This window comes from Streptomyces sp. NPDC059009 (assembly GCF_042740175.1).
Classification (GTDB): domain Bacteria; phylum Actinomycetota; class Actinomycetes; order Streptomycetales; family Streptomycetaceae; genus Streptomyces.
The window spans coordinates 297894-342655 of the sequence record NZ_JBHYJB010000003.1; the positions used below are offsets into that span (position 1 = coordinate 297894).

The window sequence follows — 44762 nt, forward strand, 5'->3', positions numbered from 1 at the left end:
ACACGTTCCCGGACGCCCGCGGGCCCGAGCATGTCTCGGCGGCCGCGCTGGCCTCGCTCGCGGCGGAGCGGCTCGCGAAGGGCGAGGAGCTCCTGGAGCCCCGCCCCCTCTACCTGCGCCGCCCGGACGCCCAAGTGCCCAAGAACTACAAGGTGGTCACCCCCAAGTGACCGCCCACCCGTCGCCCGACCACCGCCCCTCGACGACGCCGCTGCGCGGCGGTTCCTCTCCGTTCAGCGATGCGGTCCTTCGCGAGATGCGCTGGTGGGACATCGATCCCGTACTCGTCCTGGAGAAGGAGCTCTTCCCGGACGACGCCTGGTCGCGCGGCATGTTCTGGTCCGAGCTGGCCCATGCCCGGGGGCCGGGTGCCACCCGCCGCTACGCGGTGGCCATGGACACGGCATCCGACAGCGGCTCCGCCGCGGGCCGCCTCGTCGGCTACGCGGGCCTCGCCGCCTCCGGCGACCAGGCGGACATCCAGACCATCGCCGTCGCCCGCGACCAGTGGGGCACCGGCCTCGGCGCGCGCCTGCTCACCGACCTCCTGACGCACGCGACAGCCTTCGAGTGCGCCGAGGTGATGCTCGAGGTGCGCGTCGACAACACCCGGGCGCAGAAGCTCTACGAGCGCTTCGGCTTCGAGCCCATCGGCTTCCGGCGCGGCTACTACCAGCCGGGGAACGTGGACGCCCTGGTCATGAAGCTGACCGATCCCGCAACTTCCGTACAAGGAACCGACTTTCATGGCTGACTCACGCGACGTGCCACTCGTCCTCGGCATCGAGACCTCCTGCGACGAGACCGGTGTCGGCATCGTCCACGGCACGACCCTCCTCGCGGACGCCGTCGCCTCCAGCGTCGACGAGCACGCCCGGTACGGCGGCGTCGTGCCCGAGGTCGCGAGCCGCGCCCACCTCGAGGCGATGGTCCCGACGATCCAGCGCGCCCTGAAGGACGCGGGCGTCACGGCCAAGGACCTCGACGGGATCGCCGTCACCGCCGGGCCCGGACTCGCGGGCGCGCTGCTCGTCGGCGTCTCGGCCGCGAAGGCGTACGCGTACGCGCTCGGCAAGCCCCTCTACGGCGTCAACCACCTGGCCTCGCACATCTGCGTCGACCAGCTGGAGCACGGCCCGCTGCCCGAGCCGACGATGGCGCTGCTCGTCTCGGGCGGCCACTCCTCGCTGCTCCTGTCCGCCGACATCACCTCGGACGTGCGCCCGCTCGGCGCCACCATCGACGACGCGGCGGGGGAGGCGTTCGACAAGATCGCCCGGGTCCTCAACCTGGGCTTCCCGGGCGGGCCCGTCATCGACCGGTACGCGCGCGAGGGCGACCCGGACGCGATCGCCTTCCCGCGCGGGCTCACCGGCCCGCGCGACCCCGCGTACGACTTCTCCTTCTCCGGGCTCAAGACCTCGGTGGCCCGCTGGATCGAGGCGAAGCGGGCCGCGGGTGAGGACGTCCCCGTACGGGACGTGTCGGCGTCCTTCCAGGAGGCGGTCGTCGACGTGCTGACCCGCAAGGCCGTGCGGGCCTGCAAGGACGAGGGCGTCGACCATCTCATGATCGGCGGCGGCGTGGCCGCCAACTCCCGGCTGCGGGCGCTGGCGCAGGAGCGCTGCGAGCGCGCCGGGATCCGGCTGCGGGTGCCCCGGCCCAAGCTGTGCACGGACAACGGCGCGATGGTCGCGGCGCTCGGTGCGGAGATGGTGGCCCGCAACCGGACCGCCTCGGACCTGGGCCTCTCGGCGGACTCCTCGCTTCCCGTGACGGAGCCGCACGTGCCGGGCCACGAGCACGGTCACGCCCACGCCCACTCGCACGACCACGACCACGTGCACGAGGTCAGCAAGGAGAACCTGTACTCATGACCGTCGCGCTGATGTGGGAGGCCAGGGCCGCCGAGGGGCGCGGCGCCGAGCTGCTGGCCTGGGCGAAGGACCAGGGGCTCGTGACGAAGGATCAGGGGCGCGCGGAGGGGCGGGAGTCCGCCGCCGCGCCCGTGCCCCTGCGCCGCGAGACCTTCCGCGCCCCCGAGGACCGGGTCCTCGTCATCACCTGGTGGGACGCGGACCTCGACGCCGAGCTGCCCGAACTGCCCGAGCCCGCGGGGGAGTTGCTGACCCGTTCGGTGCACCGCTGGCGGTTCGAGTCGCTGGGCGCCGACGCCGGCTGAGGCGCCCGGAGGCTCACTCCTCGGGCACCCGCGGGAGCGTCACGATGACCACGGCCTCCATGAGCGCCGTGAAGAACGAGGTCAGCAGCGCGAGGGTGCCGACCGTCGTGTCGAAGTAGGCGTCCCATTCCCCCTCGGCGAACACCGGCACCAGGCCGCGTATGTCGATGTACAGGGCCATGAACGCGAGGGCGAGCGCGGCACCGCGGGCCGCCGGGCGCCGCTGCAGCAGGAGGATGCCGACCAGCAGCGGCGCGACGACGAGCGCGACCGTGTGGAAGGTGTACGGGACCGAGGGTCCGTGCGAGGCGTCCACGACGTTGCGGAAGAAGTCGCCCGCGTCCGAGCCGTCGGCGGTGTACGAGCCGCCGACGAGGTACACGGAGTCCTGCGTGAGCCGGTAGATGAGCCAGCCGAGCGCGGCAGCGCCCATCAGGAGCAGGCAGACACCCGCCGCGACGGCGCCGGGCCGGGCGTTGCCGGGGTGCGGCCGGTGGCCGGGCATGGGCGGCGGCACCGGGCTGCCGTACGCGGGGCCGTAGCCGTCCTGCGGGGCGGGGGCGCCGTAGGAGGGGTATCCGTACCCGTACGGCTGCTGCTGCGGAGCTCCGAAGGGCGGCAGCGGGCGGCGGCCGACGCGGGCCATCTCCGCCAGGACCGCGATGCCGAGAAGCAGCCCGGCGACGCGGAAGGCGATGAGCGTCTTGCCGTAGTCGATCCCGGTCATCAGCTCGCGGTAGGTGTCCGAGGCCGCGAGCCCGACGAGTTCGCGCAGCGACAGGAAGATCAGCGCGACCGCGAGCAGCATCATCGCGCCGCGCGCCACCCGCCGCCGGGCGAGCGCGAGCGCGCCCACGACCAGGCCGGTGGCGATCATCGCCCAGTCGTTGGGGGTCTGCGCCCAGGGGATCAGCTCCCCGCGCGGATCCCACAGGGCCTTGAAGAAGTCCCCCGCGTCCTGGTGGCGTTCGTCGATCTCGTAGCCGATCCAGGCCGCCGACGCGAGCGCGTACAGGGCGACGAAGGTGCCCGTCCGCAGATACGCGGGCGCGCTCGCGGCATCGGCCAGGCCGCCCGCGCTTCCCTGTCCGGTAGTGCCGTGGCCCACCATTGCCATGTTCGTTCCCCCGAGTGTCATGCGTCTGTCATGCGTTCGACTGGCCCCGCACCATAAGCCTCCGGGACCCCGGACGCCTACCGCCGGGACGCCTACCGCCCGGCGGCCGCCAGCAACCCGTCGATGACGGCGCCCAGTTGCTGTGACACGTCGTAGTCCTCGGTCAGTTCCAGCCACTGGTCCGCGAGTTGCGCGAGGTGCGGCAGCTCGGCGGCGTCCGCCTCGGTGAGCAGGTCCGGGAAGTACCGCTTGCGGTCGGGCTCTTCGGCGCGCCGCTCCATCGCGCGCCGGAACACCAGGTCGCCGTAGACGCAGTGCCAGATGGTCCGGTAGGCGCGCACGGCCTCGACCGGGTCGAGCCCGCAGTCGATGCCCGCCCCGACGATCTCCTCGACCATCCACAGGGCGCCCTTGTCGGTGAGGTCGCCGAGGCTGAGGACCTCGACGACCCAGGGCATCGACCGCAGTACGGCGTGCATGTGCAGCGAGACGGCGAGCAGCCGGTCGCGCGGGTCCTCGGGAAGCTCGGGGCGCTCCATGGCGGCGGCCGTGCCGGACAGGGTGAGCATCAGCAGCTCGTCCTTGTCGCGCACGTGGTGGTAGAGCGCCATCGGCGTCGCCCCCACCTCCCGGGCGACCCGCCGCATGCTCAGCGCCCCGACCCCCTCCTCCTGGAGGATCCGTCGCGCGACGTCCACGATCGCCCCGGCCTCGATCCGCCGGGGGCGGCCGACGGGGCGCCTGGCCTTGCCGTTCTCCGCTGCTTCAGCTGCCACGCGGCCATTCTCCCGCCTGCCCGCCACGCCCCGTCCCGGTGTCGCCCCGACACCGCCCGAGACAATTTCTATACGCGTATAGTAATCTCCGCGGCATGACGCAGAAAGTGAACCCACAGGTGTCCGCGACCGGGGTGAACTCCCCTTCCCTGCCCGGCCGTTGGCTGCTTCCGGTGCTGCTCGCCGTGCAGTTCCTGGTCTCCCTCGACGTGTCCGTCGTGAACATCGCCCTGCCCGACATCGGCGCCGGCCTCGGCTTCGCGGACGGGTCCCTGACCTGGGTCGTGAACGCCTACGCCCTCGCCTTCGGGGGCCTGCTGATGCTCGGCGGGCGGCTCGCCGACGTCATCGGGCGCCGCCGCACCCTGATGTGGGGCTTCGCGGTCTTCGGCGCCGCGAGCCTCGTCGGCGGCCTCGCCGGTACGCCGGGCCAGCTCATCGCCGCGCGGGCGGTGCAGGGCGTGGGTGCGGCGGCGCTCGCCCCGGTCGGGCTCGCCCTCATCACGGTCAACTACCCGGCGGGTCCGGCCCGTTCGCGGGCCATGGGCCTGTGGGGCGCCGTGGGCGCGCTCGGCGGCGCCGTCGGCGTCATGGGCGGCGGGCTGCTCACCGACTGGGCGGGCTGGCGCTCCGTCATGCTGATCAACGTCCCGGTGGTGCTCGCCGCCCTCGCCGTCGCCCCGCGCGCCGTCCCCGCCGACCGCCGCACCCACCCCGCGCCCCGCCTCGACCTCGTCGGCGGACTCCTGGTCACGGCCGGGACGTCGGTGCTCGTCCTCGGCCTGGTGCGCACCGAGACCCACGCCTGGACCTCCGCCACCACCCTCACCACGCTGCTCGCGGGCGCCGCCCTGCTCACCGCCTTCGTGGCCGTCGAGACCCGCAAGCGCACCCCGCTGCTCCGCCCGGGGCTGCTGCGCAGCCGCCCGGTGCTCTCCGCGAACGCCTTCGCACTGCTGATGTCCGCGGGCCAGTTCGCCGCGTTCTACTTCACCTCGCTCTACCTCCAGGAGGTCCTGTCGTACGGGCCCACGCGCGCCGGTGCCGCCTTCCTGCCGTTCTGCGTGGGCGTCGTCGCCGGGTCCACCGCGGCGGCGCGCGCCGTGGGCCGGTTCGGGGAGCGGGCGCTGCTGGTGACCGGGGGGCTCCTGGGGGCGGCCGGGTTCCTGTGGTTCGCGCTGACCGCCGAGGCGGGCGGCACGTTCGCGGGCTCGGTCCTCGGCCCCTCGCTCGTGGCGAGCGTCGGCACCGGCATGTGCTTCGTGCCCCTCGGTGCGGCGGCCACGTCGGGCGTCGCCGTCGAGGAGACCGGCATGGCGGCGGGGCTGCTCAACTGCTCCCGCCAGCTGGGCGGTTCACTCGGCCTCGCGGCCCTGGCGACCGTCGCGGCCCACACCTCGGGCGACCGGCCGGGCCCGGCCGCGCTCGCGGACGGCTATGCCACGGCGTTCGCGGTGTCGGCGGCGCTGCTCGCGGCGGCGGCGCTGGCGACGGCCGCGCTGCACAAGTCCCGTACTTAGGGCCCTGCTGGGGGCCTAGCCGTGGAGGGGGTGCCCGACCAGCATCGTCGGCGCCCCCGCCACCCGCGTCAGGAACACCGTCGCCGCGTTCCGCCCCTGCGGCTTCACCTTCTTGCGCAGCTCCTCCGGCTCGACGGCGGACCCCCGCTTCTTGACGGTCAGGATCCCGACCTCGCGCTCCCGCAGCAGCGCCTTCAACTTCTTCACGTTGAAGGGCAGTTGATCGGTGATCTCGTACGTGGTGGCGTACGCGGAGCGGTGGCACTCGTCGGAGGTGACGTACGCGATGGTCTCGTCGATGAGCCCGCCCGCCACCTCCTCGGCGGCCTGGGCGACCAGGTGGGCACGGATGACGGCGCCGTCGGGCTCGTACAGGTAACGGCCCACGGGCCGCACTTCGGGGTTGGGCAGCATGGTCTCGGGCGACGCCCAGATGCCGGCCAGCGACGGCAGCAGCATCGCCCGCCGGGCCCCGGGTGTCACGTCGGCGCCGAACCAGAGCACGGCCTCCTTCACGTCCCCCCTGTCGGAGATCCACTCGGCCTCCGCCTCGGCGGGGACCGTCTCATGGGGAATGCCGGGGGCGATCTTCAGCGCGGCGCGGGGGGCTTTGCGGGCTGCCTCGATCGCCCAGGACAGCGGCGGGGAGTACGCCTCGGGGTCGAAGATCCGCCCGCGTCCACCCCTGCGCGCCGGGTCCACGAAGACCGCGTCGTACGCGGACGTGTCGACCTCGGTGACATCCGCCTCGCGGACCTCGATCAGCTCGGCAAGACCAAGGGCCTCGGCGTTGGCGCGGGCGACCGCGCAGGTCAGCGGGTCACGGTCGACGGCGAGCACGGAGATCCCGGCACGCGCGAGGGCGATCGCGTCCCCGCCGATCCCGCAGCACAGGTCGGCCACGCTCCGTACGCCCCGGGCCCGGAAGCACTCGGCGCGGTACATGGCGACGGAGGCGCGCGTTGACTGCTCGACGCCGTCCGGCGTGAAGAACATCCGGGCCGCGTCCTCGGCCCCGAACTTCGCCACCGCCCGCTGCCGAAGCCGCGCCTGCGCGAGCGCCGCCGAGACCAGCGGCGCCGGGTGCGTGCGGCGCAGGCGGGTGGCCGCGGCCAGCTCCCCGGCCGGTTCGACGTCCCGTACCTCGTCGAGGAGGGCGCGGCCCTCGGGGGTGAGCAGCGCGGCGAATTCCGATGCGGGGGAGAGCTGGTCGTTCACCCGGCCCATTGTGGGCCAGTCGGTGGATGGTGCGCGTCCGGTGGCGGTGTCGGCCCGGCTGCAGGGCTGTGAGCTGCGAGGATCCGGCGCCATGCAACTAGTACGACAAAACGACAAAAGAGCCAGAAAGCAGACGCTCCCGGTGTACGCCACCGTGGCCGCTCTCGCCCTCACCGCGATCGTCTCGGGCTGTGCGTCCGACGACGGCGACGCCGTCCGCCCCGCCCCCGGCCAGCAGCCCCTCAAGGCCCCGCCGGCCCGCGCCCTCGACAGCTACGCCCACAAGCTGCGCGTCGCCCAGGCCCAGCGGGCCGCCGCCGCGAAGCACTGGGGCCTGGCCAGGACCCCCCTCGCCGCGCCCCGCCCGCCCGCCAAGAAGCCGCACATCGCCACCCGCAAGGGCTTCGAGGTCCGCGGCCAGGCGCACCTGCCGCCCGTCTTCACGACCGTCCCCACCAAGGAGAAGGTCGTCTTCCTCACCATGGACGACGGCGCCGAGAAGGACCCGGCGCTGCTGCGGATGATGAGCGAACTGAAGATCCCCTACACCGCGTTCCTCAGCGACTACCTGGTCAAGGAGGACTACGGCTACTTCAAGAAGATGCAGGACCGGGGGGTCACCCTCAACAACCACACCCTCAACCACCGCTATCTGCCCGGGCTTTCGTACGAGGGCCAGCGGCGCGAGATCTGCGGCATGCAGGACGTGATCCGCAAGCACTACGGCAAGCGCCCCCAGCTCTTCCGCCCGCCGTACGGCAACTACAACCAGGACACGCTGCGCGCCGCGAAGTCCTGCGGCATCAAAGCGGTGCCACTGTGGGCGTCCGAAGCATTCGTCGACCACATGGAGTGGCGCGAGTGGGACCGGGACCTGCACCCCGGCGACATCATCCTCACGCACTTCCGGGGGCGTGAGGACTGGAAGGGCACGATGCCCGACATGATCCGCCGGGTCATGAAGACGGTGACGGACAAGGGGTACGCGGTGGCCAGGCTGGAGGACTACCTGTGACGCGGCGGGCGCGGGCGCACAGACTGCTGGCGGGCTTGCTGGCGACCGCGGTGCTCGCGCCCGCACTCACCGCGTGCGCGGACTCGGTGGACCCGATCGAGAGGCTGGGCAGGAAGGCGGCCCAGAAGGTGCCGCGGAAGGGCAAGCCGGGGAGCGAGCCGTCTCGCTGCGGGCGGCCGCTCCGCACGGCGGAACCCACCCCGGCGAAGGCACCATCGCGGGAGCGTGGCCGTTGCCCCGCAAGGGCCGAGCCGACCCCCGAGGAGACCCCCGCCCCGGTGGGGCGCCCCACTCACCGATAAACACGGCGTTAGCCAATTGGCACTCCGCTTGACCGAGTGCTAATCGTCGTCCTAGTCTCGGGCCTGGCACTCCCCACTGGAGAGTGCCAATAGCGACGGGCAGGTCCGGCACCCGCGACGACGGATCCACCTGGTCGCCACCTCAGACAGTTAACCCCGTGAGATCTCCGAAGGGGGAGGTCGGATCGTGACGACCACCAGCTCCAAGGTTGCCATCAAGCCGCTCGAGGACCGCATTGTGGTCCAGCCGCTCGACGCCGAGCAGACCACGGCCTCTGGCCTGGTCATTCCGGACACCGCGAAGGAGAAGCCCCAGGAGGGCGCCGTCCTCGCCGTGGGCCCGGGCCGCTTCGAGAACGGCGAGCGCCTTCCGCTCGACGTGAAGGTCGGCGATGTCGTGCTGTACAGCAAGTACGGCGGCACCGAGGTGAAGTACAACGGCGACGAGTACCTCGTCCTCTCGGCCCGCGACGTGCTCGCGATCGTCGAGAAGTAATTCACCTCGAAGCGAATGCTTTGAAGAGCTGCGCCCCTGGCCACCCCGCTGACGCCGGGCGGCGAGGGGCGCAGCTTCGTTTTTGACCCAGTTTTCCGAGAGGGCTGAACCGCTCCCATGGCGAAGATCCTGAAGTTCGACGAGGACGCCCGTCGCGCCCTCGAGCGCGGCGTCAACAAGCTTGCCGACACGGTCAAGGTGACGATCGGCCCCCGCGGCCGCAACGTCGTCATCGACAAGAAGTTCGGCGCCCCCACGATCACCAACGACGGTGTCACCATCGCCCGCGAGGTCGAGGTCGAGGACCCGTACGAGAACCTCGGCGCCCAGCTGGTGAAGGAGGTGGCGACCAAGACCAACGACATCGCGGGTGACGGCACCACCACCGCCACCGTGCTCGCCCAGGCCCTGGTCAAGGAGGGCCTGCGCAACGTCGCCGCCGGTGCCTCCCCGGCCGCCCTGAAGAAGGGCATCGACGCCGCGGTCAAGGCCGTGTCCGAGGACCTCCTCGCCACCGCCCGTCCGATCGACGAGAAGTCGGACATCGCCGCCGTCGCCGGTCTCTCCGCCCAGGACACGCAGGTCGGCGAGCTCATCGCCGAGGCGATGGACAAGGTCGGCAAGGACGGTGTCATCACCGTCGAGGAGTCCAACACCTTCGGTCTGGAGCTGGACTTCACCGAGGGCATGGCCTTCGACAAGGGCTACCTGTCGCCGTACTTCGTGACGGACCAGGAGCGCATGGAGGCCGTCCTCGAGGACCCGTACATCCTCATCCACCAGGGCAAGATCTCCTCGATCCAGGACCTGCTGCCGCTGCTCGAGAAGGTCATCCAGGCCGGCTCCTCGAAGCCGCTGCTGATCATCGCCGAGGACGTCGAGGGCGAGGCGCTCTCCACCCTCGTCGTCAACAAGATCCGCGGCACCTTCAACGCGGTGGCCGTCAAGGCCCCCGGCTTCGGCGACCGCCGCAAGGCGATGCTCGGCGACATGGCCGCCCTCACCGGCGGCACCGTCATCGCCGAGGAGGTCGGCCTCAAGCTCGACCAGGTCGGCCTGGACGTGCTCGGCACCGCCCGCCGCGTGACCATCACCAAGGACGACACGACCATCGTCGACGGCGGCGGCAACGCCGGTGACGTCGAGGGCCGCGTCAACCAGATCAAGGCCGAGATCGAGGCCACGGACTCCGACTGGGACCGCGAGAAGCTCCAGGAGCGCCTCGCGAAGCTGGCCGGCGGCGTGTGCGTCATCAAGGTCGGCGCCGCCACCGAGGTGGAGCTGAAGGAGAAGAAGCACCGTCTGGAGGACGCCATCTCCGCGACCCGCGCCGCGGTCGAGGAGGGCATCGTCTCCGGTGGTGGCTCCGCGCTCGTCCACGCCGCGAAGGTCCTCGAGGGCTCCCTCGGCAAGGACGGCGACGAGGCCACCGGTGTCGCCGTCGTCCGCCGCGCCGTCGTCGAGCCGCTGCGCTGGATCGCCGAGAACGCCGGCCTCGAGGGCTACGTCATCACCTCCAAGGTGGCGGAGCTCGACAAGGGCTTCGGCTTCAACGCCGCCACCGGCGAGTACGGCGACCTGGTCAAGGCCGGCGTCATCGACCCGGTCAAGGTGACCCGCTCCGCCCTGGAGAACGCCGCGTCCATCGCCTCCCTGCTCCTCACGACCGAGACCCTGGTCGTCGAGAAGCCGGCCGAGGAAGAGGCCGAGGCCGGTCACGGCCACGGTCACGGGCACGCCCACTGACCCACGGGTTCAGCGACGAGGCCCGGCGCCCCTTCGGGGGTGCCGGGCCTCGGTGCGTCGGTCAACGTCCTTACCGGGGGCCGTACTTGCGCCCCGTACGCGAAGTGATCCCGCCGATCAGCGCCCTCGGCGTCACCTTCACCACGCCCATCATCGCCTTGTACCGCGGGTCCGGGATGGACAGGGACTTGCCGCGGGCCAGGTCGGAGAGGGCCGCCGCGACCAGCTTGTCGGCGTCGAGCCACATCCACTTGGGGATGTTGTCCGTGCCCATGCCGGCCCGCTGATGGAACTCCGTACGGACCAGGCCGGGGCAGAGCGCCATCAGCCGCACCCCGGAGTCCGCCAGGTCCTTCGCCGCGCCCTGGGTGAACTGCACGACCCAGGCTTTCGACGCGCCGTACGTGCCGCGCGGCACGAACGCCGCCACCGACGCCACGTTCACCACCCCGCCGCGCCCGCGCGGCCGCATCGACTCGATCGCCGCCGTCGTCAGCCGCAGCACCGCCTCGCAGTGCACCTTGAGCATCGTCAGCTCGTCGGCCATCGGCACTTCCAGGTAGCGGCCCTTGTTGCCGAAGCCGGCGTTGTTGACCAGCAGGTCGACCGGGTTCCTGGGGTCGGACAGGCGTTCCTCGACGGCGGCGATGCCCTCGTCCGTCGAGAGATCGGCGGTCAGCACCTCCGCCTCGATGCCGTGCCGGTCGTGCAGCTCGGTCGCCTGCTCCCGCAGCCGCTTCGTGTCGCGCGCCACCAGGACGAGGTTGTGTCCGTCGGCGGCCAGGCGGCGCGCGAAGGCGGCGCCGATACCGGCCGTGGATCCCGTAATCAGAGCCGTAGTCATGCGCCCAGGCTAATGACTGGACGGTGACGGAGGGTCAACCAGCCTGCTGGGCGACGTACTTACGGGCGTCCGCGAGGGTCTCCGGGTGCAGCGCGTCCCCCGCCGCGAGCATCCGCGGCAGCAGCGTCCGCTCCGTGGTGACCGCCCGGAACTGCAGGGCGACGGTGACCTCGTGGTCCGGCCGGTGCACGATCTCGACGGCGTCGCCCACTTGGATGTCGCCCGGTTCGATGACCCTGAAGTAGGCCCCGGGAACGCCTTCTTGAGTGAATCGCCGCACCCACCCCCGCTCACCCAGGTGCCCCTGGAACGTACGGCAGGGAATGCGCCCACTGGTCACCTCGAGCAGCAGCTCCGAGCCGACCCGCCAGCGCTCGCCGATCTTCGCGCCGCTCACGTCGAGCCCGATGGTGGTGAGGTTCTCGCCGAAGGAGCCGTTGGGGAGCGGCCGCCCGAGCAGGCGCTCCCATGCGTCGAGATCCTCGCGGGCGTACGCGTAGACCGCCTGGTCGTCGCCGCCGTGCACCCGGCGGAAACAGACGTCGTCCCCGGCGAGGCCGCTGCCGGCGACGCCCTTCGGCCCGGGCGCGGAGACATGCACGCGGTCCGCCGTCGGCTGCTTGTCGATGCCGGTGGTCCCCGAGGGGGCGTCGGTGTGTGCGGAGGAGGTGGCCCGGCCCAGGTTCACGGAGAGGAGCTTCATAGAGGCAGGCTAGGCGAGCAGGCTCAAAGCGTCGACGCGATATTTCGCGCCCTGCCCAAGGCTCACTTATGCTCAAGGGGTGATCGAAGCCCGCCATCTCCGTGTCCTGCGCGCCGTGGCCGCCACCGGTTCTTTCTCGGCGGCCGCCCGTGAGCTGGGCTGCACCCAGCCCGCGGTGAGCCAGCAGATGAAGGCCCTGGAGACCTCGGCGGGCACCCCGCTGCTGATCCGCACGGGCCGCGAGATGCGGCTCACGCAGGCGGGCGAGGCCCTCGTCCGGCACGCCGCGGGGATCCTGGCCGGGCTGACCGCGGCCGAGGAAGAGGTCGCGGCCATCGCCGGCCTGCGCGCGGGCCGGGTCCGCCTCGTCTCCTTCCCCAGCGGCAGCTCGACGCTGGTCCCGAGCGCCCTGGCCGCCCTGCGCGCCGCCCACCCCGGCACCCGCGTCTCCCTCGTGGAGGCCGAACCGCCGCGCTCGGTCGAGATGCTGCGCGAGGGCGACTGCGACGTGACCCTCGCCTTTCGTTACGAGCGCGCCGACGGCACCTGCGCCGAGGAGTGGGACGACCTCGTGGTGCGCCCGCTGCTCGCGGACCGGCTCGTCGGCCTGGTGCCCGAGGGCCACCGCCTCGCCAAGGCGGACTCGGTGACCATCGGGGAACTCGCCGACGAGCCGTGGATCGCGGGCTGCCCCCGCTGCCGCCGCCAGCTGGTCGAGGTCTGCGAGAGCGCGGGCTTCACGCCCCGCATCGACTTCGCGACCGACGACTACCCGGCGGTGATCGGCCTGGTGGGCGCGGGCCTCGGGGTCGCCGTCCTGCCGGAGCTCGCCATCGAGTCCGTACGTCCCAAGGGGGCCCGTGCGGTGACGGTGGAGCCGGCGGTGCAGCGGGAGATCGTCGCCCTCACGCTGCCCGATCTGGCCCAGGTGCCGGCCGTGGCCGCGACGCTCGACCACCTCGCCCGCGCCGCCGCCCGCTGACCTCGAGAGCCGGCGGAGGCCCGCCGTGACCGGCTATTAGAAGAAACGTTCCTTCAGTTGCGTGACAAGGCGCTGCCGCTGGACGCGGAGGCCGTGACGAGCCGGTTGCGGGCGCGTCCCATGAGTTCTTCGCGCTCGTCTTCGGTGAGTCCGCCCCACACTCCGTAGGGCTCGCGTACCGCCAGTGCGTGCGCGGCGCACTCCGCCCGTACCGGGCACCTCATGCAGACCTCTTTGGCCGAGTTCTCGCGAGCGCTCCGCGCCGCTCCGCGCTCGCCCTCCGGGTGGAAGAAGAGCGAGCTGTCGACCCCGCGGCAGGCCGCGAGGAGCTGCCAGTCCCAGAGATCTGCGTTCGGTCCGGGAAGGCGGGAGAAATCTGCCATTGCTTGTCTCCTGGTAGCCGTTCTGACGCGGATACGGTGCCCATGACCGTACATCTACTATCTAAGGAGATGAAAATATGACTCATTGCGAATCTAGCCACAGACACCAGCAAAAGGGAAGAAAAAGGGCTAAATGGGGCATAGCTTGTGATGAAACCTTGAGGGTCTCTTGCGCTGTCTGCACTGTGTCCGCGCCCTCACGTAGAGTGCCGAAGGCGGCCGCCCGACCCGTAACTCTTTCGAGTGACCATCGTTGAGAGTGCGGAGGCGGTTGAAAGAACAAGCGCTCGGGCAGGTGTCCGAGAGCGTCAACCGCACAGGTGACGAATAAGTACAGCCTGGAGGCTCAAGGTGACGCGCATCAGCTGCGGAGGGCGGCCATGACATCCGTCCTCGTCTGCGACGACTCCCCGCTTGCCCGAGAGGCGCTCCGCCGCGCGGTCGCGACCGTGCCCGGCGTCGAGCGCGTGACGACGGCGGCCAACGGCGAGGAAGTCCTCCGCCGCTGGGGCGCCGACCGCTCGGACCTGATTCTGATGGACGTACGCATGCCCGGACTGGGCGGCGTGGAGACCGTTCGGCGGCTGCTCTCCGCCGACCCCGGTGCGCGGATCATCATGCTCACCGTCGCCGAGGACCTGGACGGGGTCGCGCTCGCGGTCGCCGCCGGGGCCCGCGGCTATCTGCACAAGGACGCCTCGCGCGCGGAGCTGCGGGCGACCGTGACGCAGGCGCTCGCCGACCCCACCTGGCGGCTGGCCCCGAGGCGGCTGCGGTCCGCCGAGATGGGGGCCGCTCCCACGCTCACCGCGCGGGAGATCCAGGTGCTCGAGGGCATGAGTCACGGCCGGTCCAACGCCGAGATCGGGCGTGAGCTTTTTCTCTCCGAGGACACGGTCAAGACGCACGCCCGGCGGCTGTTCAAGAAGCTCGGCGCCTCGGACCGTGCGCACGCCGTGGCGCTCGGATTCCGCTGGGGCCTGGTCCGCTAGGTGTGTCGCAGCGGGGGCTCGGCGATCCCCGCCCGCCGCGTGCTGGTGGGCGGGGCGACGGACGCCCGCTCCTTGTTTCGCCGCCGATGCCGCATCCTTGAGGTGTGGAGTTCCTCGGGGACGAGTCGGTCGAGCGGGAGGGGGAGGCGCACAGGATGAGTTCTGGCGCACCTACTCATAACGCTTCGGTGCACAACTACGGACGCGGTGCCACGGATCAATCGGCGCCAAGGCACCATGGACCGATGCGCGATGACAAGACGACGGTGATCGGTGCCCTCGTCCTTCGCGCCGTGGAGGGCGACGAGCAGGCCACGCACGATCTCCTGGCCCACGTCCACCCTCTCGCGCTGCGCTACTGCCGCACCCGGCTGTCCCGACTCCCGGGCGACGCGCGGCACTTCGTGGAGGACCTGGCGCAGGAAGTGTGCGTCGCGGTCCTTCTCGCGCTGCCGCGCTACAAGGACACCGGACGGCCCTTCGAGGCGTTCGTCTTCGCGATCGCCGCGCACAAGGTCGCGGATCTGCAGCGGGCGGCGATGCGGCACCCCGGTTCCACGGCGGTGCCCTCGGACGAGATGCCCGAGCGGCCGGACGACTCGCTCGGCCCGGAGGAGCGGGCGCTGCTGAGCAGCGACGCCGAGTGGGCCAAGAAGCTCCTCGCCAACCTTCCGGAGAACCAGCGCGAGCTGCTGCTGCTCCGGATCGCCGTCGGCCTCACCGCCGAGGAGACCGGGCAGATGCTGGGGATGTCCCCGGGCGCGGTGCGGGTGGCCCAGCACCGGGCGCTGAGCAGGCTGCGGGCCCTGGCCGAGCAGTAGTCGGGCAGGAGCCGGGCAGAGTGGTCGGCCGGCGGCGGTCGCGGGCGGTTCCGGGCGCGTGTACGACGGGCGTCGTTGCCGTATGAACGTACAAAGCTTGTCGATGATCTTGCCCGTGGAATGAGACACCCTCGGATCCCGTTAGCATGGACATCCGCACCGATCAAGGCCATTTGGGGAAGGTGTCATGACTGCAAACGTCGACGGAGTGCCCGAGAAATTCGCGACACTCGGGCTGACCTACGACGACGTGCTGCTGCTGCCCGGCGCGTCCGACATGGCGCCGGACCAGATCGACACCTCCTCGTACATCTCGAAGAACGTGCGGGTGAACGTCCCGCTGCTGTCCGCGGCGATGGACAAGGTCACCGAGTCCCGCATGGCGATCGCCATGGCGCGGCAGGGCGGCGTCGGCGTGCTGCACCGCAACCTGTCGATCGCCGACCAGGCGAACCAGGTCGACCTGGTGAAGCGCTCCGAGTCCGGCATGGTCACGGACCCGATCACGGTGCACCCGGACGCGACGCTCGCCGAGGCCGACGCGATCTGCGCCAAGTTCCGCATCAGCGGTGTCCCGGTGACGGACGGCGCGGGCAAGCTGCTCGGCATCGTCACCAACCGTGACATGGCCTTCGAGACCGACCGCAGCCGTCAGGTGCGCGAGGTCATGACGCCGATGCCGCTGGTCACCGGCAAGGTCGGGATCTCCGGTGTGGACGCCATGGAGCTGCTGCGCCGCCACAAGATCGAGAAGCTGCCGCTCGTCGACGACGGCGGTGTCCTCAAGGGCCTCATCACGGTCAAGGACTTCGTCAAGGCCGAGAAGTACCCGAACGCGGCGAAGGACGCCGAGGGGCGGCTGCTCGTCGGTGCCGCCGTGGGTGTGGCCGGGGACGCCTTCGAGCGGGCCCAGGCGCTGATCGAGGCGGGCGTCGACTTCATCGTCGTCGACACCGCGCACGGCCACTCCCGGCTGGTCGGCGACATGGTCGCCAAGATCAAGTCGAATGCGAGCGGCGTCGACGTCATCGGCGGCAACATCGCCACCCGTGACGGCGCGCAGGCACTCATCGACTCCGGTGTCGACGGCATCAAGGTCGGTGTCGGACCGGGCTCCATCTGCACCACGCGCGTGGTCGCCGGTATCGGCGTCCCGCAGGTGACGGCCATCTACGAGGCGTCGCTCGCCGCCAAGGAGGCGGGTGTTCCCGTCATCGGCGACGGTGGCCTGCAGTACTCGGGCGACATCGCCAAGGCGCTCGTCGCCGGTGCCGACACGGTCATGCTGGGCTCGCTGCTCGCGGGCTGCGAGGAGTCGCCGGGCGAGCTGCTCTTCATCAACGGCAAGCAGTTCAAGTCGTACCGGGGCATGGGCTCGCTCGGCGCCATGCAGTCGCGCGGCGAGCAGAAGTCCTTCTCCAAGGACCGGTACTTCCAGGAGGGCGTCGCCTCCGACGAGAAGCTGGTGCCCGAGGGCATCGAGGGCCAGGTGCCCTACCGGGGCCCGCTGTCGGCCGTCGTCCACCAACTCGTGGGCGGGCTGCGCCAGTCGATGTTCTATGTGGGCGGCCGGACCGTTCCGGAGCTTCAGACGAACGGCCGCTTCGTACGGATCACCTCGGCGGGCCTCAAGGAGAGCCACCCGCACGACATCCAGATGACGACCGAGGCGCCGAACTACAGCCGCAAGTAGCCGGCCGGAAGCAGCCGCGCTTCGCGGTGAGGGGCGGTCCCGGAATTGCCGGGGCCGCCCCTCCCGCGTGTGTCGGGGATACTGGACAGGCAGACCAAGAGGGAAAGGCCCCACAACGTGACTGAGATCGAGATCGGGCGCGGCAAGCGCGGCCGCCGCGCGTACGCCTTCGACGACATCGCCGTCGTTCCGAGTCGGCGCACCCGCGACCCGAAGGAGGTCTCGATCGCCTGGCAGATCGATGCCTATCGGTTCGAGCTGCCGTTCCTGGCCGCTCCCATGGACTCCGTGGTGTCGCCCGCCACCGCGATCCGCATCGGCGAGCTGGGCGGCCTCGGCGTCCTGAACCTGGAAGGGCTCTGGACGCGGTACGAGGACCCGCAGCCGCTGCTCGACGAGATCGCCGAGCTCGACGCGGAGACCGCGACCCGTCGCCTCCAGGAGATCTACTCCGCGCCCATCAAGGAAGAGCTGATCGGGCAGCGCATCAAGGAGGTGCGCGACTCCGGTGTGGTCACCGCCGCCGCGCTCTCCCCGCAGCGCACCGCCCAGTTCTCCAAGGCCGTCGTCGACGCAGGCGTGGACATCTTCGTCATCCGCGGCACGACGGTCTCGGCCGAGCACGTCTCCGGTGCCGCCGAGCCGCTGAACCTGAAGCAGTTCATCTACGAGCTGGACGTCCCGGTCATCGTCGGCGGCTGCGCCACGTACACGGCCGCCCTGCACCTGATGCGGACCGGTGCGGCCGGTGTGCTGGTGGGCTTCGGCGGCGGCGCCGCGCACACGACGCGGAACGTGCTGGGCATCCAGGTGCCCATGGCGACGGCTGTGGCTGATGTGGCGGCTGCTCGCCGTGACTACATGGACGAGTCCGGCGGCCGGTACGTGCACGTCATCGCCGACGGCGGCGTGGGCTGGTCCGGCGACCTGCCGAAGGCGATCGCCTGCGGCGCCGACTCCGTGATGATGGGCTCCCCGCTGGCCCGCGCCACGGACGCGCCCGGCAAGGGTCACCACTGGGGCATGGAGGCCGTCCACGAGGACGTGCCGCGCGGCAAGAAGGTCGACCTGGGGACTGTCGGGACGACCGAGGAGATCCTGACCGGTCCCTCGCACATCCCGGACGGTTCGATGAACTTCTTCGGGGCGCTGCGGCGGGCCATGGCCACGACCGGCTACAGCGAGCTCAAGGAGTTCCAGCGGGTCGAGGTGACGGTGGCGGACGCGCAGCACAAGCGGTGAGGTGACGCTGCGCTCGGCTTGAGCGGAAAAGGGGTTGGGCCCACTGGAAGGTGGGCCCAACCCCTTTCTGCGTTCTGCGGCGGTGCCTAGTCCGCGGCCCGCTTGGCCGCGAAGAAGGCGGAGACTCCGCCCAGTGCGAGGAAGACGAAGGTGAGGGCGTCCTTCTTCTCCTTCCAGATCGTGTTCACCACGTCGAAGTGATCGGTGAGGATCGAGAAGAACGACTGGTCCGCGGCCTCACCGAGCACCATCGCGTAGCCGGTGAGCTGACCCAGGTACACGGCGGCCACGGCGGCCAGGGCGCTGACCACCTGCACCGCGACGTTGCGGCCGCCCAGCTTGCCCGCGGCGAAGCCGATGACGGCGCCGACGCCGAAAGCCGCGTAGCCGATCTCGTGCTCGACGGCCTTCATGATCGCGCCGTAGATGCCCGCCGTGACGAACAGCAGGACGACGGCGACGCCGATGCCGAGGCCCACGTTGCCGGTGCGGGCTGCCGCGGGGTGCGGAGGCAGCGGGAAGCCGCCCTGCTGGGGCGGTTGCTGCGGGAACTGGCCGTAGGGCTGCTGCGGCTGCTGCCCGTACGGCTGCTGGGGCTGCTGGCCGTATGGCTGCTGCGGTGGCTGGGTCATGCGTGTCCCCCTGGGGTGTGAGCCGCCGTACTGATGTGCGGCAGAAAGGCCGCACAGTAGCAGTCGGCGCTGACGATCCCAGGGGGAATTCGCGAAGGTTCAGAGACGGTGGGCCGCGCCCGCTGGGGTTGCGCCTCTTGTGTCCAGGAGGAGTTGGGCCTTTACCGCCAGGCCCTGGAGGTCGTATGTGCGGTGGTGCTGGAGCAGGATCGTCAGGTCGGCGTCGGCGGCGGCCTCGTAGAGGGAGTCTGCGCGGGGGACCGGGTGGCCGACGATGCTCCAGGTCGGCACGTAGGGGTCGTGGTAGCTGACGGTGGCGCCCATCTGCATGAGGCGGGTGGCGATCTCCTGGGCGGGGGCGCCCTGTTGGTCGGCGAGGTCGGGCTTGTAGGTGACGCCGAGGAGGAGGACGCGGGCGCCGCGGGCGGACTTGCCGTGTTCGTTGAGGAGGGTCGCCGAGCGTTGGATGACGTATTGGGGCATGCGGTCGTTGACCTGCTGGGCGAGTTCGACCATGCGCAGGGGGCGGGTCCCGCGCGCGGGACCCGGGATGTCGAGGGGGACGCCGTGGCCGCCGACGCCGGGGCCGGGGCGGAACGCCTGGAAGCCGAAGGGCTTGGTCTCGGCGCAGCGGATGACGTCCCACAGGTCGATGCCGAGGTCGTGGCAGAGCACCGCCATCTCGTTGACCAGGGCCATGTTCACGTGCCGGTAGTTGGTTTCGAGGAGGTGGACCGTTTCCGCCTCGCGGGGGCCCCGCGCGCGGACCACCTTGTCGGTGAGGCGGCCGTAGAAGGCGGCGGCCGACTCGGTGCAGGCGGGGGTGAGGCCGCCGATCACCTTGGGGGTGCCCGCGTAGCCGTGAGTGCGGTTGCCCGGGTCGAGGCGGCCGGGGGAGTGCGCGAGGTGGAAGTCGCGGCCCGCGCGCAGGCCGGAGCCCTCTTCGAGGAGGGGGCGGAGGAATTCCTCTGTGGTGCCCGGGTACACGGGGGACTCCAGGATCACCGTGGTGTGCGGGCGCAGCCGTGCGGCGAGGGCGCGGGCGGCGTCGGCCACTTGGCTCAGGTCGAGGGTGCGGTCCGCCGCCGGTGGGGCGGGGGCGCAGATGACGGCGGTGCGGACCCGGCCGAGTTCGACGGGGTTGGCGGTCGGCCGGAAGCCCCCCGAGAGCATCCGGCGGACGTCGGCGGCGGTGAGGGTGCCCTCGGCGCCGCCGTCGCTGGGGAGACGGCCGCCGGCGAGGTCGGTGGCGCGGCTCGGGTCGTAGCCGACGGTGGCGATGTTGGCGGCGACAGCGGCATGCGCGAGGGGCAGGCCGAGGTGGCCGAGTCCGATGACGGCGAGATCTGCGGGCATGGCGGTGGGCCGTCCTTCCCAGTAGCCGGAGCGGGACGTGGGCGCAAGCCCTGTGGACAAGGTGGGCGAGCGCAATGTCAGACTAGGAGTAAATATGACCGATTTGCGGCATTGCCCTGCTCCCGACCTCGGAGTGTTGTCCACAGGTGGCGCCTGAGGGGAGCGAGGTCGAGAAGAATCTGGGCATGATGTGAGCGCGACCACAGCCGATCGCACACGGGAGGCAGCGGTGAGGACAGCAACTCTGGGCCCGGCGGAGCGTGCCGAGTCACTGGCGTCGATGGCCGATCGGGAGCTCGACGTCCTGGTCGTGGGCGCGGGCGTGGTCGGTGCGGGCACCGCCCTCGATGCCGTGACCCGCGGTCTGTCCACCGGGATCGTGGAGGCGCGGGACTGGGCGTCGGGCACGTCGAGCCGGTCCAGCAAGCTGATCCACGGCGGCCTGCGCTATCTGGAGATGCTGGACTTCGCGCTCGTGCGGGAGGCGCTGAAGGAGCGGGGGCTGCTGTTGGAGCGGCTGGCGCCGCATCTCGTGAAGCCTGTGCCCTTCCTGTATCCGCTGCAGCACCAGGGCTGGGAGCGGCTGTACGCGGGATCGGGCGTCGCGCTGTACGACGCGATGTCGATGTCCAAGGGGCATGGGCGCGGGCTGCCCATGCACCGGCATCTGACGCGGAAGCACGCGCTGCGGGTCGCGCCCTGTCTGAAGAAGGATGCGCTGGTGGGGGCGCTGCAGTACTACGACGCCCAGATGGACGACGCCCGCTATGTCGCGACGCTGGTGCGCACGGCGGCGGCGTACGGCGCGAAGGCGGCCAACCGCGCGCGTGTGACCGGCTTTCTGCGGGAGGGCGAGCGGGTCGTCGGGGCCCGGGTGCAGGACGTGGAGGGCGGCGGGGAGTACGAGATCCGCGCCAAGCAGATCGTGAACGCGACGGGGGTGTGGACCGACGACACCCAGGCGATGGTCGGCGAGCGCGGGCAGTTCCACGTCCGGGCCTCCAAGGGCATCCACCTCGTCGTGCCGAAGGACCGGATCAGCTCCTCGACCGGACTGATCCTGCGGACCGAGAAGAGCGTCCTGTTCGTCATCCCCTGGGGGCGGCACTGGATCGTCGGGACCACCGACACCGACTGGGATCTGGACAAGGCGCACCCGGCCGCCTCCAGCGCGGACATCGACTATCTCCTGGAGCATGTGAACTCCGTGCTGGCGGTGCCCCTTTCGCGGGACGACGTGCAGGGAGTGTACGCGGGGCTGCGGCCGCTGCTGGCCGGGGAGTCGGACGCGACCAGCAAGCTGTCCCGGGAGCACACCGTGGCGCACCCGGCGCCGGGGCTCGTCGTGGTCGCGGGCGGCAAGTACACGACGTACCGCGTGATGGCCAAGGACGCGGTGGACGAGGCGGTGCACGGCCTGGACCAGCGCGTCGCCGACTGTGTCACGGAGGACATTCCGCTCGTCGGCGCCGAGGGCTACAAGGCGCTGTGGAACGCGCGCGCGAGGATCGCCGCCCGGACAGGGCTTCATGTGGTGCGCGTGGAGCACCTGTTGAACCGGTACGGCGCGCTGGCGGAGGAGGTGCTCGAACTCATCGCCGGGGACCCCACGCTCGGGGAGCCGATGCCGGCCGCCGACGACTACCTCCGCGCCGAGGTGGTGTACGCGGCGTCGCACGAGGGCGCCCGGCACCTGGACGACGTGCTGACGCGGCGCACGCGCATTTCGATCGAGACCTTCGACCGCGGTACGCGCAGCGCGCGGGAGTGCGCGGAGCTGATGGCGCCCGTGCTCGGCTGGGACAAGGACCAGGTCGAGCGCGAAGTGCAGCACTACGAGAAGCGGGTGGAGGCCGAGCGCGAGTCCCAGCGGCAGCCGGACGACCTGACGGCGGACGCGGCGCGGCTCGGGGCGCCGGACATCGTGCCGCTGTCGTAGGGCTCGTCGGGGTAGGGACGCAGGGGTGGAGGCGCAGGGGTGGAGGGTTCCTCGGGAGGGGGAACTCGGCTTGGGTGAAGGGGGGTTAAGGAGCGACGGAGCGCTCGGCCGGGGTCAACGCCCGCCAGGTGTCGGTTGTGTGCGGGTTCTCGTGGGGGACTGAGGACCCGCGGCGACGACCGGTCCTCGCGTGAGGGACAATGAAGGCTCTGTCAGGGCGGGTTGCGCGGGTCGCAGCGGTAGCAAGCAGAGGGGACGCATGTCGGACGCGGAGCAGACGGGTGAGGCCCGTCAGGACAAGAGCGAACGTCTCCTCTCCGGGCGCTACCGGCTGGGAGAAGTGCTCGGCCGCGGCGGCATGGGCACGGTCTGGCGCGCGAAGGACGAGACGCTCGGCCGTACGGTCGCCGTCAAGGAACTGCGCTTCCCCTCCAGCATCGACGAGGACGAGAAGCGGCGCCTGATCACGCGTACGTTGCGCGAGGCCAAGGCGATCGCCCGGATCCGCAACACCAGCGCGGTCACCGTGTACGACGTGGTCGACGAGGACGACCGGCCGTGGATCGTGATGGAGCTCGTCGAGGGCAAGTCGCTCGCCGAGGCCATCCGGGAGGACGGCACGCTCACCCCCCGGCGGGCCGCCGAGGTGGGCCTCGCGATCCTGGACGTGCTGCGCTCGGCGCACCGCGAGGGCATCCTGCACCGCGATGTGAAGCCGTCGAACGTGCTGATCGCCGAGGACGGGCGCGTCGTGCTCACGGACTTCGGCATCGCCCAGGTCGAGGGCGACCCGTCGATCACGTCGACGGGCATGCTCGTCGGTGCCCCCTCGTACATCTCTCCGGAGCGGGCGCGCGGGCACAAGCCCGGCCCCGCGGCGGACCTGTGGTCGCTTGGCGGGTTGTTGTACGCGGCCGTGGAGGGCGTGCCTCCGTACGACAAGGGTTCGGCCATCGCGACGCTCACCGCGGTGATGACCGAGCCGGTGGAACAGCCGGTGAACGCGGGTCCGTTGGAGAAGGTCATCTACGGCCTGCTCGCCAAGGACCCGGAGCAGCGGCTCGACGACGCCGGGGCGCGGACGCTCCTCACGGAGGTGCTCCACGCTCCCGAGGTGCGTGCGGCCGAGCCGGTCGAGGCGACGAAGGTCGTGCCGCTGCCGCCGGTTCCGGGTGGTTCCGGTTCCGGTGGTGCGGGCGGCTCCTCCGGGGGCGGCAGCAGGGGCGAGGAGGCGGCTGAGCGGCTTCGCGGGGCGTTCCGCTCGGTGCGGAAGAAGGCGGCTGCCGCGGCGGCGGGTTCGGCCGCCGGGGCCAAGGCAGTTGGCGCGAAGGGTGCCGGGGCGAAGGCCGCGGGCGCCAAGACCGCGGGTGCCAAGGCCGCAGGTGCCAAGGGTGCTGCTGCGCAGGACGGTGCGGAGCAGGCCGTCGGCGCGAAGGGGGCGGCTGCTGTTGAGGGGGCCGCTGGTGGTGCCGGGGTGGCCGAGGCGGCGAAGGCTGGTCGGCAGGCGGCTGAGGCCGGGCAGGCTGAGGCCGGGAAGAAGGCGGCTGGGGCGAAGGCGGTCGGGGCGAAGGCGGCCGGGGTCGGTGCGGTGCCGCCTGTGCCGTCGGCTTCGCCCGCGGCTGAGGGCGCGGGTGCCGCGGCGGCCGGTTCGGCGGCGGGGACAACTGGCGGGGCCAAGACGGGAGTCGCGGCGACGGCTCCGATGCCGGCCCGGCCCGGTGGGCCGCCCAAGGCGTCGCTCACCGACGTGGTGCCGCGCCGGACGCTGGTGATCGTGTCCGTGGTGGTCGCGCTCGCCGTGCTCGGTACGGTCCTCGCGATCGCCCTGAGCGGTGGCGACAGCTCCGGCAAGGACAGCAAGGGCGGCGACAAGACCGCGTCGAGCGGGGCCACCGGGGGCGACGGCAAGGACAAGGACCCGGCCAAGGACGACGGTTCCGGCAAGGGCGACGGACAGGGCACGCAGCCGGACAAGGGCAAGGGCGAGGGCTCCGGGGCCGGGCAGGACGATCCGGCGAAGGACGACAGCGACAAGGGCAAGGATTCGGACGAGGGCGCCGCATCCACGTACAAGCACGGTCAGGGCTTCACGATCGGGCTGCCCAAGGGCTGGAAGTACAGCTCCACCGGTGCCTCGGGTGCCCGCTTCACCGGCCCCAACGGGCAGAAGCTGCTGGTGGGTTGGACGCACACGCCCAAGGACGATCCGGTGGCCGACTGGAAGAGTCAGGAGTCGTACATGCGCAGGGCGCAGTATGACCGGATTCGGATAGAGAAGGTGGACTTCCGGGGCTGGAACACGGCGGACTGGGAGTTCACCTACGTCGAGGGAGGCACGAAGTACCGGTCGATAGACAGGGGCTTCGTCGTCAACGACGGGCTGGGCTACGGAATGATGTACACGGCCAAGGCCGACGACTGGGGGAGCAAGGACCGGCGGGCGACCTGGAAGACGCTCACCCGGACCTTCAAGCCGAAGTCCTGACTGCTGTTCGCCTTCGGCACGTATCGTGAGTGCCTGCGGACTATGCGCAGCCGGAAATGGCGCCTGCGTATCCGCAACAGGCCCTTGAGCGAACGGAATTGACCACCGGCGGGACGGGGGAGGCGTCGTGGACGAATACGCGGGTCGGGTTCTCGCCGACCGCTACCGGCTGCCGCTGCCGTCCGCGGAGGAGCACGAGTTCGCGGACACGTTCGCGGAGACGCGGGCCTTCGACACCTACAGCGGCCAGGAAGTCCTGGTCAGACAGGTGCCGTTGCCGGAGACGGTCGAGGCCGAGGTGCTCGACGCGGAGGAGTGGGCCGGTCCGGGGGCGGTGGCCGTCGCGGCGCCGCAGCGGGGGCAGGGGCGCGGCTTCGAGCGGGGCTCCGGGCGGGCCGGACAGTCGACGCGCAGGCCCACGGACCCGGCGGTGCGGCGCGCGATGGAGGCCGCACAGGCGGCGGCGCAGATCCCCGATCACCCGCGGCTCGACCAGGTCTTCGATGTGTTCGCGGAGGACGGTTCGCTGTGGATCGTCAGCGAGTTGGTGTCGGCGCGGCCGCTGTCCGCGCTCCTCGAGGACCAGCCGCTGACCCCGTACCGCGCGGCCGAGATCGCGGCCGACGTCCTGACGGCGCTGCGGGCGCTGCACGCGCACGGCTGGGTGCACCGGAACATCACCACGCGCACGGTGCTGGTCTGCGACGACGGCCGGGTCATGCTGACGGGGCTGGCCGTGGGGGCGGCGGAGGAGGCGTTGTGCGGGTACGACCCGCGGCCTGAGGAGCAGGGGGAGCCGGGGTCGGCGGAGGGGGACGAGGGAGTCGGGGGCGGCGAGGGAGTCGGGGGCGGGGACGGGGGAGCTGAGGCGGAGGCTCCGGAGGTCTTGGAGGGGGCGCGTGAGCCCAGGGCCGAACTGGAGTACCGGGCTGGGGAGTCCCGGGCCCGGGAGGGGCAGGGGATCCGAGAGGCCCGAGAGGCCCGAGAGGCCCGAGAGGCCCGAGAGGCCCGAGAGGCACGGGGGAACCGGCAAGACCGGCAAGACCGGCAGGACCGGGAGGCCCAAGAGGGGTGGGAGTCGCGGGTGTTGCCCGGTGGGGCCATAGCCGCGTACCAGGCGGGGACGAGGGCGGCTGCCCGGGTGCGTGAGGAGCGTGCGGGTGAGGGGCCCGACGGGGGCCGGGAGCGGGACCGCGACCAGGGCCGGGCTCAGGGGCAGGACCAGGACGGCGCCGACGACGGTGACAGCAGCGGGCGGATAGCCGACCCCTACGGGGTGCGGGGCAGCAGTGGCCGGAGCAGTCGCAGCACGTGGCACGGGGCCGTTCCCCGCCCGGGTGTGGGCGGGATCGCCGACTGGCGGGCGGGCCAGGGGCCGCTGCGGGGTGACGGGGCGGCCGGACTCGAGGGTGCTCGTGGGGTGTTGAGCGAGCGGGGGTTGCCGGACGGGTTCGATGTGCGGGCGGTTGAGGGGCCGGACGGGGCCGAGGGTGTGGAGGGGGAGGCGGGGTACGGGAGCGAGTACGGGGGCGGTGAGTACGGGGGCGCGTACGAGGGCGAGTCCGGGGCCGATTTCGAGGGCGAGCCGGGGTTCGAGGACGGGCCGGACTCCGAGTTGGACCGGGAGTCCCGGTACTCCGGGTACGAACCGGAGGCCGCCGTGTACGACCGCGGAGCCTCGTACGACCGCGGAGCCTCGTACGACCGTGAAGGCTCGTACGACCGTGGAGCCTCATACGGTCGCGAAGGCTCGTACGACCGCGAAGCCTCGTTCGGTCGCGGAGTCAGCGCCGACCGTGAAGCCTCGTTCGACCCCGAGTCGGAGTACGCACCTGCCAGTGCCGCCGATCTCGAGCGTTCGCGCGGGATGCAGGCCGGGGGCGCTCGTGCCGTGGATGCCGAGACCGGGGTGGAGCTCGTCAAGGCCGGGTCCGGTGCCGGGTCCGGTGCCGGTGGCGGTCGCGATAGCGGCGGATGGGGGGAGGGCGCGGCTTCCGGTGGGGCCCGGCGTGGGCCCGGGACCGCGCTCGCCGCCGAGCGGGCGCGGCAGGCGCGGATGGCTGTCGTGGGGCCCGTCACCGAGCGGTGGGCGCCCGAGCAGGCCGGGCCCGTGCACGCCAACTGGCAGTTGGCGGCGCCCATCGGGCCCGCCACCGACCTCTGGGCCCTGGGCGCGCTGCTGTTCCGTGCGGTGCAGGGGCACGCCCCGTACCCGGAGGACAGCACCACCGAGCTGGTGCAGATGGTCTGCGCCGAGCCGCCCGCGTTCGCCGAGGAGTGCGGTCCGCTGCGGCCCGTCGTGGAGTCGCTGCTGCGCCAGGACCCCACCGATCGGCTCGACTTCGAGGAACTGCGCGGCTGGCTGCGGTCGTTGGTGCGGTCCGCGCCCGAGCCGGAGGCGGGGGCGGACGTCGTGCCCGCGCCGCCGTTCGACGCGCGCCGGCTGCCCATCGTGCGGCGCCGCGGTGAGATCGTCCGCAGGCGGTGGCGTCGCGGGGCCTCGGCCGCGGCGGCCAACGGGCACGGGCGGCACAAGCGCGGTCGCGGTGAGGGGGCTTCGCTCGCCGCCGAGGGCCGGCCCGCCGAGGGCCGGTTTGCCGAGGGCCGGCCCGCCGAGGACCGGTTTGCCGAGGGCCGGTTCGCCGAGGGGCGGGCCACCGAAGCCGTACGCGTGCGCGTGCCGAAGCAGACCAAGGAGCGGAAGGCGCAGAAGGTCCAGAAGGCGCCGAAGCCGCCCCGGGCTCCCAAGCCCGCGAAGGTGCCGCGCGCCCCCCGGCCCGCCAGAGCGCCCAAGCCGCCCAGGGCGACCAGGGTTTCCGCCTCCATGAGCAGCGCCGGGGTGGCCGCGGGCGCGGGGCCGCGGAGTGCGGCGCGCGGGCCCAGGTCGCTCGGGCGGCTGCTGTTGATCGCCGTCCTGGTGGGACTCGTCGCCGCGGTGGCGTACGCGATGCTGTTCATGCCCAAGAGCGGTGGCTCGGACGACAAGGGCGCGGGCGGCGGGCAGACCGGTGCGGCGGGCGAGGTCAGTCAGGCGCCGGGCGACAAGGAGCCGACCGCCGGTTCCAGCGATGACGACAAGCCCGGCGACAAGCCCAGCGAGAAGCCGGAGAAGAGCCCTGGCTCCGAGGAGCCGCAGACCACCGCGCCCGAGGTGCCGCAGGGCTTCACGCTCCGCAAGGACCCCGAGGGCTTCCAGGTCGCCGTCGCGCGCGGCTGGGACCGCCAGCCCAAGAACGGGCGGGGGCAGGTCCGTTACACCCACGGCTCCTTCGAGCTCCTCGTCGTGCCCGGCCGGGACGGCACGGACGAGTACGGCACCGACCCCATGAAGTACCAGAAGGAGAACGAGCGGGAGCTGCAGCCCTACCGCGACTCCTCCTGGGCCACCGTCGGCGGGCTCCGCAGCATCGATGTGGGCGGACGCGCCATGGCCGAGGGGCAGTACACCTGGCAGGGGCCCGACGGCGGCGACATCTTCGTGCGCAACGTCGCGATCGTCGTCGGCGACTCGTACCACGTCGTGCAGGTGCGCGGGCCCGAGGCCGAGCGCGACGAGGTGGACCGGCTGTACGAGGCGGCGCAGAACTCGTACCGCGCGAAGGGCTGATGACCCGGACGAAGGGCTGAGGGCCGACCCGCGCGATGTGCTGAGGCCGCGCGCGCCCGGCGCAAGGCGGCGCTCCGTGGCGGACCCTTCGTGCACCGTGGAACACCCCGTCCCTACGCGTCATGCGTCACAGAGCGGTCTCCATGCACCCCCGCTGGTTCCCTGAGAGGTCACCGCTCCCTAACCTTGCCCTGTCAAGACCATTGCGGGGGAACGTGAATCAGATGCAGGGCCTGCTCCTCGCGGGCCGCTACCGACTCGGTGAGTCCATCGGCCGCGGTGGCATGGGACGGGTGTGGCGCGCGCAGGACGAGGTGCTGCACCGGGCCGTCGCGGTCAAGGAACTGACGGCCGCGCAGTACGTGCAGGAGGCCGACCGCGCGGTCCTCCTCGCGCGCACCCAGACCGAGGCGCGCGCCGCCGCCCGGATCAACCACCCCGCCGTCGTGACCGTCCATGACGTCCTGGAGCACGACGACCGGCCGTGGATCGTGATGGAGCTCGTGGAGGGCCCCTCCCTCGCGGACGCCGTGCGGGACGACGGCCGGGTCGAGCCGGGCGAGGCCGCCCGCATCGGCCTCTGGGTGCTGCGGGCCCTGCGCGCCGCGCACACCGCCGGGGTGCTGCACCGGGACGTGAAGCCCGGCAATGTCCTTCTCTCGCGCGATCGTCGCGTGCTGCTCACCGACTTCGGGATCGCCCAGGTCGAGGGCGACTCGACGATCACGCGGACCGGCGAGATCGTCGGCTCCGTCGACTACCTGGCGCCCGAGCGGGTCAGCGGCGCGGCGCCCGGGCCGGCCTCCGACCTGTGGGCGCTCGGCGCCACGCTGTACACGGCGGTGGAGGGCAACTCCCCGTTCCGGCGCACCTCTCCGCTCGGCACGATGCAGGCCGTTGTCACCGAGGACCCCGCGCCGCCGGAGCACGCGGGCGCGCTCGGGCCCGTCATCATGGCGCTGCTCGCCAAGGACCCGGCCGTGCGGCCGGGCGCCGACGAGGCCGAGCAGATGCTGGCCGAGGCCGCGGAGGGGCGCCGTCCCGACGCGGCGCAGGCGTATGTGCCGACGCGGGTGCACACGCCGACGCAGTCGGTCTCCTCGTCCGTATCGCCGGTCGGGGCCGCGCCGTTCCCGTCGCCCCACCCCCACCCGTCCGACACCGTCGTACGCGGCGGCGCCCTGCCCGAGCCGTCCGCGAAGCCGCGCCGCCGCTGGCCCGCCGTCGTCCTGGTGGCCGTCCTGGCCGCGCTGCTCGGCGGCGGTGGCGCCGTGGCGTATCTCCAGTACCAGGACCGGGACAAGGGTTCCGGGCAGTCGCAGGGGGACCCGGGCGCGGGGGCGAACGACCCGGGGAAGGGCGGCGAGGGGCAGATCCCCACCGGCTGGGTGCGCAAGCACGACGCCGAGGGCTTCAGCCTCATGGTGCCCAAGGGCTGGCAGCGTCAGATGGACGGCAACCAGATCGACTACACGCCGGACGGCGGGCGGCGCTTCGTGCGCATCGCCATCGACCGCAAGCCGCAGTTCGAGTCCCCGTACACGCATCAGGTGGCCCTGGACAAGAACCTGCGGGTCAAGCTGCCGCAGTACAAGCGGCTCCAGCTGAACTCGAACACCTTCCGCGACCAGCCCGGCGCCCTCTGGGAGTTCAGCTGGACGGGCGGCGCGAACGACACGACGGCGGGTCCCCGGTACGCCATCGAGCAGACGTACTTCAGCAAGGACGGCGTCGAGTACGCGATCTATCTGTCGGGTCCCGCGGCGGAGCGGGACAAGATGCGGGGACAGTTCGACGCGATGCTGCGCAGCTGGCGGGAGCGGTGACGGTCCGGGCCTGACCTCGCGTCCTGGTTCACCGGCCTGATCCCCCGTCCTGATCCCCCGTCCTGATCCCGTCCTCGTACCGGAACCAGTCGCCTTCCTTCGCACATGTGTGGGGCATGATGGCCGCATGGGGAGCCTGGGAGGTCACGCTGGTGGGGGCAACGGCCGTGTCATAGCAGGCCGTTACCACCTCGAGGCGCGGCTGGGCCGGGGCGGCATGGGGGTCGTCTGGCGCGCCACCGACCGTTTGCTCGGGCGTCGGGTCGCGGTGAAGGAACTCGTGCTCGACGAGACGCTGTCCGACGCGGAGGCCACCCTGCAGCGGGAGCGGACCCTGCGCGAGGCGCGGGCCGTCGCGCAGCTGCGGCATCCGCACATCATCGTGGTCCACGACGTGGTGGTGCAGGACGACCACCCGTACATCGTCATGGAGTTCATCGACGGGGACTCGCTCGCGGCGCGCATCTCGCGGACAGGGCCGCTGGATGCGCGCGAGGCCGCGCGGATCGGCCTCGACCTGCTCGGCGCCCTGCGCACCGCGCACTCCTCCGGGGTGCTGCACCGCGACCTCAAGCCCGCCAACGTCCTCATGGAGGAGGCCAGCGGCCGCGTCGTGCTCACGGACTTCGGGATCGCGCAGGTCACCGGGGCGACGACGCTCACGGAGATCGGCTCGTTCGTCGGCTCGCCCGAGTACACCGCGCCGGAGCGGATGGCGGGGGAGCGGACCGGGCCCGAGTCCGACCTGTGGTCGCTCGGCGCGCTCCTGGTGACCACGCTGACCGGGGAGTCGCCGTTCCGGCGGGACTCGATCGGCGGGGTGCTGCACGCCGTCGTCTACGACGAGATACGCCCGCCCGCCGTCGTCGAGCCGCTGCTGCCCGTCGTCCTGGGCCTGCTCGAACGCGACCCGGATCTGCGCCTGGACGTGGTCGCGGCGGAGCGGCTGCTGCGCGCGTACGTGGAGACGGGCAGCATGCCGGGGGCCGCCGGGCCGGGAGGCGGGCCGAAGGGCGGTCCGAGGGGCGGGGCCAGAGGGGGGCGCACCCCCGCGTACTCGCCGACGATGCGGTCCGTGCCCGCGCGGCCCGTCCCGACGCGCGGCGCCCCCGCCCCGGCCGCCGCTTCCCGGCGCGGCCGCACCGCGCTGATCGCCGCGGCCCTGGTGGCGGCGGTGGCCGGGGGCGGGGTGTCCGCGGTGCTGCTCCTCGGCCGGGACGGCAACGGCGGCGGCGCGCCCACGACTTCGGCCCCCACGCCCCCGTCCGCGACGACGGACGGGCCGCGCCCCACGCCCACCGTGACGGTCACCAAGGGGACCCGTACGCCCAGGCCCAGCACGCCCGAGGCGCCGGACGGCTACCGGGTGGCGCAGGACCCCGAGGGCTTCATGCTCGCCGTGCCGAAAGGTTTCACGCGCGAGCAGCAGGGCCCGCGGATCTTCTACGTCTCGCCGGACGGTGCCTTCCGCATCGGCGTCAAGGAGGCCGCACCGCAGCCCGGCGGCCCCCTCGCCGTGCAGCGCCGCTCGGCCGCCAAGGGGCCCGCGAACAACCCGGGTTACCGCGGCGGCTCGGTCACCCAGACCACCCACAACGGCAGGCCCGCCGCGCTGTGGGAGTTCAGCTGGGACGGCTTCACGGAGAAGGAGGGCGCCCGGCACACGGTCGACCTGTGCTGGCAGGAGGGTGGCCGGATGTATGACGTGTGGGTGTCGGCTCCGGTGGGGAAGGCGGCTGAGGGGCGGCGGTATTTCGACACGGCGGTGGACTCGTTCGTACGGGGGTGAGCCCGGGTCCCCGTACGTGAGACGGGCGGGGTGCGAAGGTTCGCAGCGGGTCACAAATCAGGTACGCGAGTGGAATCGGGGGTGCCTCGCACGGTAGGGATGGAGCCATGAGTGACAACGGGGGACCCTCCTACGGCCCGAACGACCCGACGACTTTCGGCCTCCAGCCGCCGCAGCGGCCGGGTGTGCCCGCGCAGCACCCCGGAGCCCCCACGCCGCCCCCGTCGCCGTATGCGCAGCCGACGCAGGTGGTGCCGGGGCAGCAGGGTCAGCCTGATCAGCAGCCGTCGGCCCCGGCGGCCCCTGCTGCTCCCGCTGCTCCCGCTGCTCCTTCCGCGCCCGACCCGGGCGCGGGCCGTCTGATCGCGGGCCGCTACCGCCTCCTCAGCAAGCTCGGCCACGGCGGCATGGGCACCGTCTGGCGGGCCAAGGACGAGACGGTGGACCGCGAGGTCGCGGTCAAGGAGCCCCGGGTCCCCGACCACCTCCCCGAGCGGGAGCGGGCCAACGCCTTCGAGCGGATGCGCCGCGAGGCCCGGGCGGCGGCCCGGCTCGACCACCCGGCGGTGGTGAACGTCCACGACGTGGCCGTGGAGGACGGTCAGCCGTGGATCGTCATGGAGTTCGTGCAGGGCCGCTCCCTCGGCGATGCGCTCCAGGAGGGCACGCTGAGCGCCCGCGAGGCCGCGCGCGTGGGCCTGGAGGTCCTGAACGCCCTGGACGCCGCGCACCAGGCGGGCATCCTGCACCGCGACGTGAAGCCGGACAACGTCATGCTCGGCCGCCACGACCGCGTCGTCCTCACCGACTTCGGCATCGCGCAGATCGAGGGCGAGACGAACCTGACGGACACGGGGGGTTTTGTCGGCTCCCCCGAATTCATCGCGCCGGAGCGGGTGTTGGGGCAGCGGCCGGGTCCGGCCTCCGACCTGTGGTCGCTGGGTGTGGTCCTCTACGCCGCTACGGAGGGTGTCTCGCCCTTCCGCCGCAGCAATACGCCCGCGACGCTCCAGTCGGTCCTGAACGCGACGCCCGCGGCGCCGGCGTCGGCGAGCGGGCCGCTGGCCGACGCGATCAACGGCCTCCTTGCGAAGGACCCGGCGCACCGGCCGAACGCGGTCCAGGTGCGGGGCCTGCTCGAGGAGGCGGTCAAGCCGCCGCAGCAGCTGGCGGCCACGCAGTTCGCGCCCCTCGCCGGCGCCGACGGATCCGCGGGCCCTGCGGGCGCCAAGGGCGGCGTCACCCTCAGCCGGAAGGCGCTGCTGGGGATCGGGGCGGCGGTGGTCGCGGTGGTGGTGGCGGGGGTGCTCGTCGCGGTGAACCCGTTCGCGGGGGACGAGGAGCTGGCGGGCGGCCTCACCGAGCACCCGCTGAAGGCGATGGGGGCGACGGTGGCGGCGCCCAAGGGGTATGCCAAGTCTGTGCCCTCGGATACGGACACGGACAAGAACTGGGTCCGGTTCACGGACCCGAGCTATGCGATCTCGATCACCCTCTACCGGGACAAGAAGTCGGACGACAGCCTCAACGAGATCGCCGGCAGCGCCGCGGCCGAAGCGTACGACGACGTCGAGGGCATGGAGAATCAGGACAGCGACTTCTCCTGGATGGCGGAGGATCCGGCTCCGAAGGGCACGACCAAGGAGACCAAGTACAAGGAGCAGGCGGCGGCGGAGAACACCGTCGTCTGGGTCGATGACCAGACGGACTCGGACACCCCGCGCGCCCGGGAGTCCAAGGTCTTCTACTACAAGGCCAAGTCCGGCGACATGTACAAGCTCTGGATCGACTACCCGTCCAAGGGCGACTTCACCGAGCGCGGCCGCGACGTGGCGAAGGCCGCCATCGCCAACCTGGACATCACGAAGCTCTAACCGGACTGGCCCCGGCACACCCCCGCACGGTACTCATGACCCATGAGCAACGACGGGGGACGCCGGGCCGGGCCGGGGGACGGGCGCCTGATAGGCGGGCGTTACCGGCTCGGGGAGCGGATCGGGTCCGGCGGCATGGGCACCGTGTGGGGTGCCGTGGACGAGCTGGTCGGGCGGGACGTCGCGGTCAAGGAGCCGAGGCTGCCCGGGGATCCGCACGGGCCCGCGCGCGAGCGCATGGCCGCGCGGCTCTACCGGGAGGCGCGCGCCGCCGCGCGCGTCGAGCACCCGGCGGCCGTCGCCATCCATGACGTGGTCGTGGAGGACGGGCTCCCGTGGATCGTCATGGAGCTGATCCGGGGCGAGAGCCTTCACGAAGTGCTGCAGCGGGGCGCCCTGCCGCCCGCCGAGTCCGCCCGCATCGGCCTCGCCGTCGTCGGTGCGCTCGGCGCCGCGCACGCCAAGGGCATCGTGCACCGGGACGTGAAGCCCGCGAACGTGCTGATCGGCGCGCACGGCCGCGTCGTCCTCACCGACTTCGGGATCGCCCACGTCCAGGGCGAGGAGTCCCTGACCATGAGCGGGGAGTTCGTCGGCTCCCTCGAATTCATCGCGCCCGAGCGGATGTCGGGGCGGGGGGCCGGGCCCGAGTCGGACCTGTGGTCGCTCGGGGTGCTGCTCTACGCGGCCGTCGAGGGGTGGTCTCCCTTCCGGCGTACGACGGTCGAGTCCACGCTCGCCGCCGTGCTGTCCGCCGAGGTGCCGAAGCCCGTGCGGGCCGGTGAACTGGGGCCGCTCATCGAGGGGTTGCTCATGAAGGTCCCCGAGGCGCGGCCCGGCGTGGGGGACGTGGCGCTCGCGCTGGCGGCCGTGGCGGAGGGGCGGGCGCTGCCGGATGCCTTCACCGGGCCGCAGCCGCCTGCTCAAGACCCGTCCGGCATGCGGGAGTTGGCCGACGACGTGGGCACCATGAAGATGGGGCGCCCGGCCGCGAAGGCCGCCCCCGAGCCGGACACTCCCGAAGGGCCCACCGTCACCTCCGGTCCGGACGGCGCCGCCGAGCCGTCCCGTCGCACCCCGGCCCTGATCGCCGCCGCCCTCGCGGGTGCCCTGCTCGTGGGCGGGGGAATCTGGGTCGGCGTCTCCGTGAGCAGGGACGACGAATCCTCGTACGGCGCATCGGCATCGGAGGGCGGCGACAGCGGTGAGATCGCCCCGCCCCGCGAGCCCGAGACGAAGCCCGACCCGTGGAAGGTGCGCCGGGAGAGCAAGATCGTCGCGGAGCTCTCCGTGCCCAGGGACTACCAGGCGTACGCGCGTGAGGACAGCGACACCAACTGGGCCCAGGGCAAGCGGCTCGTGGAGTACGGCGCGAAGGAGGGCGACGGCGCGGTCCTGGTGCGCCTGACGAGGCATGCCATGGGTTCCACGCCCGCGCTGACCTGGGCGCGGCAGATGGGCGAGTTCTGGAAGGACAACGACAACAACGCACGCTCGAACTACACCAAGACGTCCTTCCACGGCTATGACGCGGCGATCGCCGACACCACGTACGACGACGACCAGCGGGCCGTGGGGGACGCGACCCGCTGCATGCAGCTCGGGATCATCACCGACGACCAGGAGTTCTATGAGCTCCGCGTCGACATGCCCAAGGGGACGAAGGAGGAGAAGAAGGGCACCGGGCTCTTCAAGGGAGTGCGTGAGCGCCTCAAGATCGGCAAGGCGATGGTGAACTCGTGAGGGGATCTTCACCGACGCCCTGAAGAGATCTTCCCGGTGCGATCTCTGTGCGGTGTGTACATGGACAACGCCCTGATCAGCGGCTTTGTTGCCAGCGATCACTGGCGTGGTGTGTGCGGTCCGTGAAAGCTGATTACCGATGGGTACCCAAAACCCCCGCGGGCGCCTAATCTCACGACCATGACGGACTCGCAGGCCAGCGCGGCGCCCCACGGTACGAACCCCATCGCCCCCGCCCCCGACGGCGTGCGCACCGCCGCCGACGTGGTCACGCCGGAGCTGGTCGCCCAGCTCACCCGCGACGTCATCGGCTCGGGACGCACGGCCAACCACACGCCGTTCACCGGCGAGAAGCTGGCCGACATACCGGAGTCGACCCCGGAGGACGTGGCCACCGCGTTCGAGCGCGCCCGTGTCGCCCAGGTCGCCTGGGCGCGCACCCCGGTGCGGCAGCGTGCCGCGGTCCTGCTGCGCTTCCACGACCTGGTCCTCCAGCGCCAGGCCGAGGTCCTCGACCTCATCCAGCTGGAGACCGGCAAGGCCCGCCTGCACGCCCACGAGGAGCTCCAGGCCGTCACCGTCGCCGCCCGCCACTACGGCCGCAAGGCCCCCGCGTATCTGAACCCGAAGCGGCACACCGGCGTCGTGCCGACCCTCACGAAGGTGACGGAGAACCGGCAGCCGCGCGGCGTCGTCGGCCAGATCGCGCCCTGGAACTACCCCTTCGAGCTGTCCATCGGCGACGCCCTGCCCGCCCTCGTCGCGGGCAACGCGCTGGTGATGAAGCCCGACACGGAGACCTGCCTGACCGCGCTGTGGGCCCGTGACCTGATCATCGAGGCGGGGCTGCCGTCCGAGGTCTTCCAGGTCGTCATCGGGGAGGGTCCGGTCGTCGGGCCCGAGATCGTCAAGCACGCCGACTACGTCTCCTTCACCGGCTCCACCCGCACCGGCCGCGAGGTCGCGCAGGGCGCCGCGGGCCGCCTCGTCGGCGTCTCGCTCGAACTCGGCGGCAAGAACGCCATGCTGGTGCTGCACGACGCCGACGTGGAGAAGGCGGCGGCCGGCGCGGTGCGCGCCTGCTTCTCGTCCGCGGGCCAACTCTGCATCTCCATCGAGCGGTTGTACGTCCATGAGTCCATCGCCGATGAGTTCGTGGAGCGGTTCGCGGCGCGGACCAAGGCCATGCGGCTCGGGCGCTCCCTCGCGTACGGGGCGGAGATGGGATCCCTTGTCGGCGAGCGGCAGCTGGAGACCACCAAGCGGCATGTGGACGAGGCGGTCGCGAAGGGCGCCACGCTCGTCGCGGGCGGCGTCGCCCGGCCCGACATCGGCCCGTACTTCTACGAGCCGACGATCCTGGACGGCGTCGAGTCCCCGATGTCGGTCTGCGCCGAGGAGACCTTCGGCCCGGTCGTCTCCATCTACCGCTTCACCGACGAGAACGAGGCGGTGGAGCTCGCCAACGCCACCTCGTACGGCCTGAATTCCTCGGTCTGGACGAAGGACGGCAGCCGCGGCCGCAAGGTCGCCGCCCGCCTCCGTACCGGAACGGTCAACGTGAACGAGGGCTTCGCGCCCGCCTACGGCAGCGTGCAGTCGCCGATGGGCGGCATGAAGGACTCGGGGCTCGGCCGCCGGCACGGCTCCGAGGGCATCCTCAAGTACACGGAGGCGCAGACCGTCGCGCACCAGCGGCTCATCCCGCTGGCGCCGTCGTTCGGGATGGACGACGAGAAGTACGCGGCGTTCATGAGCGCCAGCCTCAAGGTGATGAAGGCGTTCCGGCTGCGCTAGCCCGCCCTGAGCAGCCCCGGCCCGCAGAGTTTTCAACGAGGAGAGTCAATGTCACAGGAGAGCTCTGCCCAAAACGAGGGCGCCGGTGAGGAGTACGACTACGACGTCATCGTCGTGGGCTCCGGCTTCGGCGGTTCCGTCTCGGCCCTCCGCCTCACCGAGAAGGGCTACCGCGTCGGCGTCCTGGAGGCCGGGCGCCGCTTCACACGCGAGACGCTGCCCAAGAACTCCTGGGACCTGAAGAACTACCTGTGGGCGCCCGCCCTCGGCCTCTACGGCATCCAGCGCATCCATCTGCTCGGCAACGTCATGGTGCTCGCGGGCGCCGGGGTCGGCGGCGGCTCCCTCAACTACGCCAACACCCTGTACGTACCGCCCGCGGCGTTCTTCAACGACCCGCAGTGGAAGGACATCACGGACTGGCAGGGCGAGCTGTCGCCGTACTACGAGCAGGCCAAGCGCATGCTCGGGGTGCGCCTCAACCCGACGATGACGCCCTCCGACGTCCATCTGAAGGCGGCCGCGCAGGCGATGGGCGTCGGCGACAGCTTCCACATGGCGCCCGTCGGGGTCTTCTTCGGCGACAAGGACGACGCGGACGGGACCTCGACCGCCAAGCCGGGCGCGGAAGTTCCCGACCCCTACTTCGGGGGCGCGGGCCCCTCGCGCACGGCGTGCACCGAGTGCGGCGAGTGCATGACCGGCTGCCGCCACGGCGCGAAGAACACCCTCAACGAGAACTACCTGTACCTCGCCGAGAAGGCCGGAGCCGTCGTCCACCCGATGACCTCCGTCGTCGCCCTCACCGAGGACTCGCGCGGCGGCTACGCGGTCTCCACGCTGCCGACCGACCAGAAGAAGAAGGGCAAGGGCCGTGTGTTCCGGGCGCGGCGGGTCGTGGTCGCTGCCGGGACGTACGGCACCCAGACCCTGCTGCACCGCATGAAGGACGCCGGTCTGCTGCCCGGCATCTCGGCTCGCCTCGGCGCGCTCACCCGCACCAACTCCGAGGCCCTCGTGGGCGCGCAGACCGACGACCGCCGCTACCGCCGCCAACACGGCGCGGACCGGGTCGACTTCACCAAGGGCGTCGCCATCACGTCCTCGATCCACCCCAATGACACCACCCACATCGAGCCGGTCCGCTACGGCAAGAAGTCCAACGCGATGGGCGGCATGACGCTGCTCCAGGTGCCCTACAGCGCGAAGGGCGGCGGCAAGGCGCGGGTCGCCGGCTGGCTCCTGAACGGGGCCAGGCACCCCTGGCTGATGGTCCGTTCGCTCTCCAACCGGCGCTGGTCGGAGCGGACCATCATCGGCCTGGTGATGCAGACCCTCGACAACTCCCTGACCACGTACCGCAAGGAGAAGGGCATCGGGAAGGGGCTGCTGACGGCCAGGCAGGGCCATGGCGCGCCGAACCCCAACCAGATCCCCGAGGCCACGCAGGCGGCGACGCTGCTCGCCGAGGAGATCAACGGCTTCGCGGGCTCGAACGTCGGCGAGCTCATGGGCACCCCGCTGACCGCGCACTTCCTCGGCGGCTGCCCGATCGGCGACTCCCCGGAGAGCGGCGTCATCGACCCCTATCACCGGCTCTACGGCCACCCCGGCATCTCCGTCGTGGACGGCGCCGCGGTCTCCGCGAACCTCGGTGTGAACCCGTCCCTGACGATCACCGCACAGGCCGAGCGCGCGATGTCGTTCTGGCCCAACAAGGGCGCACAGGACCCGCGTCCGGCGCCCGGCACCGCGTACCGGCGGCTCGCTCCGGTCGAGCCGAAGGCCCCTGCGGTGCCCGCGGACGCGTTCGGCGCGCTGCGGCTGCCGTTCCTGGGGATGCCGACGGTGCCACCGAAGGCCGACTAGCGTCCGCTGCGCGCCACTTGCGTACGCGAAAGGACCTGCACCCCCCTCCGAGTGCAGGTCCTTCGCGGCTCAGTGGCCGCTTCACGCGGCTTCAGGCGGCCTTACGCGGCGGCGTCGGCGCCCTTCTTGCGGCGGACGACGAAGACCGCGCCCGCACCGGCGACGACGGCGACGCCGCCGACGAGGCCGAGGGTCGGCAGCATGGAGCTGGAGCCGGTCTCGGCGAGGCTGCCGGTGGTCGGGATCTCCTGCGCGCCGCCCTGCGGCTTCTTGCCCCCCTGCGGCTTGTGGCCGCCGTCGTCCGGTGTGGCGGTGCCCGGGTCCTCGTTGTGGCTGCCGGGCTTCAGGACCGTGAACTCGTAGAACCCGAACGTGTTGTGCACGCAGTTCTTCTCGGAGTCCAGGTAGCCGCCGAGGCCGAGCGCGTAGCCCGCGCCCGCCGGGGCCTTGGCGCTGATGTTGAGGCGCAGCTTGATGTCGACCTTCTGCTTGGCGCCCAGCTCGGTCGAGCCGAAGAAGAGGCCGCCCTCGACCTCGTCCGCGATGGACTCCCAGGTCTTGGTCTCGGGGTTGAAGTACTGGATCTGCGCGTAGGTGGAGAGCCAGTCGCGCTCGTCGTCGCTCTCCGAGAAGCTGTCCACGGCCGCCAGCCACTGGACCTCGCCGAGCGCCTGGTCGCTGTGGTTGGACGCCGTCAGGTTGAACTGGTGCCAGCCGCTGCCCGCGACGATCTTGCCGGGCAGGCCGGTGACCGCGAGTTCGAGCGCGGAGTCGGCGTCGTTGCCGTCCTCGTCGACCGGGCACTCGGACGGCTCGTCCGTGGGCTCGGCGGTCTCGGTCGGCTTGGCGGTCTCGGTGGGCTTGGCCGTGTCGGTCGGCTTGGCCGTGTCGGTGGGCTTGGCCGTGTCCGTCGGCTTGGCGGTCTCGGTGGGCTTGGCCGTGTCCGTCGGCTTCGCCGTCTCGGTCGGCCCGGCCGTGTCCGTCGGCTTGGCCGTGTCGGTCGGGGGAGCCGTCTCGGAGACCGATGCGGTCGGCGTCGGGGTGGTGTCGTCGGTCGCGAACGCGGCCGGAGCCGACAGGAGCGCGAGCGGGGCTATGGCAGCCGTGGCGGCTGCGGCCGCCATGGCACGGCGAAGCTTCATGAAGACCTCAGCGAAGTCCGGCGCACTGCGTCGGTTTCGCAGTGCGGAGGTGGGAGCCCTCCGCGGTGGGGCGCGGGTGTGGCCGTTGTTACGCATGCATGACCCGTGTTCCCTGTGAATGGTTGTCCTCGATTTCACAGAATTCTTATGTGGCGTGCGTCACGTCCCTGGCGCACGATTCCGGCCTCGCCTTGTGCCGTTGCCCTCAGGTGTCGTACAACTGCCCGCGTTTGACGACGAGATGGCGAACGAGACGACGACGAAATGGGGGAGCGGCGTGGCCGTGCAGTCATCCGGCGGTCCGGGTGGACCGGAGGAGGACCCCGTCATACCCGACGAGGTGTGGCGGAAGTTCGAGGAGGACAGCGAGCGGGACATCCGGCGGTCCGAGGCCCCGAAGGAGCCGTCCGCGCGCGCCCGCATGGTGGCCGAACGGCTGCGCCGCCTCGACGAGGAGGCCGAGCGGCAGCGCACCGAGGGGCTGAGCCGCCGCAGGCGCCGCCGCGAGCGCAAGGACCCGGACCGGCACGGTGGCCCCGCCGAGCCCTGGCGCCCGGACGGCTGGCGCGCCGCCCCGGACGGCCCGCGCGCCGACCCCCGGGGCGAGCGGCGCCGCCGGGTGCTGAGCGTGGTGATCGTGATCGGCGGGATGGCCCTGCTGATCGTGCTGTTGAGCCCTTATCGGTTCTGGGCCTGGTAGACGGGTTCGGCCCTGGGCCTGGTGGCGGGTCGGCTCTGGCCCTGATGGCGGGTCTGCGCCGCGGCTCCCGCCCGACGTGCGGTGACGGAACCGAATGCGGTGATCTTGAGTCGTACTGGGGGACTGCAAGACGAAGGTGGGGAACAGGGCATGAGGTCGACGGTGAGGCGTGCGGTGCGGGCCGCTTCGGTGGTGGCGGTGCTGGGGCTGGCGGCGGCGTGCAGCAGCGACGGGGGCGGTGACGACGAGGGCGGCACGAAGCCGTCGAAGTCGGCGGCCGCGCAGGGCGGCGGACAGCCCTCGGCGCAGACGGTGTTGGAGCGGGCGGCGCTGACCAAGAAGGACGTGCCGGGCTACAAGGTCGACGAGGGCACGGGCCGGGACGCGCGGGGCGCCAGGGGCGGGGCCGTGCGGCCGGACGTCTGCCGCCCGCTGGCCGGGGCGTTCGCGTCCGCGCCGCCGTCCGGCGCCGGGGCGCATGTGGACCGTGTGGTGACGGGCGCCGACCTCGAGGACGCCACGTCGACGAGGGTGCGGCTCTCCTCGTACGAGGGCACGGGCGCGAAGAAGGCGATGGCCGACCTGCGGACGGCGCTGAAGTCCAAGAAGTGCGTGACCTTCTGGGACGGCGGCGAGCGCTCCTTCGGCCTGCGCAGCCAAGCCGCGCCCGACAAGGGCGACGAGACCGTCTCGTACAAACTGGCCAGCCGCAAGGGCACGTTCCTCGTCCGCAAGAACGTCACGGTCGTCCGCAGCGGCGCGACCCTCGTGGCCTTCACGGCGGAGAACTTCCACGAGCCGGAGGTCGCCGGGGAGGACGGGGTCGCCGACGAGGCGACCAGGGCCGAGCCCAAGCTGCCCGCGGCGGTCGTCGACGCGCAGCTCGCCAAGGTGGCGAAGTAGCCCACGGGGTCGGGGAGTTGAGAGCAGAGCGAAGGGCCCCGCGGGACGGATCCGCGGGGCCCTCGGCTGTCAGCACCGACGTCAGGGCAGCGTCGGTGCCACAGGGCGGCGCCGGGGGGAGTGCGCCGCTGACCATGGCTACCGGTGGCCGACCCGGCGCACAGGGGGCGCCCGACTGGTATCGACCAATGGCAATGGAGTTCTGGGGTACGGGACTTGAAGCCCCGTCTTACGCATCGTGGTGGATGGGCAGTTGTCGGCGCAACCGCTTCGACCACATCTGGACGGGATCGGGACACGGGACGGGGACGGAGACGGGAGAGGGGTCCAGGGGGAGACCCGCGGGGGGAAGACGGGTGAGAGGGGGGAGAGGGGAGGCCGGCCGGCCCCGGGCGTCCCCGGAGCCGACCGTTCTCTTGGGTGACCGGGCTGCTGTCCCCTGCCGTCCGGTCACATCTCTGGAGCGAGGTCCCACGGCGTGAGCGGATCCGACGGATCCGTACGCCTCATCGCTCCAGCGGAGCCACGCGTGGTTCTTTCGGGCCCGCCCCTGGCTGGCACGGACATCGGGACCAACGAAGCCCGCCCGAGCCCGGTCACGCGCCGTACGGGTGAGAACGCATCCGAACTCAGGTCCGCCCGGGGTGTGCCCCGGTGCCCCGGTGTTCCGGTGCTCCGGTGCGCCCCGGGCGGACGCCCGCCTCAGACGCGGCCCCGGCACAGCTCCAGGAGCGTCATCGCGACCGTCGTGCCGGGCTTGCCGAGCGCGTCCCTGTAGTGGCCGAGGACCTCCATCTCGCGGGAGAGGTTCACGCGGCGGCCGCCCGAGGCGATGCGGGCCTCCTGGATGACGGCCGAGACGGCCATGCGTTCCTGGATGAGCCCGATGATGCGGTCGTCGAGCGCGTCGATGCGGTCACGGGCGCCGGTGATCACGTCGGCGGCCTCGGGGGTGTGGGCGCCGGTCTTCTCGGTGGCAGCGGCAGTGGCGGTGGCGGTCATGTGGGGCTCCTGGTGGGAAGGGGTGCCCCGGAGCGGCAAGGCCCGGAAACCACAGAGCGCCCCGGGCCTTGTCGGCCCGGGGCGCCTGGGAAGTCGCTTGTCAGTGGATCAAGCAGCTCGACCATGGCAGCCGGCGGGCCGGTTGCCATAGGTAAAGAGGAAGCTGAGGTGCTTGGTCACGGGCTCAGTATGCACCTGCGGGCGCGCGCCGGGTCAATCGGGTCCGCCGGGCGGCTCGGATGGTGAGACGGGGCGCCTGTCGGATGCGACGAAGGCGGTCCTCGCCGGACCCCGCCCGTCTGATGCGACGAAGGCGGTTCTCGCCGGACCGTTAGAATCGACAAATACAGACCCCCTGCTCACGCCCTGAGCCCCCGCTCACCGCACTCCGCGCCGAGCTCGGCTCACGCTCAACGCCGGAAGGCCGCCGCCGTGTCCTCAGCGACCCCCGCTGCCGCCGCTCCCGACAGCCCGGACACCGTCCTGGTCGTCGACTTCGGAGCGCAGTACGCCCAGCTCATCGCCCGCCGCGTCCGTGAGGCCCGGGTCTACAGCGAGATCGTCCCGAGCACCATGCCGGTCGCCGAGATGCTCGCCAAGAACCCGGCGGCGATCATCCTCTCCGGCGGCCCCTCGTCGGTGTACGCGGAGAACGCGCCGACCGTGGACCGTGCCCTGTTCGAGGCGGGCGTTCCCGTCTTCGGCATGTGCTACGGCTTCCAGCTGATGGCCACGGCCCTCGGCGGCACGGTCGACGACAACGGCGCGCGCGAGTACGGCCGCACCCCGCTGTCCGTCTCCAAGCCCGGCTCGACGCTCTTCGAGGGCACCCCGGCCGAGCAGTCCGTGTGGATGTCGCACGGCGACGCGTGCAGCGCGGCCCCCGCGGGCTTCTCGGTGACGGCCTCCACGGACGTCGTGCCGGTCGCCGCCTTCGAGGACGACGAGAAGAAGCTGTACGGCGTGCAGTACCACCCCGAGGTCATGCACTCCACGCACGGCCAGCAGGTCCTGGAGCACTTCCTCTACCGCGGCGCGGGCCTCAAGCCGAACTGGACGACCGGCAACGTCATCGACGAGCAGGTCGCCGCCATCCGCGAGCAGGTCGGCGCCAAGCGCGCGATCTGCGGGCTCTCCGGCGGCGTGGACTCCGCGGTCGCCGCGGCCCTCGTGCAGAAGGCCATCGGCTCCCAGCTGACCTGCGTGTACGTGGACCACGGCCTGATGCGCAAGGGCGAGACCGAGCAGGTCGAGAAGGACTTCGTCGCCGCGACCGGCGCGAACCTGAAGGTCGTCGACGCCAGCGAGCGGTTCCTGAACGCGCTGGCCGGGGTCTCCGACCCCGAGGAGAAGCGGAAGATCATCGGGCGGGAGTTCATCCGGGTCTTCGAGCAGGCGCAGCTGGAGATCCTCCAGGAGGACGGCCCCGAGGTCGCCTTCCTCGTGCAGGGCACGCTCTACCCGGACGTCGTCGAGTCCGGCGGCGGCACCGGCACCGCCAACATCAAGTCCCACCACAACGTGGGCGGTCTGCCCGACGACATCGAGTTCGAGCTCATCGAGCCGCTGCGCAAGCTCTTCAAGGACGAGGTGCGCATGGTCGGCCAGGAGCTCGGCCTGCCGGACGAGATCGTCCAGCGCCAGCCGTTCCCCGGCCCCGGCCTCGGCATCCGCATCGTCGGCGAGGTGACCAAGGACCGCCTCGACCTGCTGCGCGAGGCCGACGCCATCGCCCGCGAGGAGCTGACGGCGGCGGGCCTGGACCGCGACATCTGGCAGTGCCCGGTCGTGCTGCTCGCGGACGTCCGCAGCGTCGGCGTCCAGGGCGACGGCCGCACGTACGGCCACCCGATCGTGCTGCGCCCGGTCTCCTCCGAGGACGCCATGACGGCCGACTGGACGCGCATGCCGTACGACGTCCTCGCGAAGATCTCGACGCGCATCACGAACGAGGTCGCGGACGTCAACCGCGTCGTCCTCGACGTCACGAGCAAGCCGCCGGGGACGATCGAGTGGGAGTGACCTCCCCGTAGCCGAACCGTGGGGCGCCGTCCACAGCTGTGGAC

At 71.9% G+C, this 44762-nt stretch carries 35 protein-coding genes (1 of these 35 only partly in view); 25 read left to right on the forward strand and 10 right to left on the reverse strand.

Features of this window, described 5'->3' with window-relative positions:
• From tsaB to ACFWYM_RS04980, 4 genes are all read left to right on the forward strand, one after another.
• Positions 1-170: the end of a tRNA (adenosine(37)-N6)-threonylcarbamoyltransferase complex dimerization subunit type 1 TsaB gene (gene tsaB, locus ACFWYM_RS04965; RefSeq protein ID WP_384830016.1), read on the forward strand. The gene continues 487 nt to the left of window position 1, outside the view; the window shows 170 of its 657 coding nt (coding positions 488-657); the start codon falls outside the window, past its left edge; the stop codon is at positions 168-170.
• Positions 171-256: 86 nt separating this feature from the next.
• Positions 257-754, forward strand: a complete 498-nt coding sequence (gene rimI / locus ACFWYM_RS04970) for a ribosomal protein S18-alanine N-acetyltransferase (RefSeq protein WP_384830158.1) — start codon at positions 257-259, stop codon at positions 752-754.
• A complete protein-coding gene (tsaD, locus tag ACFWYM_RS04975) occupies positions 747-1877 on the forward strand; it encodes a tRNA (adenosine(37)-N6)-threonylcarbamoyltransferase complex transferase subunit TsaD (RefSeq protein ID WP_384830019.1) in 1131 nt (376 codons plus the stop codon). The genes rimI and tsaD overlap by 8 nt, the downstream gene beginning before the upstream one ends.
• Complete coding sequence (locus tag ACFWYM_RS04980; protein ID WP_384830022.1) at positions 1874-2182, forward strand: hypothetical protein; 309 nt, start codon at positions 1874-1876, stop codon at positions 2180-2182. The genes tsaD and ACFWYM_RS04980 overlap by 4 nt, the downstream gene beginning before the upstream one ends.
• Positions 2183-2195: 13 nt before the next feature.
• Here the strand turns inward: ACFWYM_RS04980 and ACFWYM_RS04985 are convergent, their stop codons facing one another.
• The gene (locus ACFWYM_RS04985) at positions 2196-3299 is read right to left on the reverse strand and encodes a proline-rich domain-containing protein (RefSeq protein ID WP_384830025.1); all 1104 of its coding nucleotides are present in this window, start codon (positions 3297-3299) and stop codon (positions 2196-2198) included.
• Between the two features lie 92 nt (positions 3300-3391).
• Positions 3392-4075, reverse strand: coding sequence for a TetR/AcrR family transcriptional regulator (locus ACFWYM_RS04990; protein WP_384830028.1), 684 nt, complete (start codon positions 4073-4075; stop codon positions 3392-3394).
• A gap of 95 nt (positions 4076-4170) precedes the next feature.
• On the opposite strand from ACFWYM_RS04990, the gene ACFWYM_RS04995 reads away from it, so the two are divergent.
• Positions 4171-5595: an MFS transporter gene (locus ACFWYM_RS04995; RefSeq protein WP_384830031.1), complete on the forward strand. Its 1425-nt coding sequence runs from the start codon at positions 4171-4173 to the stop codon at positions 5593-5595.
• Between the two features lie 15 nt (positions 5596-5610).
• Here ACFWYM_RS04995 and ACFWYM_RS05000 read toward each other — a convergent pair whose 3' ends face one another.
• Complete coding sequence (locus ACFWYM_RS05000; protein ID WP_384830160.1) at positions 5611-6822, reverse strand: methyltransferase domain-containing protein; 1212 nt, start codon at positions 6820-6822, stop codon at positions 5611-5613.
• A gap of 82 nt (positions 6823-6904) precedes the next feature.
• Between ACFWYM_RS05000 and ACFWYM_RS05005 the strand changes: the two genes are divergently transcribed.
• The 3 genes from ACFWYM_RS05005 (at position 6905) to groL (ending at position 10372) form a co-directional block, all read left to right on the forward strand.
• Positions 6905-7828, forward strand: a complete 924-nt coding sequence (locus tag ACFWYM_RS05005) for a polysaccharide deacetylase family protein (RefSeq protein WP_384830034.1) — start codon at positions 6905-6907, stop codon at positions 7826-7828.
• A 489-nt stretch (positions 7829-8317) separates the two neighbouring features.
• Positions 8318-8626 (forward strand): co-chaperone GroES, encoded by a 309-nt coding sequence (gene groES / locus ACFWYM_RS05010; protein ID WP_018528412.1) that lies wholly within the window; start codon positions 8318-8320, stop codon positions 8624-8626.
• Between the two features lie 117 nt (positions 8627-8743).
• The gene (gene groL, locus ACFWYM_RS05015) at positions 8744-10372 is read left to right on the forward strand and encodes a chaperonin GroEL (protein ID WP_384830037.1); all 1629 of its coding nucleotides are present in this window, start codon (positions 8744-8746) and stop codon (positions 10370-10372) included.
• 70 nt (positions 10373-10442) lie between these two features.
• On the opposite strand, the gene ACFWYM_RS05020 is transcribed toward groL, so the two are convergent.
• Both ACFWYM_RS05020 and ACFWYM_RS05025 read right to left on the reverse strand, forming a co-directional pair.
• Positions 10443-11216, reverse strand: a complete 774-nt coding sequence (locus tag ACFWYM_RS05020) for an SDR family NAD(P)-dependent oxidoreductase (protein WP_384830040.1) — start codon at positions 11214-11216, stop codon at positions 10443-10445.
• Between the two features lie 34 nt (positions 11217-11250).
• Complete coding sequence (locus tag ACFWYM_RS05025) at positions 11251-11919, reverse strand: MOSC domain-containing protein (protein WP_384830043.1); 669 nt, start codon at positions 11917-11919, stop codon at positions 11251-11253.
• A gap of 79 nt (positions 11920-11998) precedes the next feature.
• Here ACFWYM_RS05025 and ACFWYM_RS05030 point away from each other — a divergent pair, with 79 nt between their 5' ends.
• Positions 11999-12901, forward strand: coding sequence for a LysR family transcriptional regulator (locus ACFWYM_RS05030; protein WP_384830046.1), 903 nt, complete (start codon positions 11999-12001; stop codon positions 12899-12901).
• A 53-nt stretch (positions 12902-12954) separates the two neighbouring features.
• Here the strand turns inward: ACFWYM_RS05030 and ACFWYM_RS05035 are convergent, their stop codons facing one another.
• Positions 12955-13284, reverse strand: a complete 330-nt coding sequence (locus ACFWYM_RS05035) for a WhiB family transcriptional regulator (RefSeq protein ID WP_384830049.1) — start codon at positions 13282-13284, stop codon at positions 12955-12957.
• Between the two features lie 380 nt (positions 13285-13664).
• Here ACFWYM_RS05035 and ACFWYM_RS05040 point away from each other — a divergent pair, with 380 nt between their 5' ends.
• The 4 genes from ACFWYM_RS05040 (at position 13665) to ACFWYM_RS05055 (ending at position 18032) form a co-directional block, all read left to right on the forward strand.
• Positions 13665-14276, forward strand: a complete 612-nt coding sequence (locus tag ACFWYM_RS05040) for a response regulator transcription factor (protein WP_003948568.1) — start codon at positions 13665-13667, stop codon at positions 14274-14276.
• Positions 14277-14521: 245 nt separating this feature from the next.
• Positions 14522-15097 carry a sigma-70 family RNA polymerase sigma factor gene (locus tag ACFWYM_RS05045; RefSeq protein WP_127909693.1) on the forward strand — a complete coding sequence of 192 codons (576 nt, stop codon included), beginning with the start codon at positions 14522-14524 and terminating at the stop codon, positions 15095-15097.
• 187 nt (positions 15098-15284) lie between these two features.
• A complete protein-coding gene (guaB, locus tag ACFWYM_RS05050; RefSeq protein ID WP_384830052.1) occupies positions 15285-16790 on the forward strand; it encodes an IMP dehydrogenase in 1506 nt (501 codons plus the stop codon).
• 117 nt (positions 16791-16907) lie between these two features.
• On the forward strand, positions 16908-18032 hold the full coding sequence (locus ACFWYM_RS05055) for a GuaB3 family IMP dehydrogenase-related protein (RefSeq protein WP_384830055.1): 1125 nt from the start codon (positions 16908-16910) through the stop codon (positions 18030-18032).
• A gap of 86 nt (positions 18033-18118) precedes the next feature.
• Here ACFWYM_RS05055 and ACFWYM_RS05060 read toward each other — a convergent pair whose 3' ends face one another.
• Positions 18119-18664: a hypothetical protein gene (locus ACFWYM_RS05060; RefSeq protein ID WP_384830058.1), complete on the reverse strand. Its 546-nt coding sequence runs from the start codon at positions 18662-18664 to the stop codon at positions 18119-18121.
• Positions 18665-18763: 99 nt separating this feature from the next.
• Positions 18764-20020 carry a nucleotide sugar dehydrogenase gene (locus ACFWYM_RS05065; protein WP_384830061.1) on the reverse strand — a complete coding sequence of 419 codons (1257 nt, stop codon included), beginning with the start codon at positions 20018-20020 and terminating at the stop codon, positions 18764-18766.
• 229 nt (positions 20021-20249) lie between these two features.
• On the opposite strand from ACFWYM_RS05065, the gene ACFWYM_RS05070 reads away from it, so the two are divergent.
• The 9 genes from ACFWYM_RS05070 to ACFWYM_RS05110 all read left to right on the forward strand — a co-directional run bounded on the left by ACFWYM_RS05070 (position 20250) and on the right by ACFWYM_RS05110 (position 38949).
• Entirely contained in the window at positions 20250-21959 is a 1710-nt protein-coding gene (locus ACFWYM_RS05070; protein WP_384830064.1) for a glycerol-3-phosphate dehydrogenase/oxidase, read from the forward strand.
• Between the two features lie 259 nt (positions 21960-22218).
• Complete coding sequence (locus ACFWYM_RS05075) at positions 22219-24444, forward strand: serine/threonine-protein kinase (RefSeq protein ID WP_384830067.1); 2226 nt, start codon at positions 22219-22221, stop codon at positions 24442-24444.
• A 127-nt stretch (positions 24445-24571) separates the two neighbouring features.
• Positions 24572-28051 (forward strand): protein kinase, encoded by a 3480-nt coding sequence (locus ACFWYM_RS05080; RefSeq protein ID WP_384830070.1) that lies wholly within the window; start codon positions 24572-24574, stop codon positions 28049-28051.
• A 224-nt stretch (positions 28052-28275) separates the two neighbouring features.
• Entirely contained in the window at positions 28276-29877 is a 1602-nt protein-coding gene (locus ACFWYM_RS05085; RefSeq protein ID WP_384830163.1) for a serine/threonine-protein kinase, read from the forward strand.
• A gap of 127 nt (positions 29878-30004) precedes the next feature.
• The gene (locus tag ACFWYM_RS05090; RefSeq protein ID WP_384830074.1) at positions 30005-31666 is read left to right on the forward strand and encodes a protein kinase; all 1662 of its coding nucleotides are present in this window, start codon (positions 30005-30007) and stop codon (positions 31664-31666) included.
• A gap of 107 nt (positions 31667-31773) precedes the next feature.
• Positions 31774-33540, forward strand: a complete 1767-nt coding sequence (locus ACFWYM_RS05095; protein ID WP_384830077.1) for a serine/threonine-protein kinase — start codon at positions 31774-31776, stop codon at positions 33538-33540.
• A 42-nt stretch (positions 33541-33582) separates the two neighbouring features.
• Complete coding sequence (locus ACFWYM_RS05100) at positions 33583-35283, forward strand: serine/threonine-protein kinase (RefSeq protein WP_384830080.1); 1701 nt, start codon at positions 33583-33585, stop codon at positions 35281-35283.
• A 180-nt stretch (positions 35284-35463) separates the two neighbouring features.
• The gene (locus ACFWYM_RS05105; protein ID WP_384830083.1) at positions 35464-37080 is read left to right on the forward strand and encodes a succinic semialdehyde dehydrogenase; all 1617 of its coding nucleotides are present in this window, start codon (positions 35464-35466) and stop codon (positions 37078-37080) included.
• Between the two features lie 48 nt (positions 37081-37128).
• The gene (locus ACFWYM_RS05110; protein ID WP_384830086.1) at positions 37129-38949 is read left to right on the forward strand and encodes a GMC oxidoreductase; all 1821 of its coding nucleotides are present in this window, start codon (positions 37129-37131) and stop codon (positions 38947-38949) included.
• Positions 38950-39050: 101 nt separating this feature from the next.
• Here ACFWYM_RS05110 and ACFWYM_RS05115 read toward each other — a convergent pair whose 3' ends face one another.
• Complete coding sequence (locus ACFWYM_RS05115) at positions 39051-40091, reverse strand: LAETG motif-containing sortase-dependent surface protein (RefSeq protein WP_384830089.1); 1041 nt, start codon at positions 40089-40091, stop codon at positions 39051-39053.
• A 277-nt stretch (positions 40092-40368) separates the two neighbouring features.
• On the opposite strand from ACFWYM_RS05115, the gene ACFWYM_RS05120 reads away from it, so the two are divergent.
• Together ACFWYM_RS05120 and ACFWYM_RS05125 are read left to right on the forward strand one after the other, a co-directional pair.
• On the forward strand, positions 40369-40791 hold the full coding sequence (locus tag ACFWYM_RS05120) for a hypothetical protein (protein ID WP_384830092.1): 423 nt from the start codon (positions 40369-40371) through the stop codon (positions 40789-40791).
• 150 nt (positions 40792-40941) lie between these two features.
• Positions 40942-41694: a hypothetical protein gene (locus ACFWYM_RS05125; RefSeq protein WP_384830094.1), complete on the forward strand. Its 753-nt coding sequence runs from the start codon at positions 40942-40944 to the stop codon at positions 41692-41694.
• Positions 41695-42396: 702 nt separating this feature from the next.
• Here the strand turns inward: ACFWYM_RS05125 and ACFWYM_RS05130 are convergent.
• Positions 42397-42696, reverse strand: coding sequence for a chorismate mutase (locus ACFWYM_RS05130; RefSeq protein WP_384830097.1), 300 nt, complete (start codon positions 42694-42696; stop codon positions 42397-42399).
• A gap of 432 nt (positions 42697-43128) precedes the next feature.
• On the opposite strand from ACFWYM_RS05130, the gene guaA reads away from it, so the two are divergent.
• Positions 43129-44718 carry a glutamine-hydrolyzing GMP synthase gene (gene guaA, locus ACFWYM_RS05135; protein ID WP_384830100.1) on the forward strand — a complete coding sequence of 530 codons (1590 nt, stop codon included), beginning with the start codon at positions 43129-43131 and terminating at the stop codon, positions 44716-44718.
• Positions 44719-44762 lie beyond the last annotated feature (44 nt).

Excerpts from the sequence above, each read along its gene's own strand:
- rimI (WP_384830158.1), top strand. The coding sequence starts at position 257 with ATGCGCTGGTGGGACATCGATCCCGTACTCGTCCTGGAGAAGGAGCTC.
- tsaD (WP_384830019.1), top strand. The coding sequence starts at position 747 with ATGGCTGACTCACGCGACGTGCCACTCGTCCTCGGCATCGAGACCTCC.
- ACFWYM_RS04980 (WP_384830022.1), top strand. The coding sequence starts at position 1,874 with ATGACCGTCGCGCTGATGTGGGAGGCCAGGGCCGCCGAGGGGCGCGGC.
- ACFWYM_RS04985 (WP_384830025.1), bottom strand. The coding sequence starts at position 3,299 with ATGGCAATGGTGGGCCACGGCACTACCGGACAGGGAAGCGCGGGCGGC.
- ACFWYM_RS04995 (WP_384830031.1), top strand. The coding sequence starts at position 4,171 with ATGACGCAGAAAGTGAACCCACAGGTGTCCGCGACCGGGGTGAACTCC.
- ACFWYM_RS05000 (WP_384830160.1), bottom strand. The coding sequence starts at position 6,822 with ATGGGCCGGGTGAACGACCAGCTCTCCCCCGCATCGGAATTCGCCGCG.
- ACFWYM_RS05005 (WP_384830034.1), top strand. The coding sequence starts at position 6,905 with ATGCAACTAGTACGACAAAACGACAAAAGAGCCAGAAAGCAGACGCTC.
- groL (WP_384830037.1), top strand. The coding sequence starts at position 8,744 with ATGGCGAAGATCCTGAAGTTCGACGAGGACGCCCGTCGCGCCCTCGAG.
- ACFWYM_RS05020 (WP_384830040.1), bottom strand. The coding sequence starts at position 11,216 with ATGACTACGGCTCTGATTACGGGATCCACGGCCGGTATCGGCGCCGCC.
- ACFWYM_RS05025 (WP_384830043.1), bottom strand. The coding sequence starts at position 11,919 with ATGAAGCTCCTCTCCGTGAACCTGGGCCGGGCCACCTCCTCCGCACAC.
- ACFWYM_RS05035 (WP_384830049.1), bottom strand. The coding sequence starts at position 13,284 with ATGGCAGATTTCTCCCGCCTTCCCGGACCGAACGCAGATCTCTGGGAC.
- ACFWYM_RS05040 (WP_003948568.1), top strand. The coding sequence starts at position 13,665 with ATGACATCCGTCCTCGTCTGCGACGACTCCCCGCTTGCCCGAGAGGCG.
- ACFWYM_RS05045 (WP_127909693.1), top strand. The coding sequence starts at position 14,522 with ATGCGCGATGACAAGACGACGGTGATCGGTGCCCTCGTCCTTCGCGCC.
- guaB (WP_384830052.1), top strand. The coding sequence starts at position 15,285 with ATGACTGCAAACGTCGACGGAGTGCCCGAGAAATTCGCGACACTCGGG.
- ACFWYM_RS05060 (WP_384830058.1), bottom strand. The coding sequence starts at position 18,664 with ATGACCCAGCCACCGCAGCAGCCATACGGCCAGCAGCCCCAGCAGCCG.
- ACFWYM_RS05065 (WP_384830061.1), bottom strand. The coding sequence starts at position 20,020 with ATGCCCGCAGATCTCGCCGTCATCGGACTCGGCCACCTCGGCCTGCCC.
- ACFWYM_RS05075 (WP_384830067.1), top strand. The coding sequence starts at position 22,219 with ATGTCGGACGCGGAGCAGACGGGTGAGGCCCGTCAGGACAAGAGCGAA.
- ACFWYM_RS05085 (WP_384830163.1), top strand. The coding sequence starts at position 28,276 with ATGCAGGGCCTGCTCCTCGCGGGCCGCTACCGACTCGGTGAGTCCATC.
- ACFWYM_RS05090 (WP_384830074.1), top strand. The coding sequence starts at position 30,005 with ATGGGGAGCCTGGGAGGTCACGCTGGTGGGGGCAACGGCCGTGTCATA.
- ACFWYM_RS05095 (WP_384830077.1), top strand. The coding sequence starts at position 31,774 with ATGAGTGACAACGGGGGACCCTCCTACGGCCCGAACGACCCGACGACT.
- ACFWYM_RS05100 (WP_384830080.1), top strand. The coding sequence starts at position 33,583 with ATGAGCAACGACGGGGGACGCCGGGCCGGGCCGGGGGACGGGCGCCTG.
- ACFWYM_RS05105 (WP_384830083.1), top strand. The coding sequence starts at position 35,464 with ATGACGGACTCGCAGGCCAGCGCGGCGCCCCACGGTACGAACCCCATC.
- ACFWYM_RS05110 (WP_384830086.1), top strand. The coding sequence starts at position 37,129 with ATGTCACAGGAGAGCTCTGCCCAAAACGAGGGCGCCGGTGAGGAGTAC.
- ACFWYM_RS05115 (WP_384830089.1), bottom strand. The coding sequence starts at position 40,091 with ATGAAGCTTCGCCGTGCCATGGCGGCCGCAGCCGCCACGGCTGCCATA.
- ACFWYM_RS05125 (WP_384830094.1), top strand. The coding sequence starts at position 40,942 with ATGAGGTCGACGGTGAGGCGTGCGGTGCGGGCCGCTTCGGTGGTGGCG.
- ACFWYM_RS05130 (WP_384830097.1), bottom strand. The coding sequence starts at position 42,696 with ATGACCGCCACCGCCACTGCCGCTGCCACCGAGAAGACCGGCGCCCAC.